Source organism: Streptomyces sp. NRRL F-5650 (genome assembly GCF_000721365.1).
Classification (GTDB): domain Bacteria; phylum Actinomycetota; class Actinomycetes; order Streptomycetales; family Streptomycetaceae; genus Streptomyces; species Streptomyces ardesiacus.
In genome coordinates this window covers 56,570-114,240 of sequence record NZ_JOGV01000014.1, presented here as the reverse complement: position 1 = coordinate 114,240, position 57,671 = coordinate 56,570, and the positions used below count along the sequence as shown (strand labels likewise).

Here is a 57,671-nt window from a genome sequence, read left to right as displayed (position 1 = left end):
CGCGGTGAGCCTGCGCGAACTGACCCGCCGCATCGCGCCGGCCCCGGAGGACACCGTCCCCGGCGAGACCCTCCTGCTCGCCGACGTCGCCCACACCCTCCAGGTGGGCCGGCAGCACATGGACGCCCGGCTCGCCTTCACGGCGGCGGACCTGGACACCCTGCACGCGCGGCTCACCGCGTTCGCGCAGGACCACCGCGACCCGACGGACCCGGGTGTGCACCACGGCTTCCTCACCGACCGCCGCGGCCCCGGCGAGGACGACCGCGCCCGGCTGGAACGGGCCTCGGCCGAACGCGACCTGGAGACACTGGCCGCCCTGTGGGTCGCCGGCGCCCGCGTGGACTGGTCACGGCTTCGCGAACCGGGCAGCGCCCGCTGCGTCTCCCTGCCCACCTACCCCTTCGCCCGCGACCGCTACTGGCTGCCCGAGCTGCCGGCCCGCCCGGCGGGCGAGCCGCACGGGAACGGGCGGGCGACACCGGCCGGCGCGACGGACGGCGACGACCGCCCGACGGCGGACGCACCGGCGGTCGACGGCGCCGGCATGGAGTACTACCGGCCGCAGTGGGTGCCCGCCCCGCGCCCCGCCCACAACGGCACCGCGGACGCGGCGCGGCACGTCCTCGTCCTGGCCGGCCGCCGCACGGAGCGGCTCGCCTCGGCCGTGGCACGGCTGCACCCCGAAGGGTCCGTGCGGACCGTACTGATCGACGAGCCCGCGGCCGGGGACTGGACCGCCGCCGTCGCGGCGGCCGACCACGTCTACCACCTGGCCGGCGCCGGGGCCGCCACCCTGGAGGACAACCACCGCCTCGGCCTGGCCCCGCTGTTCCAGCTCACCCGCCCGCACGTCGGCTCGCGCGGCCCCCGGGCCCTCACCGTGGTCACCGCAGGCGTGCACCGTGTGCCCGTCGGCAGCGGCGGCAGCCCCCACGGCGCCACCCTGCACGGGCTCACCCAGGTCCTGACGAGGGAACTGCCCGGTCTGAAGGCGGTCTGCGCCGACATCGAGGACGCGGACCCGTCCGGACCGGAGGAGCTGTCCCGCACCGCCGCCGCGGTGGTCGCCGAACGGCCCGACCCCTCCGGCACGCTCGTGGTCCTGAGGGGCACGAAGCGCCACGTGCGCCGGTTCGTCCCCGTCTCCCAGGGCGCTCCGGGCCCCGCGGCCGCGGACCGCCCCGTCTACCGGGAACGGGGCGTGTACCTGATCGTCGGCGGCACCGGGGGCGTCGGCCTCGCCCTCAGCGAGCACCTGGCCGCCGCCCACCGGGCCCGACTGGTGTGGCTGAGCCGTACCGTGCCCGGCGACGCGCAGCGTGCGGCCATGGAACGGATCAGGGCGCTCGGGGGCGAGGTCCTGCACGTGGCCGGGGACGTCGCCTCGGCCGCGGACGTGCGGCGCGCCCTGGACGAGGCCGAACGGCGGTTCGGCGCCCTGCACGGTGTCGTCCACTCCGCCATGACCTTCGACACCCGCCCGCTGGCCCGGCTGACCGAGGACGAGTTCCGCGCCGGACCGGCCGCCAAGATCGAGGGCAGCGTCGTGCTCGCCGAGACCCTGGGCGAACGGCCGCTGGACTTCCTGGTGCTGTTCTCCTCCATGGGCGCCTTCGCGGGCGCCGCCGGAAACGGCACCTACACGACGGCGACCGCCTTCCAGGACGCCTGGGCGCACTGGCTGGCCCAGCGGCGGCCGTACCCCGTTCGTGCGGTGAACTGGGGCTACTGGGGCGAGATAGGGTCCGGCGACCGGCCCGGACTGCGCCGGATGTTCGCCGAACTGGGCGTCGAGCCGTTCGGTGTCGCCGCCGGTCTCGACGCCGTGGAACGGGTGATCGCGGGCCCGCACCCGCAGGTCATGCCCATCCGCGCGAACGCCCGGGGACTGGCCGCGCTGGGCCTGGACGGCGTACCGGCCGACGGCGGCACCCCCGGCGCCGGGGGTGCCGTCCGCGGTGACGCGGACATCGACCGGGTGGTGGCCGCCCACCGGCGGCTGGACGCCCTCAGCGAGACGGCACTCCTCGGCGCCTTCCAGCGCATGGGGGTCTTCCGGCGGCAGGGAGAGGCCCACCGCACGGACGCCCTCGCCCGCCAGCTCGGCGTCCTCGGCAAGTTCGGCCGCCAGCTCGGCGCCCTGCTCAACATCCTGGTCCGGGCCGGCCACCTCGCCGACGAGGGCGGGACCGTCTGCACCACGGCGGCCGCCGAAGCCGCGCCCACCGCACCGGGGGCGCTGCGCGGGGCCTTCGACGCACTGGCCGCGGACCACCCCGACCTGGCACCCACGGTGACGCTCACCCGACTGTGCATGGAGCGCTACCCGGAGATCCTGCGGGGAGACGTGCGGGCCACCGAGATCATGTTCCCGGACGCCTCCATGTCCCTGGTCCAGGACTTCTACAAGGGCAACCCCCTGACCGACTCCTTCAACGACCGCGTCGCCGACGCGGTCCGGGACCACCTGGACGCGCTGCCCGGGACCGCCCCCGTGCGCGTCCTCGAACTGGGTGCGGGCACCGGCGCCACCTCCGAGCGGGTCCTGCCGGTCCTCGCGCCGTACGGCGACCGGGCCGAATACTGGTTCACCGACATCTCCGCGCGCTTCCTGGACCACGGCCGCAAGCAACTGGCGGCGGCCCACCCCAGTCTGCGCTTCCGCGTCCTCGACCTGGAGAAGGACATCCGGGGGCAGGGGTTCGAACCGGGCAGCTTCGACGTGGTCGTCGCCACCAACGTGGTGCACGCGACCAGTGACCTGAGGGCCACCCTCCGCAAGGCCCGGACCCTGCTCGCGCCCGGCGGCCGCCTCGTGCTCAACGAGCTGACGACGCTGCGCAGCAGCAACACCGTCGGCGGCGGCGTGCTGGACGGCTGGTGGCTGTGCACCGACCCCGGGCTGCGCATCCCCGACTCGCCGCTGGCGGAGCCCGGAACCTGGCTGCGGCTGCTGCGGGAGGAGGGCTTCGAGGACGCCACCGCGACCGGCGGCACCGCCTCGGACGGCACCGACCTCGGCCAGACCGTGGTCGTCGGGCGCAGCACCGCGGACGCCGCCGGGGAGGAAGAGACCACCCGGACCGGCCCGGCACGCACCGCCGCGCACGGCGCCGGGGCCGGGACGGCCGCGAACGGGACGGCCGCGAACGGGACGGCCGCGAACGGGACGGCCGCGACCGGGGCCGCCGGAACCGGCGCCGAAGCCGCCGACCCCGCCGAGGCGCTCCTTGCCCGGCTGCTGGACATCACCGCGCGCGCCCTGAAGCTGTCCGAGCCGGTCCACCCCGACCGCCCGCTCCAGGACTACGGGTTCGACTCGCTCACCGGCATGGACATCGTCGCCGGCATCGCCGAGGAGTTCGGCGTCAAGGTCGACCTCAACGACTTCTACGAGAACCCCACGCTGCGTGAGGCCGCCGCGCACTTCCACGGCGCGGGGATCCTCACCGTGCCCACGGCCGCCGCCGAGCGCCCCGCCGGACCACCGGCACCGCACACCACGGTGACGGCGCCGGCCGCCGCCCAGGCCCCCGCGGCGGCCGGACCCGTCCCGGTCGCCGCCCCGCCGCCCGAGCCGCCGGCCGAACCCGGCGCGCCGGTCGAACAGCCGTTGTCCCGCGGCCAGCACGCCCTGTGGGCGATCGAACAGCTCAGCGGGGACGGCTGCGCGTACAACGTGCCACTGGCGTCCTGGCTCGCCCCCGACGTCGACGTCACCGCGCTCCGCACCGCCCTGCAGACTCTCCTGGACCGGCACGACCAGCTCCGCTCCGTGTTCGACATCCGGGACGGCGAGCCGGTGCAGTCCGTCGCACCCTGGCAGGAACTCGACTTCAGCCACCGCTACCTGCGCGCGAGTGCGGACGAGACCGTGCGCGAGCGGCTGCGCGCCGAGGCCGCGCGGCCCTTCGACCTGCGCCGCGGGCCCCTGATGCGGGCCACCCTGTTCAGCCTCGACGACGGCCGCCGGGCGCTGCTCGTCGTCTTCCACCACATCGTCTTCGACGGCGTCTCCATCGGCGTGTTCCTGCGCGGACTCGAAGACGCCTACCGGCGCGCCGCCGCGGGCGAGCGGCCGCCGGCGGACCGCCCCGCCACCACCTACGCCGACTTCACCGCCGAACAGCGCGCTCTGCTCGACGGCCCCGAGGGCCGACGCCTGCGTGCCTACTGGCTGGACCGCCTGGACGGCGAACTGCCCGTACTGCAACTGCCGTTGGACCGACCCCGCCCCGCGGTGCCGAGCTACCGCGGCGCCAGCGTCGAGGGGCGCCTTTCCGAGGCGGCCGTCCAGGCGGCCCGCGCGCTCGCCCGGCAGGAGCGCACGACCCTGTTCGGTGTACTCGTCGGCGCGTACGCCACCCTGCTCCACCGCTACGGATCGCAACGGCGCATCCTCGTCGGAACGCCCACGAGCGGTCGTCCCGGCACGCGCTACGACGACGTGGTCGGCTACTTCATGAACATGGTCGTGCTGGTGCACGACATCGAACCCGAGGCCGGCTTCCGGACCCTGCTCGCCCAGGTCCACCGCACCGTGACCGAAGCGGTCGAGCACGCCGCCCTGCCCCTGATCGACGTCGCCGAGGCCCTGCGCGAGGCCGGCCGCGGCTCCCTGGGCCCCGCCTTCCAGGCCGCGTTCTACTTCCAGAACTGGCTGGAGCGGGACCGCCAGGAGACCGGTCTGGTGCGGGGCCCGGTGGACGGCGTCCACCAGGAGGGGGAGTTCGACCTCACCCTGGAGGTCGTCGAGGAGAGCCACGGGGCCCGCTACACCGTCAAGTACAACCCGGACCTGTTCGACGAGAGCACCGTGCGACGCGTGGCCGACGACTACGAGCGCCTCCTGGACCGGCTGCTCGCCGACCCGGGCCGCCCGCTCGCCGAGGCGCACCTGCTCGACGACGAGGAGCTGCGGCGGCTGCACGGCGAGTGGAACGCGACCGGCCGCGACTACCCGCGCGAGCGGACCCTGCCCGAACTCTTCGCCGAACAGGCCGTCCGGCACCCCGAGTCGGTGGCCGTCGTGCACCGCGGACAGGCCCTCACCTACGGGGCGCTGGCCGCACGCGTCGACCGGCTCGCCGGGTACCTGAGCGGGCTCGGCGTCGCCCGGGGCCGCACGGTCGGCGTGCTGCTGGAACGCTCCGCGGACCTCGTCGTCGCGCTCCTCGCCGTGCTGCGCGCCGGCGGCGCCTACGTGCCGCTCGACCCCACCTACCCGCCCGGCCGGCTCGCCCACATGGCCGAGGACGCCGGGCTGCACCTGCTCCTCGCCGACGCCACCACGGCCGGTCTCGTCCCCCCGGGTTCCGTGCGCACCGTCCTGCTGGACGAGGACGCCGCGGCGATCGCCTCCGCCGCCCCGGCCGGCGAGGGCCCCGCCGCCCAACCGGACGACACCGCCTACGTCATCTACACCTCCGGCTCGACCGGCACGCCGAAGGGGGTCGAGGTCGGCCACCGGGCGCTGGTCAACTTCCTCACGTCCATGGCGCGCGAGCCGGGCTTCGGCCCCGAGGACCGCCTGCTCGCCCTGACCACCGTGTGCTTCGACATCGCGGGCCTGGAGCTGTACCTGCCGCTCGTCACCGGCGGCAGCCTCGAACTCCTGCCCGCCGAGGACACCCGGGACGGCGTACGGCTGCGCAGGGCCGTGGAGGCCGCCCGGCCCACCGTGATGCAGGCCACCCCCGCCACCTGGCGGATGCTGCTCGCCGCGGGCTGGCCCGGCTCCACCGCACTGAAGGCGCTGTGCGGCGGGGAGGCGCTCGACGCCGAGACCGCCCGCGACCTGGCCGTGCGCACCAAGGAGCTGTGGAACCTCTTCGGACCGACCGAGACGACCATCTGGTCCTCGGCCGCCCGGCTCACCCCCGAGGACCGGGTCACCATCGGCCGTCCCATCGCCAACACCCAGTTCTACGTGCTCGACGAGCGGGGCGCCCCGCTGCCGGCGGGCGTGCCGGGCGAGCTGTACATCGGCGGTGACGGTCTGGCCCGCGGCTATCTGGGCAGGCCCGGACTGACCCGGGAGCGCTTCGTGCCCAACCCGGTGCCCGGCGCGCCCTCGCCCCGGCTCTACCGCACCGGTGACCTGGTCCGGCGGCTGCCGGACGGGCGCGTCGAGTACCTGGGCCGCATGGACTCCCAGATCAAGCTGCGCGGGTTCCGCGTCGAACTGGAGGAGATCGAGGCGGTCCTCCGGCGCGCGCCCGGCGTCCGCGAGGCGGTGGTGGTCGCCCGTGAACCGTCCCCGGGCAACACCGCCCTGCGGGGATTCTGCGTCCTCGACGACGGTCGTCCCGGTGCCGCCGTGCCGACGCGGCAGGAGCTGGGCGAGTGGCTGCCCGCCTACATGATCCCCGACGTGCTCGTCGCGCTGCGCTCCCTGCCCCGCACCCTGAACGGCAAGGTGGACCGCACCGCGCTGGCCGGGGAGGACCTCGACACACTCCGCGAGCGGCACGGCGACGCGACGGCGGGCCCGGCGTACGGGCCGAACCCGTCGGACGCCGCCGGACCCCGCCCTGACGAGCCCCGCCCCGACGGGCCCTACCCCGACGGGCCCTACCCCGACGGGCCGCACCACCGGAACGCCCGCCCGGGGCCGTCCGCCGGCGCCGACCCCGCGCCGTCCGTCGCCCGGCTCCGCCACGACCTGGCCACGGCGATCGGCGAGCTGGCCGGCCTCGCGCCGGACCAGGTCCCCGGCACCACGCCGCTCGGCGAACTCGGCCTGAACTCGGTGACGTTCACGACACTCGCCGTCCGGCTCGCCGAGCGGCTCGGCATCGAGGCCGAACCCACCCTGTTCTACCGGTTCACCACCCTGGACGCCCTTCTCGCACACCTGCGGGCCCGCCACCCCGAACGGGTCGGCACGGCGGCCGCGAGCGGGTCGCGGCAGCCGTCCGGACAGCCGGCACCACGGACCGGCGAGCCGGGGGCCGCGACCGGGGACGTGGCGGTCATCGGCATGGCCGGAAGGCTGCCGTCCTCCCCGGACCTGGAGACCTTCTGGGACCACCTGGTGGCGGGCCGCGACCTGGTGACGGAGATCCCCGCCGCGCGCTGGAACTGGCGCGACCACGGCCAGGGGTCCCGGTCCCGGTGGGGCGGCTTCGTGCCCGACGTCGACCACTTCGACGCGGCCTTCTTCGGGATCTCCCCCCGCGAGGCCGAACTGATGGACCCGCAGCAACGCCTGGTGCTCCAGACCGTCTGGCACGCCGTGGAGAACGCCGGCCACCGCCCCGGCGACCTCGCGGGCCGCCGCGTGGGCGTGTTCCTGGGCGTCACCAACTCCGACTACCCGGAGGTGCAGCGGCTCGCCGGACGCGGTGTCGAGGGCCACACGGTCACCGGCTCGGCCGTGTCCGTCGTCCCCAACCGCGTCTCCTACCTGCTGGACCTGAGGGGCCCCAGCGTGGCCGTGGACACGGCGTGCTCCAGCTCCCTGACGGCACTGGAACAGGCCGTGACCGCGCTCCGCACCGGCCAGTGCGAACTCGCCCTGGCCGGCGGGGTCAGCCTCATCCTCGCCCCCTCGCTGTACGAGGCCCTCAGCCGCGGCGAGATGCTCAGCGAGGACGGGCGCTGCAAGGCCTTCGACAGCCGCGCCAACGGCTACGTGCGCGGCGAGGGCGTGGGCGTGCTGCTGCTCAAACCGCGCGAGGCGGCGGTACGCGACGACGACCCGATCCACGGGGTGATCAAGTCCGTGGTCACCGGGCACGGCGGTCGCACCACCTCGCTCACCTCACCCAGCCCCGCCGCCCAGGCGGACCTCGTCCACCGTGCCCACCGCGAGGCGGGTACGGACCCGGCCGACGTCGGGTACGTCGAGGCGCACGGCACGGGCACCGCACTCGGTGACCCCATCGAGGTCGAGGGCCTGAAGGAGGCCTTCCAGCGGCTGTACCGCGAGGCGGGCCGCGACCTGCCCGAACGGCCCACGTGCGGGCTCGGCTCGGTCAAGACCGCCATCGGCCACCTGGAGGGCGCCGCCGGTGTCGCCGGCGTGCTCAAGACCCTGCTGGCGCTGCGCCACCGGACGCTGCCCACCCACCTCCACTACGAGGAGCCCAACCCGTACATCGACTTCTCCGGCACCCCCTTCGAGGTCACCGACCGCACCCGGCCCTGGCCCGCGCCGTGCGACGCCGACGGCACGCCCCGCCCCCGGGTGGCCGGGGTCAGCAGCTTCGGCTTCGGCGGCGCCAACGCCCACGCCGTCCTGGAGGAGGCCCCGGCCCGGCCGCACCGGGCGTCCCGCCCGGCAGGCCCGCTCGTCTTCCCCCTGTCGGCCCGCACCGACCGGGCCCTGGCCGAGGCCGCCGCCCGACTGGCCCGGTTCCTGCGGGCCGGGGACGTGGACCTCGGGGACGTCGCACACACCCTGCAGCACGGCCGCACCGCGTTCGACCGGCGTCTCGCGGTCGTGGCGGCGGACCGCGACGAACTGCTCGCCGGTCTCGACGCGGCGGCCGCCGGACACACACCGCCGGCGTCCCGGCACCACGGCGGCGCCACGGACCTCGCCCGCGCCTGGACGGACGGGACCGACGTCGACTGGCCCGCACTCGACGCCGGCGGTTGGCGCCCGCGCCGCGTCGGCCTGCCGGGATACGCCTTCGAGCCCGCCCGGCACTGGGTGGCGCCCGGCCGGCCGCCCGCCGCGGCGCCGGCCACCGGCAAGCTGCACCCGGTCCTGCTGGACACCAACGTCTCGACCTTCGCCGGGCCCGCCTTCGACAAGCGGTTCACCGGGGACGAGTCCCTCCTGCGCGACCACGTCGTCAGGGGGGTGCCGGTCCTGCCGGGGGTGTGCCAACTGGAGATGGCCCGCCTCGCCGCGGAACTGGCCGCGGGAGACGGCAGCCGGGTGACCCGCGTGGAGGACATCGTCTGGGCGACGCCCGTCGAGGTACCGCGGGGCGAGAGCCGCACCGTACGGCTGCTGCTCGGCCCGGCCGGGGAGGAGCCGGACGGGAGCGTCGGCTACCGGCTGGCAGGGGCCGGCGAGGACGGCGGGCGGACCGCGCACGGCAGCGGCCGGCTCCGGTTCGGCGGGGCCGTGGGCGAACCCGAGCGGATCGACCCCGCGGCCATCGCGGCCCGCTGCGCCCGCACCCGCGACAGCGAGGAGTGCTACGCCCGCTTCGCCGAGCACGGCTTCGCCTACGGCCCCGCCCTGCGGGTGCTGGAATCCGTCGCCCACTCGGCCGACGAGGCGCTCGCGACCGTTCGGCTGCCCGACCCCGCGGAGGAGCGGGCCGCGTACCGCTTCCACCCGGCCGCCCTCGACGCCGCGCTGCAGACCACCGGAGTCTTCGCCGCGGCCACCGGCGGGGTGCCCCACCTGCCGTTCTCCCTCGGCGCGGTGGAGCTGCTCGGCGACCTCGCCCGGGCCCGGTACGTGCACGTCACCAAGGCGGGCCCGGCGGCCGCCTTCGACATCCGCGTCACCGACGACACCGGTCGGGTCCTCGCCCGCATCGAACGGTTCACGCTGCGCCCCGTGCCCGGCGCGACGCCCCCGGACCCGGACACCGCCGACGCGGTGGAGGGCGCCGCCGGGGTGGACGCCGCCCTCGTGCCCGGCTGGGTGCCGGCCCCGAGCCCGGCGCTGCCCGCGGTGCCGTCGACCGGCCCCGTCGTCCTGCTCGACCCCGAGGGCGGCGCCGCGGGCGCGCTGCGGCAGGCGCTCCTCGCCGTCGAGCCCGACACCGAGGTCGCCGTCCTGGAGTCCGCCGACGCCGAGGCCGTCGTCGCCGCCCTCGACGGGCTCGCCGGCTCCGGAACGCCCCGCGTGGTCCAGGTGGCCGCGCGCACCACCGACCCCGAACGCGCCCTCGCGCTCGGCCCCGGCCTGACGCTCGCCCTGTGCCGCGCCTGGCAGGCGGCACACCGCGGCCGACTGCGGCTGCTGTACGCGCACGAGGAGACGTCGCCCGCCGCCGCGTTCGACACGGCGGCCGCCGCCTTCGCGCGCTCCGCCCGGCAGGAAAGCCCCGAACTGCGGCTGTCCACCCTGGCCGTCGCCCCGGGGCAGGACCTGGCCGCCGCGGTGGCCGCTGAACTGCGGACCGACGGCGGCGACGTCCAGGTCCGCCGGGGCGGCGAAGGTCGCCAGGTGCGCGGCTGGCGCCCCGTCGCCCTCCACCCGGCGGACGCCGAACCGTTCGGCACCGGAGGGGTGCACCTGGTCAGCGGCGGCACCGGGGGAGTCGGGCGTCTCGTCGCCCGGCGGATCGCCCGGCGCACCGGCGGCACCGTCGTCCTGGTCAGCCGCACCCCGCTCGCCGAGGACACGGCGGACGGCCTCGCGGACGTCGCTCCCGGCCGGATCGTGCACCTGTGTGCCGACGTGACCGACCGGCGGGCGGTGGCCGCGGTGGTGGCCGAGGCGCGACGCCGGTTCGGCCCGGTGACGGGTGTGGTGCACGCGGCCGGGATCCTGAACGACGGCTTCCTGCTCCGCAAGACGGACGAGGAGTGCGCCGCCGTGGTCCGGCCCAAGGTGCTGGGCGCCCTGTGGCTGGACGAGGCGACCCGCGAAGAGCCACTGCGCCACTTCACGGTCTTCTCCTCGCTCGCCGCCGCCCTCGGCGCCCCCGGACAGGCCGACTACGCGTACGCCAACGCGTTCCTCGGTTCCTTCGTCGCTGCCCGCGAGGCGGCCCGTGGGCGCGGTGAGCGTCCCGGGCGGAGTCTGGCCGTCGACTGGCCGCTGTGGCGGGACGGAGGCATGCGGGCCGACGAGGCGGCCGTCGCGCAACTGCGCGCCGAGCTGGGCGTCGCTCCGCTCGGCGAGGCGGAGGCACTCGGCTTCTGGGAGCGCGCCCTGGCCACCGGGGAGCCGTCGGTGCTGCCCGCTCCCGCCGACCCCGCCGCGCTGCTCGGGGCCCTGAGCGGCGCTGCCCCCGCGACGGCCGGTGACCGGCCTCGACCGGAGAAGGCCCCGCGTCGGGACAAGCCGGAGGGGGAAGGCGCCCCGGTCTCCGAGGAGCACCTGCGCGAGCAGGTGGAGGACTACCTCGTCGGGCTGCTCGCCGAGGAGTTGCGCATGCCGCGTGACGAGGTGGACCCGGTCGAGTCCTTCGAGCGGTACGGCATCGACTCGCTGCTCGTGATGAGCCTGACCGGGCGTCTGGAGGAGACGTTCGGACCACTGCCGAAGACGCTGTTCTTCGAGTACCTGACCGCCCGCGAACTGGCCGGCCACCTGCTGCGGCGCCACCCGGAGCAGGCGGCCTCCCTGGCCGCCGGCAGCGGCCCCGACCGCACTCCCGCCGACGCGCCTGCCGACGCCGGAGCCGGTGCTCCGGCCCCGTCCGCCCCGCGTGTCCACGCCTCCACCGCCGGCCCCACCGCCCCCGCCGGGGTGCGCGCCGCGGTGGCCGACCCCGCTCCGTCCGAACGCGGCGCCGAACCGGCCGGCCCGGCCGGCCCGGTCGGCGACGTCGCGATCATCGGGGTGGCCGGACGCTATCCGCAGGCCCCGACGCTCGACCGGTTCTGGCAGAACCTGCTGGAGGGCCGCGACGCCGTCGAGGAGATCCCCGCCGACCGCTGGGACCACTCCCGCTACTACGACCCCGACCGCTCGGCGCCCGGCAAGGCCTACGCCAAGTGGGGCGGGTTCCTCCACGACGCGGACCGGTTCGACCCGCTCTTCTTCCGGATGCCCAAGACCGAGGCCGACCACCTCGACCCCCAGGAGCGCGTCTTCCTGGAGACCGTCTGGCACCTGCTGGAGAACGCCGGGCACACCCGCCAGAGCCTGGCCGGGTCCCGCACGGGCCTGTTCGTCGGCATGATGTACGGCCACTACCAGCTCTACAACGTGGACCGGGCCCTGGAGGGCACCGGCGCGGCCACGTCCTCGTCGTACGCGTCGGTCGCCAACCGGGCCTCGTACTTCTTCGGCTTCACCGGCCCCAGCGTCGCCCTCGACACCATGTGCTCGTCCTCGCTCGTCACCATCCACCTGGCGAGCCAGGCGATCCTGCGCGGGGACTGCGACGTGGCCGTCGCCGGGGGAGTGAACATCACCAGCCACCCGGTGAAGTACCTGCAGTTGTGCCAGCGCGGCTTCCTGTCCTCGGACGGACGCTGCCGCAGCTTCGGCGAGGGCGGCGACGGATACGTGCCCGCCGAGGGCACCGGCGCGGTGCTGCTCAAGCGGCTGACCGACGCCGAGCGGGACGGCGACCGCGTTCTCGCGGTGCTCAAGGGCTCCGCCGTCAACCACGGCGGAACGGGCAAGGGGTACAGCGTCCCCTCGCCGCGCGCCCAGGGCGACCTCATCGCCGAGGCGACCGCCCGGGCCGCCGCCGCGGGGCTCGATCCCCTCGCCGTGAACGTCGTCGAGGCGCACGGCACCGGCACCGCGCTCGGCGATCCCGTCGAGATCAGCGGACTGGAACGCGCCTTCGCCGACCGCGACCTGACCGGCCGTACGGTCTCGATCGGTTCGGTGAAGTCCAACATCGGCCACGCCGAGTCCGCGGCGGGCATCGCCGCCGTCACCAAGGTGCTGCTCCAGCTTCGGCACCGGCGCCTCGTGCCGTCCCTGCACGCGGAGCGGCTCAACCCCAACATCGACTTCTCGTCCACCCCGTTCGTGGTGCAGCGCACGGCCGCCCCCTGGTCCGCCCCGGTCGACGCGCAGGGGCGTGAGCTGCGGCGGGCCGCCGGCGTGAGCGCCTTCGGAGCCGGCGGGACCAACGCCCATCTCATCCTGGAGGAATACGTGCCGACCCCCCGGCCGGGGACCGCGGACGTCGCGCCCCTGTTCGTGCTGTCCGCCCGGGACGAGGACCGGCTGCGCGAACACGCCGCCAACGTCTCCCGGTTCCTGCGCGAAGAGGGCGCCGACAGCGATCCGGCCGCGCTCGCCTGGACGTCCCAGACCGGCCGGGAGGCGCTGGCGCAGCGGCTCGCCGTCCGGTTCACCGGCGTTGAGGACCTGGTGGCCCGGCTCGACGCCTACCTGGCCGGGGAACGGGTGCCGGGTGTCTGGACCGGCACCGCGGCCCGCGGGGGCGGGCGGACCCTGCGCGCCCCCGGCACCGGCACCGACGAACTCGCCGGCCACTGGGCCGCCGGCGGCACGGTCGACTGGGCCCCCGCCGACGGCACCCCGCCCGTCCGGATCGAATTCCCCGGCTATCCCTTCGAGCGCCGGCGCTGCTGGCTGGACACCGGCCTCGCGGCGCCGGGCACCGGCGTCACCGAAGGCACCGGCGTCACCGAAGGCACCGGCGTCACCGGCGGCGCGGCGGTGTTCCTCACCAAGGAGTGGCAGCCCGCCCCCGCGACGGCGGGGCCCCTGCCCGGCTCGGTCGCGGTACTGGCCACCGATCGGACGGCGGCCCTTGCCCGCGCGCTGTGCGCCGAAGTACCCGGCGCCCGGGTCGTCACCGCCGCCGACCCGGCCGGTTTCGACGCGGGTTCCCACGACGCGGTGGTCGACCTCGCCGGCTGCGACCCCGGCCGGGACGACGACCTGGAGGACTGGCTGCCCCGGCTCCAGCAGGTGATCACCGCCGCCGGAGCCACCCGGCCCCTGCTGCTCGCGGTCACCCGGGGCCTGGAACCGGAGCCGGCGACGCCCGGCTCCGGCGCGGGCGTGCTGCGGGCCGGCCTGTACCGGATGCTGCAGAGCGAGTACTCCCGCGTCCGTACCCGGCACGTCGACCTCGACCCGGACGCCGACGACGCCGCCGCCGTCCGGAGCCTGCTGACGGAACTGGCGGCGGACGACGAGGAGGGCGAGACCGCCCACCGCTCCGGCGGCCGGCTGCGGCCGGTGCTCACCCCGGTCGCGCGGCCGGACCGGGGCGGCGTGGCGGCACCCCGGCCCTTCCCCGCCGACCAGGTGGTCCTGGTCACCGGCGGCACCCGCGGCATCGGCCTGCTCGCCGCCCGTCACCTGGCGCGCGCGCACGGCGTGCGCAAGCTCGTCCTCACCGGGCGGCGCCCGCTGCCCGCGCCGGACCGGTGGCCCGAGCTGCGCGACGAGCCGGGCAGCCTCGGCGAGACCGTGCGGGCCCTGCTGGACCTCACCGAGCGGGGAGTCCGGGTGGAGACCCGCGCCCTGCCGCTGTCGGACGCCCGGGCGGTGGCCGAGGCGGTGCGGGAGATCGGCACCCGGCTCGGCCCGATCGGCGGTGTGCTGCACTGCGCGGGTCTCGTCGACACCGAGCACCCGGCGTTCGTCCGCAAGCCGCTCGACGTCGTCCGCGAGGTGCTGGAACCGAAGGTCTCCGGCGCCCGTACCCTGCTGCGGGAGCTGGCCGGACAACCCCTGCGGTTCGTCGTCCTGTTCTCCTCGGTGGCCGCCGCGGTGCCCGCACTCGCCGCCGGCCAGAGCGACTACGCCATGGCCAACGCGCACCTCGACTGGCTGGCCCGGACCGCCGCCAACGGCCTCCCGGTGGTCAGCGTGCAGTGGCCGAGCTGGCGCGACACCGGGATGGGCGAGGCACGCACCGACGCCTTCGGCCGCTCCGGCATGGCCGCCCTCACCGACGAGCAGGGCCTCGCCGTGCTCGACCGGGTGCTCCTGGGCGGCCTGGGCCCCGTGGTGCTCCCGGCGGTCGTGGCCGACGCCGCGGCCTGGCGGCCCCACACGCTGACGAACCGCCGCCTGCCCGCGCAGGCCACCGGGCCGGCCCCGGCCCCCGGCGCGCCTTCGGCCACCGCCCCGTCGACGTCCCCCCGCACCGGGTCCGAGGACGGACCGGTCGCCGCGGAGGCGGAGGCCGCCGCGCTGGAGTGGATGCGGGACCTGCTGGCCGGGGAACTCGGCTTCGAGCGTGACCGGATCGCGCCCGACGTGCCCATCGAGGACTACGGCATGGACTCGATCCTGGTGACCCAGGTGCTCAGCACCCTCGGCCGGCACCTGGACGTCGATCTCGACCCGTCCTCCCTGCTGGAACACTCCACGCCGCGCGCCTTCGTGACCTGGCTGGCGCGGCGCCACCCGGATCGGGTGACAACCGTGTTCGGCACCCCGGCCGAGCCGACAGCCCAGGCCGAGCCGACAGCCGCGGCCGAGCCGACAGCCGTACCCGCCCGGGAACAACACCCCGTGAAGACCGCCCCCGCTCCCGTCCCCGCGGCCCCCGCCCCCGGAGCGGCGATGACCGCCCCCGCCCCCGCGGCCGGGGACGGGCAAGGCCCGCTCGACCTCGCGGTCGTGGCGATGGCGTGCCGGTTCCCCGGGGCGGACGGGCCCGAGGCGTACTGGGACCTGCTGCGCGAGGGCCGTTCGGCCATCGGGCCGGTGCCTGCCGGGCGCTGGGGCTACGACAGCGGCTTCCTGGCCGGGCTGATCGACGGGTACGGCGAGTTCGACCCGGACCCGTTCCTGCTGACGGAGCAGGACGCCGCCGCGATGGACCCCCAGGCGCTCCTCCTGCTGGAGGAGTCCCTCAAGCTGTGCCACCGTGCCGGCCGTACCCCGGCCGAGCTGAAGGGCCGTCCGATCGGCGTCTACATCGGCGGCCGCACCCAGCGGCTGCCGGACGAGGACCGGCTGCTCGCCGCCCGCAACCCGATCGTGGCGGCCGGGCAGAACTACCTCGCCGCCAACGTCTCGCAGTTCCTCGATCTGCGCGGCCCCAGCGTCGTCGTCGACACCGCCTGTTCCTCCGCCCTGGTGGCGATGGACATGGCGGCGCAGGCCCTGCGGTCCGGGCGGATCGAGGCAGCCGTCGTCGGTGCGGTCAGCCTGCTCGGCACCGACCGCGCGCACCGCGTGTTCGCACAGCGCGGCCTGCTGCGCGACACGCCCGACTTCCACGTCTTCGACCGGCGGGCCGGTGGCGTCGTGCTCGGCGAGGGAGCGGGTCTGGTCCTGCTCAAGCCGCTGGACCGGGCGCTGGCCGAGGGGGACCGGGTGCTCGCCGTCGTCAAGGCCGTCGCCGTCAACAACGACGGCAGGACGGCCGGTCCGGCCACCCCGAACATCGCCGCCCAGCGGGAGGTGATGCGTGAGGCCCTGGCCCGCAGCGGCAGGCGCCCCGAGGACATCGGCTACATCGAGGCCAACGGTTCCGGCTCGGTCGTGACCGACCTGCTGGAGCTGAAGGCGATCGCCTCCGTGTACCGGGAGGACTCCGACCGGCCGTGCGCCCTGGGCTCCGTCAAGCCCAACATCGGCCACCCGCTGTGCGCCGAGGGCATGGCCGCGTTCCTCAAGGCGGTACTGATCGCCCACCACCGCGAGGCCGTGCCCTTCCTCTCCGGCCACCAGCCCCCCGACCACTTCGACCTCGCCGGCTCCCCCTTCCGGCTGGACCGCGCGGCGCGGCCCTGGGGCGAGGAGGTCCCGGTGGTGGCCGTCAGCTCCTTCGCCGACGGCGGCACCAACGCCCACGTCGTCGTAGAGGGCCGCACGGAGGACGACCCGGACCGGACCGTGCGCCGCCCCCTGCCCCCGCCCGTCTTCGACCGGCGGTCCTACGCCCGCCCCGAGCCGCGTACCGGTTCGGTCCGCGGCGCCGAACCGTCCGCAGTGGAAGGAACGTCCGTGCGTGAGCACCCCCTGCACGAGCGCGTCGTGCTGTCCGCCGACCACCCCGCCCTGTCGGGGCACCGGGTCAACGGGGAGCTGCTGCTGCCCGCTCTGGCCTACGTGGACCTCTTGCTGCGCTGTCTGGAATCCCGCGGCCACCGCCTGGCGGAACTCGAGCTGCGGGACCTGACCGTGCTGCGCCCGCTGACCGTGCCGGACGGCGGCGCCACCGAAGTCCTCCTCCACGGCGAACCGGCCGGCGACGGCTGGAAGGTACGCGTCCAGGACGCCGGCGCGGCGGGGACCGGTGTCCGGCCGTACGCCACCGCCGACGTCGTCCGCACCGGCCCGGCCGCGTTCGCGGACCGGGTCGCGCCCGCGCCCCCGCCCGGCCCTGCGGTGCCGCTGGACGAGGTCTACGCCCAGCACGCGGCGCACGGTCTCAGCCACACCGGTCCCATCCGGGCGGTCGGCGAGGTCCGCGAGGACGCCGGTCAACTGGTCGCGTCCGTCGCCGTGCGGGAGTCCTCGGACCCGGGCGGGTTCCTGTGCCATCCGGCCCTGCTGGACGGCAGCGCGATCGCCGCGGGGCCGGTCTTCGCGGCGGCGGTCACCGAGAAGGGCGGCCTGTTCCTGCCGATCCACGTGCGGTCCTTCCGGGCCGTGCGCCCGCTCGGCGGAAGCTGCACGGCCCGCGTCGACAAGAGCACCGCGGGCCGTGCCGGGGAGCTGGTGTTCCTGACCGTCGACCTGTACGACGACGAGGGGCGGCAGGTCGCCCGGATCGACCGCCTGGCCAGCAAACTCGTCCGCCCGGGCGCGACGGCCCCGCCCGCCGCGGCCCGGCCCCGGGCGGCGGAGGAGTTCCTGCGCCGGCTGGTGGCCGAGCGCACCGGCCGGGCACCGCAGGACGTCGACACCGGGATCGGCTACTACGAGCTGGGGCTGGAGTCCGCCCAGGTCCTCGAACTCGTCGAGCGCATCGAGGAGACGGTCGGCGAACCCGTGCCGCCCACGCTGCCGTTCGAGCACGCCACCATCCAGGACCTGGCCGCCCACCTGACCACCGCCCACCCGCGTGCCTTCGGCGCGCCCGGGACCGGACCCGGCCCGCTGGACCCGGCGGGCTCCGCACCCCGTACGGCGACCGGACCGGCCGCCGCGCCCGCCGCCCCCGGCGACCTCGCGCCGCCTTCTGCCCGCGACCACGCCGGCCGGCCGGCCGCCACCGCGCACCGGCCCGCAGCCGTCGCCCCGACCGCTCCGCCGCCGTCCCCGGACGAGCCGGCGAACCCCCTCCACCCGTACGGCGCCCGGCCGGGCGCGGCCGGGCGCCCGGCGGACACCGGCGCGGGCGGCACCGGGGAGCCGGTCGCGATCGTCGGCATGGCCGGGCGGTATCCCGGCGCACCCGACCTCGACACCTTCTGGAGCAACCTGCGCGAGGGCCGCAGCACGGTCACCGAAGTCCCCGCCGAACGCTGGTCGCAGGACGAGGTCGGGCACGTCCGCAGCCCCGGCGGCCGCTCCGTCTCCCGCTGGGGCGGATTCCTCGACGACGTCGACCGGTTCGACGCCGGGTTCTTCCGCATCTCACCGCGTGAGGCGGAAGGCATGGACCCGCAGGAGCGGCTCTTCCTGGAGACCTGCTGGCAGGCGGTGGAGGACGCCGGGTACACCCCGCGCACCCTCTGCCCGCCCGTCGGCCCCGACGGGCTGCGGCCGGTGGGCGTCTTCGCCGGCGTCATGCAGCACGACTACCTCCTGGTCGGCGCCGATGCGCTGGCCGCGGGCGCCGGCGTGCCGCTCGTGCTCAACCAGGGGCAGATCGCCAACCGCGTCTCGTTCTTCTCCGGCTTCCACGGTCCCAGCATCACGCTCGACACGGTGTGCTCGTCCGCCCTGAGCGCGGTCCACCTGGCTGTGCAGAGCGTGCGCCTGCGCGAGAGCCGGGTGGCCATCGCCGGTGGTGTCAACCTCTCGCTCCACCCGGGCAAGTACCTCACCTACGGCATGGCCCACATGCACGCGAGCGACGGCCTGTGCCACTCCTTCGGGGAGGGCGGCGACGGCTACGTGTCCGCGGAGGCCGTCGGCGCCGTCGTCCTCAAGCCGCTCGCCGACGCGCTGCGCGACGGCGACCACGTCTACGCCGTGATACGCGGCAGCGCCGCCGGGCACGGCGGCACCACCAGCGGCGTCACCGTCCCCAGCCCCGTCGGGCAGGGCGAGATCGTGGCACGCGCCATCGCCGACGCCGGTATCGACCCGCGCACCATCGGCTACGTCGAGGCCCACGCGGCCGGCACCTCCCTGGGCGACCCCATCGAGGTCGAGGGACTCGCCCGCGCCTTCCGCAGGTGGACCCGGGAGACCGACTTCTGCGGCATCGGCTCCGTGAAGTCCAACATGGGCCACGCCGAGGGCGCCGCCGGCATCGCGGCGCTCACCAAGACCGTGCTCCAACTGCACCACCGCACGCTCGTGCCGTCCCTGCACGCCGACCCGCCCAACCCGCACCTGGGACTGGAACGCACGCCGTTCCGCGTCCAGCGCACCCTGGAGGAATGGCGGCCCCGGCACGACGCCGACGGGAGGCCGCTGCCGCTGCGCGCGGGGGTCGGCAACATCGGCGCCACCGGATCCAGCGCCCACCTCGTCCTGGAGTCGTTCACCGCGCCGCCCCGCGGACCCGAACCGGACGGCCCCACGGTCGTCCCCCTGTCGGCCCGCGACGGCGAGCGGCTCACCGCGTACGCGCGGCTGCTGCTGACCCGGCTGCGCCCCGGGCCGGCCGGCGGCGTGGCGGACCTGGTCCGAGACGCGCTCGCCGAGCGGCTCGGCGTGACGGCGGACGCCGTGGACACCGCGGCCTCCTGGGCCGACCTGGGGGTGGAACCCCGTCACCTGGCCCAGCTCGGTGACCGTCTCGCCGAGCGGGGGAGGACCGTCACCACCGCCGAGCTGATCGAGGCCGGCAGCGTCGAGGCCGTCACCGCCCTGTTCGGCGAGGACGCGGCGCGGCCGCCGTTCTCCCTGACCGAACTGGCCCACACCCTGCAGACCGGCCGCGTCGCCCTCACCGAGCGGGTCGCCTTCGTCGTGCGCGACCTGGCCGAACTGACGCAGAGGCTCCAGGACTTCGTCGACCGGGACACCTCCGCGCCCGGCGTCCACCGGGGTTCGGTGAAGACCCACCGCGACCTCGTCGGCCTTTTCACCGACGACGGCTTCCGCGAACTCCAGCGCGGCTGGGCGGCACGCCGCGAGGCGGACCGGGCCGCCCAGGCATGGGTCGCCGGCCTGGAGGTCGACTGGACGCTGTGGTACCCGGACGGCCCCCCGCGCCGGGTCTCCCTGCCCACCTATCCGTTCGCGCGGGACCGGTACTGGCTGCCCGTCCCCGACGGTGCCCGGCGCGCGGGGACCGCTCCGGCGTCCCCGGACGCGCTGCGCAACACCTCCACCGTCGACGTCGTCCGCTTCACCGCCGTACCCGAGCGCGCCCCGGACCGGGAGGCGCTGCTGGCACTGGTGCGCGAGGCCTGCGCCCGGGGCCTGGAACTGGCCGAGGAGGACGTGGAGCCGGCGGAGGTGACCTGGCAGGGCCCGCTGCCCGCGGCCGGGGCGACCGTGCACGTCCTGCTCGACGTCGAGGACGAGGACGCCGCCGTCACCTTCACCGTCACCGCCGACGACGCCGTGTGCTGCGCGGGCGGTGTCCTCGTCGCCCCGGACGAGGAGGAGGACACCGCCGTACGGGAGCGGGTGTACCTGACCAAGCGGTGGATGCCCGCCCCCGACGCCGGCGTGGAGGCCGCGCAGGGCGGCGAGGACGGACCGCGCCGCCGCGTCGTCGTCCTCGCCGGGGCCGACACCCGGGACCTGGCGTGGGCCCTGGACCGGCACCTCCCGCCCCGGCACGAGGTGGTGGTGCGGGACGTGGACGAGACCGCCGAGCTGCCCGACCCGGTGTGGGAGAAGTGCGACGGCTGGATCGACCTCACCGGCTGCTCGCGCACGGCCCCGGCCTCCGACGCGTGGCTGGGCCTGCTCCAGCGGTTCGTCGAGGCGGGGCGCCGGGACGACATGCGGATCCTGTGCGTCACCCGGAACCTGGAGGCCGTCGGCGGGGAGGCGGTCAACCTCGCGGGGGCGACCCGGGCCGGCATCTACCGCGCCCTGCAGTCCGAGTACGGCCACCTCCGCTCCCGGCACGTCGACACGGACGGCGACCCGGTGACGGGTGTCGAGGCCCTGGCCGCCCAGATCGGCACCGAGTACGCCGCGGCCGACGACCACCCTGCCGTCTGCTACCGCGCCGGGGTGCGGCACCTGCCGGAGCTGCGGGAGGTGCCGGTGGCCGGCCGGGCGCGCGAGGTGACGCCCTTCCCCGCCGGGCACGTCCTGTGGGTCACCGGAGGCACCCGCGGCCTGGGCCGGCTGTGTGCCGAGCACCTGGTGCGCCGGCACGGGGTGCGCCAGGTGGTCGTGACGGGACGCGAGACCCTGCCGCCCCGGGCGGACTGGGACCGCCTCGTCGCCGAGGACGGTCCGCTCGGCCGCAAGCTCGCGGGCATCCGCGCGCTGGAGGACCTCGGCGCCCGGGTACGGGTCCTGGACACCCCGCTCGGTGACGCCGGCGCGGTCCGCGAGGCCGTGGCCGCGGTGGTCCGGGACATGGGACCCGTCGGCGGCGTCCTGCACGCGGCCGGCGCCGGAGACCCGGAGCACCCGGCGTTCATCCGCAAGCCCCTCGCCTCGATCCGCCGGGTCTACGAACCCAAGGCGGCGGGGCTCGACGCCCTGCACGCGGCCCTGGCGGACCAGCCGGTGCGTTTCTGGGTGCTGTTCTCCTCGACCGCCTCGGCCGTCCCGGCCCTGGGCGCGGCCAACTGCGACTACGCGGGCGCCAACGCCTATCTCGACTTCTTCGCCGCGGCCCACGCGCGAGCGCTGCCGGTGGTCAGCGTGCAGTGGTCGAGCTGGCGCGAGAGCGGCTTCGGAGAGATGACCACGCCGGCCTACCGTGCCACCGGGCTGGGCAGCCACACCGACGCGGAGGGGCTGCGCATGCTGGACGAGATCCTGGCGGAGCGGCCCGCTCCGGTGGTGCTCCCGGCCATGGTGGAGCGGGACCGCTGGCAGCCCGCGACACTGCTCGGCCGACGGCTCCCCACCGCTTCGCCCGCCCGGCCGTCCACCCCGGCGTCCACCCCGTCACCCACTCCCACTCCCGCGCCCGCTCAGCCGGGCGGGGCGGCCGAACCGGTCGACACCGACGCGCTCACCCCGGTCGTCCGTGCCTGGCTCGTGGACCTGTTCGCCGAGGAACTGCGCATGTCCGCCGAGGAACTGGACCAGGGCCAGGCGTTCCACGAACTGGGCGTCGACTCGATCCTGCTGGCCCAGGTCCTTCAGCCGATCAACCAGAGTCTCTCCGAGCCCATCGATCCCTCGGCCCTGTACGAGTACGCCACGTTCGACGAGTTCGCCGCATGGCTGACCCAAACCCGGGGCACCGAACTCGGCCCGGTCGTCGCGGCCCAGGCCCAGGCCCGGCCGCCCGCCGACGGGGTGCCGTCCGGCGGCAGCGTGGTGCCCGCGGCGGACAGCCCGGCCCGCCCGGCCCGCCCGGCGCGCGCCCGGCGTTCACGCCGTCGCGCACCGTCCGGCGCCGCGTCCCGGGTCGAGACCGGCGCCGCGGGTACGGACATCGCGGTCGTCGGCATGTCGGGCCGCTTCCCCGGGGCGGCCGACCTGGACGAGTACTGGCGGATGCTGGCCGAGGGCCGCACCGCCATCGCCCCGCTCGACCCCGACCGCTGGGGAGGCCGGCCGACGGACCACGCGGCGCTGCTGCCCGAGGTCACCTCGTTCGACACCGGGTTCTTCGGAATCCCCGCGGAGGAGGCCGCCGTCATGGACCGGCAGGCGCTCGTCCTGCTGGAGGAGGGCGCCGCCCTGATCGGCCACGCCGGTTACACCCGGGAGGAACTGCGCGGACGGCCCGTCGGCGTCTACGTCGGCGCGCGCGGACGACTGCGCGCCGAGGACGACGCCCGGTACTCCATCCGTGCGGTCGGCCAGAACTACCTGGCCGCCAACCTCTCCCAGTTCCTGGACCTGCGCGGCCCGAGCATGGTGGTCGACACCGCCTGCTCCTCCGCGCTGACAGCCATGAACACGGCCGTACAGGCCCTGCTCACCGACGAGGTCGAGGCCGCCGTGGTGGGCGCCGTGTCGCTGCTGACCAGCGGCGAGGCCCACGAGGGGCTGCGCAGCCGGAACCTCCTCAGCCCCGAACCCGCCTTCCACGTCTTCGACCGGCGCTCCGCCGGCATCGTGCTCGGCGACGGCTGCGGCCTGGTCCTGCTCAAGCGGCTGGACCGGGCGCTGGCCGACGGCGACCAGGTGTACGCGGTGCTCAAGGGCATCGCCGTCAACAACAGCGGTCGTACGGCGGGACCCACCGCGCCGGGCTTCGAGGCGCAGAAGGAGGTGCTGAGCACGGCGCTGCGGCGCAGCGGGCTGCGCGGCGGCGACATCGGCCACGTGGAGACCAACGGATCCGGCTCCACCGTGACCGACCTGCTGGAGCTCAAGGCGATGCAGGCCGTGTACCGGGAGGCGGCGACCGAGCCCTGCACGCTCGGCTCGATCAAGCCCAGCATCGGTCACCCCCTGTGCGCCGAGGGCATCGCGGCGTTCCTCAAGGCCGTGCTGATGCTGTCCCGGCGGCAGACGGTGCCGTTCCTGTCCGGACAGCAGCCGCCGGAACACTTCGACCTGGCCGCCGCCGGGTTCCGGCTGCCCCGGGAGACGGCCGAGTGGACCGCGCCCCGGCCCACCGCCGCGGTCAACTGCTTCGCCGACGGCGGCGCGAACGCGGCCGTGATCCTCACGGCCTGGGACGCGGGCGACGCGCCCGTACCGAGGCGCAAGCCGCTCTCCCCGCCGCTGCTCGACCGCCGTCCGCTGCCCGGGCCCGCGGCGGACGCGCCCGCCGCCGCCCCGGCGCCCGTGCCGGCCACGACCGCGGCGGTCCGCCCGGCCCCGGCCCCCGCCCTGTCCGTCTGGGAGAAGTACTCGGCCGGCGCGCCCGCCGCGACCGAGGGGCACACCCCGCAGCTCTCCGTCTGGGAAAGGTTCTAAGTTGCTGACCGCTCGGTTCGACCTCTCGCTCCGCAACCCGTTCGTCGCGGGACATCTCGTGCGCGGGCAGGCCCTGCTTCCGGGACTCGCCTACGTCGACCTGATCCTGCAGGCCTTCGCCCGCCACGGTCACCCGCACACCGGGCTGGAGCTGCGCACCCTGTCCCTGTACCACCCGCTGACCGTCGGCCCGGGCCAGGTCGTCCCCCTCGCCCTCGAGGCCGAGGAGGACACGCACCGGGCCGGCACCTGGCGGGTCCGGCTCGTCTCCGGCGACGTCGAGCACGTGACGGCACAGGTGCACCGCACCGGCGCCGTGTCCTTCCCCCGGGTCCTCGACCTCGCTGCCGAACGGGCCGCCGCGACCGACGTGCTGGACCTGGCGGACGTCTACCGGCACTGCCGCGACCAGCACCTGGTGCACGAGGGGAGCATGCGCTGCCGGGGCACGGTCCACCGCGGCCCGGCCGGGACCCTCGTCGAGCTGGAGGTGGCCGACGAGGCCCGCGCCGATGCCCCGCACCTGCTCGCCCACCCCGCGCTGCTCGACGCCGCCGCGGTGGCCGCCGGGTACGGCGCCAGCCTCGGCACGTCCGGCCAGCCGCTGCACCTGCCGCTGTGCTACGAGTCCTTCCGCGCCACCGAGGCCCTCACCGAGCGCTGCACGGCCCGCATCCCGGCCGACTCCGTGCACCGCGCCGGTGACCTGCTCACCCTGACGATCGAGTTCTACGCACCGGACGGGCGGCAGGTGGCCGAGCTGCGCGGCTTCACCAGCAAGCCGCAGCCGCCCGCCGCCGCGCCCGTTCCCCCGCCGGCCACGCCACTCGTGGACGGCCGGGACGACGGCGGCTGGGAGCCGGTGCTGCGCGCCGAACTCGCCCGTGAACTGCGCCGGGCCCCCGAGGACGTGGACGCCGCGCTCGGCTTCTACGAGATGGGCCTCGACTCCGCCGCGCTGCTGCGGGTGGTCAACGCCCTGCAACGGCGCGCGGACGCCACACTGCCGCCGTCCCTCCTGTTCGAGTACACGACGGTCCCGGCCCTCTCCGCCTGGCTGACCGCCCACCACCCCTCGACCGCACACCGGCCCGCACCCGCGCCGGTCGCCGCGCCCGGGCCCGTACAGACGCCCCCACCGGCACCCGCGCCGGGCCCCGTGCCCGGGCCCGCACAGACACCCGCGTCCGTGTCCGTTCCGGCCGCGTCGAGCACGCCCGCCCCGACAGGCATCCCGGCCGGGGACGAGGAGTGTGTCCTCGCCGTCGTCGGTATGTCCGGCCGGTACCCCGGAGCGCCGGACCTGGACGCCTACTGGAACAACCTGCGCTCGGGCGTCGACAGCGTGACGCGTGTCCCCCGGGACCGCTGGGACCCGGCCGAGCACCGGCGGGGGAAGCCGGGCGAACCCGGCCACATCTCCTGCGAGTACGGCGGGTTCCTCGACGACGTCGACAAGTTCGACCCGCTGTTCTTCAACATCGCTCCCCGGGACGCCGTCGCCATCGACCCGTTGGAGCGCCTCTTCCTGGAGCAGTCCTGGCTCGCGCTGGAGGACGCCGGGTACACCCGCGCCGGCCTGCGCGGCCCCGTCGGCGTCTACGCGGGCGCCATGTTCCAGGAGTACCCGCTGTTCGCCGCCGAGGGGACCACCGACGACGGCCGCCGCGTCGGACTGGGGACCGGCGGAGCGTCGATCGCCAACCGCGTCTCCTACCTGTTCGGCTTCACCGGCCCCAGCATGCTCGTCGACACGGCCTGCTCCAGCTCCCTGACCGCGGTGCACATCGCGGCGCGGGCCCTGCGCGGCGGCGAGATCCGCGCGGCGCTGGTCGGCGGGGTCAACCTGTCGCTGCACCCCAACAAGTACCTCGTCCTCAGCCAGAGCGAGTTCCTCTCCGAGGGGGGCCGCTGCGCGGCGTTCGGAGCCGACGCGGACGGCATGGTGCCCGGCGAGGGCGTCGGCGTCCTGGTGCTCAAGCGCCTGGCGGACGCCGAGCGGGACGGTGACCACATTCACGGCCTCGTCCGCGGCACCGCTGTCAACCACGGCGGCCGCACGGGCGGTTACACCGTGCCCGACCCCCGGGCCCAGCACGACGTGATCACCGCCGCCCTCGCGGACGCCGGGGCCGACCCGAGCACCGTGAGCTACGTGGAAGCACACGGCACCGGCACCCCGCTGGGCGACCCGGTCGAGGTCACCGGGCTCGCCAGGGCACTGGGCCGGGCCCGGGAAGGGGTGCCCGAGTGCGCCGTCGGTTCGGTGAAGTCGGGCATCGGCCACCTGGAGGCCGCGGCCGGCGTCGCGGGTCTCACCAAGGTGCTGCTCCAACTGCGCCACGGGGAACTCGCACCCACCCTGCACGCCGACCGGATCAACCCCGGCCTGGAGCTGGAAGGCACCCGGCTGCGGGTCAACACCGCACTGCGGCCGTGGACCCGCCCCCTCGTGGACGGTGTCGAGCAGCCGCTGCGGGCCGGGGTCTCCAGCTTCGGCGCGGGCGGCGCCAACGCCCACGTGGTGGTGGAGGAGTACCGGGACCGGCGCCCGCGCACCGAGGCGGCCGTGGGTCCGGCACTCGTGGTCCTCTCCGCCCGGGACGAGGACCGGCTGCGGGCCTCGGCCGAGCGGCTGCGGGCCGTCCTGGGCCGTCCGGCCGTGGCGGAGCCCGGTGCCGACCAGGTCCGCGAAAGCATCGCGCGGCTGGCCGCCGACGTGTCCGGCGCCCCGGCCCCGGCCCCGGACGCCGACCTCGCGGCGGCAGGGTTCGACACCGTGGCCACGGCCCGGCTGCTGATGCGGATCAACCGCACGTTCGGCGTGAGCCTCGCACCGACGGCAGGACAGGAGCACCCCACCCTCGACGCGCTCGCCGCGCACCTGCGCTCCGCCCACGGCGTGGCCGCGCCCGCCACGGCACCGGCGGCTCCCGTCGCCGCGCCCGTGCCCGCCCTGCACGAGATCGCGCACACCCTGCTCGTGGGCCGGGAGGCACAGCGCGAACGGCTCGCCCTCGTCGTCCCCGACACCGCCCGGCTGGCCGAGGAGCTGGACGCGTTCCTCGCCGGACGCGCCACCCCGGCCGCCCACCGGGACAGTACGGACTCGCGGCGGGCCCGGGACCTGCGCCGCACGGTGGGCGACGCGGGCGAGGAGCTCGTGCGCGCCGCCGTCGGCCGCGGCGACCTGGCCGAGATCGCGGACCTGTGGGCGGGGGGCGTGGCGGTGGACGCGGCGCTGCTGTACCCGCACCCGCCGGTCCGGGTGCCGCTGCCCGGCTACCCCTTCGCCCGGGAACGCCACTGGATCACCGACGTACTGAAGCCGGGACGTCCGGCGCCGACCGGGGTCGTGCCGACCGGCGTCGTGCCGGCCACGCCCGCACCCGCCGTCGCGCCGGTTCCCTCGGTGCTGGCGGAGGTGGAGGAGGCCGTCGCGGTGCGCCCGCGGGTGTACGAGGTGGAATCGAGCCTGCCCGACCTGAGCGCCTACCAGGAGACGGTCGCCGCGCTCAGCGGGATCTGCCGCACGGCGCTGCTCAGCACGTTCCGCGACATGGGCGCGCTGCGCACCGCGGGGGAGCGCGTCACCCGCGCGGAGCTGCGCGCGAGGCTGAACGTCGCCGACCGGCATCACCGTCTCTTCGACGCGCTGCTCGAACTGCTCGGCGAGGCGGGCTTCGTCCGCGTCGACGGCGACACCGTGACGGTGGCGGCCGTCGACGAGCACGACCTCCAGGCCGAGATCGACGCGCTGCCCGCCCGCCGTCGTGACCTGCTGGACCGGGCACCCGACAACGAGGCACTGCTCACCGTGCTGGACGCCTGCCTGAGCGCCTACCCCGAGGTGCTCTCGGGGCGCAAGAACCCGCTGGACGTCCTGTTCCCCGGCGGTTCCTTCGCGCAGATGGACGCCATCTACAAGAACCAGCAGCAGACCAACGCCCTGATGGCACAGGCGGTGCGGGAGTACGTCACCCGCCGCCTGGCCCGTGACCCCGGGGCGCGGATCACCCTGCTGGAGATCGGGGCGGGTACCGGCGGCACCAGCCGCGGGGTGCTGGCCGCGCTGGAGCCCTACGCCGCCCACCTGAAGTACCACTACACCGATCTGGGCAGCAGCTTCGTCCAGTACGGGGCCCAGGAGTACGGCGGACGCTCCTTCGTGGAGTTCAGGCAGCTCGACATCGAACGGGACCCCCTGGAGCAGGGCTTCGAGGCGGCGAGCGTCGACGTGGTCGTCGCCGGCAACGTCCTGCACGCGACGCGGGACATCGGCCGGACGCTGCGGCACGCCAAGGCACTGATGAAACCGCACGGCATGCTGGCCCTGTTCGAGGTGACCCGGCTGCACGAGCTGCTCACCATCTCCTTCGGGCTGTTGGAGGGCTGGTGGACCTTCGAGGACACCGACCGTCTGCCGGGCTCGCCGCTGCTGAGCGTGCCCATGTGGCGACGGGCCCTGGAGCGCGCCGGTCTGCGCGGGATGCGCGTCCTGTCCGGCATGCCGCTGCGTGAGGACCGCCTCTCGGAGAGCGTGCTGCTGTCCGAGAGCGACGGCCTCCCGGTCATGGACGACCCGGCTCCCGGGCCCGCCCGGCCTGCCCCGGCCTCCGACCCTGCCCCGGCCCCGGCTTCCGGCCCTGCACCTGCCCCTGCCCCGGTCCCGGCCTCCGCCCCTGCCCCTGCCCCGGTTCCGGCCTCCGATCCGGTCCCAGCCCCGGAGTCCGAGGCGGCCCCAGAACCCGAGCATGCCGCCGAGCCCACCGCCGCACCCGATTTCGCCAACGACATCGAGCGGCTCATCGCCGAGGCGTGGCAGGAGGTGCTCGGCGTGGACCACGTCCGTGACACCGACAACTTCCAGGACCTGGGCGGCGACTCGATCATGGCCTCCCGCATCAAGGCCCGCCTCAACAGCAGCCTCCCCTTCGAGCTGGAGATGCGTGAGCTGATGACCGCCGCCACCGTGCGTGAGATGGCCGAACTCGCGGAGACCGAGATCATCGAGCGCATCGACGAGCTTCCCGAGGACACCGTACGCAGCATGTTCGCCGGTTGACGGCACACGGCCCACAGCCACCGAGCGCAGAGAGGAAGCAGATGTCACTGGACCGGGTGTTGGCCGGTCGGCGGGCCCGACTGTCGCCCGCCAAACTCGCCCTGCTGGAAAAGATCAAGGGAACGGTGGGCGGCGACAAGGCCCCCTCCGTCATCCCCCGCCGGGCCCGCACGGGACGCGTACCGCTGTCGTTCCAGCAGCAGCGGATGTGGTCCCTGGACAAGCTGGTGCCCGACAGCCCCGCCTACAACGTGGTGCTGACGTTCCGGCTCGACGGTGAGGTCCACCCCGAGCTGCTCGAGCGTGCCGTCAACGAGATCGTGCGCCGGCACGAGGCCCTGCGCACCACGTTCCCCGACGAGGACGGCCGGCCCTGGCAGGAGATCGCGGACGAGCTGACCGTCCCGCTGCCGGTGACCGATCTGTCGGACCTGCCGGGCGAGGCCGAGCAGGAGGCGGAACTCGCGCGCCTGACGGCAAGCGAGGCCCGGCACGTCTTCGACCTGGCGCGCGGCCCGCTCCTGCGGGTCCGGCTCTACCGGCTCGCCGCGGACACGTACACGTTCCTGCTGAACACGCACCACATCGTCATCGACGGCTGGTCCATCAACAACCTGGTCAGGGAACTGCTGCTGCTGCACCGGGCCTATGCCGCCGGTGAGCCCTCGCCCCTGCCCGAACCGACCCTGCAGTACGCCGACTACACGCTGTGGGAGCGGGAACGGCTCAGCGGCGCCGGGCTGGAACAGCGGCTCGCCTACTGGCGCGAGCGGCTGGGCGACCGCAAGCCGGGGTCGGAGCTGCCGATGGACCACCCCCGGCCGCCGGTCCAGACGTTCCGCGGCGGCAGCACCGCGTTCGACATCGACCCGGAGGTGGCCGAGCGGCTGCGGGAGGTGACCCGCAAGGGCAACAGCACCCTGTTCGTGACGCTGGCCGGTGCCCTGAAGATCCTGATGTGCCGGTGGACCGGGGACGAACGCGTCGTCATCGGCACGCCCATCGCCAACCGGCACCACAGGGAGACCGAGGACCTGATCGGCTTCTTCGTCAACACCCTCGTCCTCGACACCGACCTGTCGGGCAACCCCCCGGCCGAGGAGGCGCTGCAGCGGGTGGCGGCCGTCGCCAAGGGGGCCTACGCCCACCAGGACATGCCCTTCGAGCTGCTGGTGAACGAGTTCCGCCCCGAACGCGGCATGAGCATGAACCCGCTGTTCCAGGTCTGCTTCGCCCTCCAGACCGCCCCGGCCGAGGAGGCCGAGGACTCGATCCTCGGGCCGGTGCGGGAGATCCGCAACGGCACCAGCAAGTTCGACCTGTGGATCTCCGTCGCCGAGCGCGAGGGCCGGCTCACCGCGTCGGTCGAGTACAACGCCGACATCTTCGAGCACGACACCGTCCGGCGCTTCGTGGACTCCTACCAGGTCCTCCTGCGCTCCCTCGCCGAGGACCCCGGCCGCCGCATCGGCGAGCTCAGCATCCTCCCGCCCGAAGAACGGCACCGGATCCTGGTCGGGTTCAACGACACCGCTCGCCCCTACCCCGAGGCGGCCGGAGCGACCCTCCACGGCCTGGTGGAGCGCTCCTTCGCCCGTACCCAGTCGGGCAGGGCCGCCGTGCGTTTCGAGGGCGAGGACCTCACCTTCGGCGAACTCGACCGCCGTTCCGCCCAGGCCGCCCACCTGCTGCGGGAGCTGGGCGTGCGGCGCGGCACCCCCGTGGCCGTGTGCATGGAGCGCTCGCCGGAAATGGTGGTCGCGCTGCTCGGCGTCCTGCGCGCGGGCGGTGCCTACCTGCCGGTCGACCCCGGATACCCGCCGCAGCGGCAGGAGTTCATGCTGGCCGACTCGGAGCCGGGGATCCTGCTCACCCAGGGGCGGCTGCGGGACGCACTGCCGCCGCACTCGGCGCGCACGGTGTGCCTGGAACCGGGTGCCGACGGCCTGTGGTCCGCGCTGAACGGACGGCCCACCACCGCGCCCGGCACGGACGCGGACCCGGACAGCGTCGCCTACATGATCTACACCTCGGGTTCCACGGGACGCCCGAAGGGCGCCATGATCAGCCACCGGGCCATCTGCAACCGGCTGCTGTGGATGCAGGACGCCTACGGCCTGACCCCGGACGACCGGGTGCTCCAGAAGACGCCGTTCAGCTTCGACGTCTCCGTCTGGGAGTTCTTCTGGCCGCTGATGACGGGCGCGCGCATGGTCGTCGCCCGCCCGGAGGGCCACAAGGACCCCGCCTACCTGGCCGACCTGGTGCGCGACGAGGGCGTGACCACGCTGCACTTCGTCCCGTCGATGCTCAAGGCATTCCTGGAGACCGACGGACTGTCCGGGCGCATCGGCTCCGTCCGGCGGGTCTTCGCCAGCGGCGAGGCCCTGTCGTACTCCCTCCAGGAACGGTTCTACGAGCACTTCGCGCCCGTGGCGCCCGAGGCCCGGCTGCACAACCTCTACGGGCCCACGGAGGCCGCCGTCGACGTGACGCACTGGACGTGCCCGCCGACCGGCGGTCCCCGCACCGTGCCCATCGGCCGGCCCGTGGCCAACACCCGCATCCACATCCTCGACGGACACCTCAACCCGGTACCGGTCGGCAGCCCCGGCGAGCTGTGCGTCGGCGGCGTCCAGGTCGCCGAGGGCTATCACCGGCGCCCCGAGCTGACCCGGGAGCGCTTCGTGGCCGACCCGTTCGCCGGACTGTTCGGCGACGGCCCGGGCGCGCGGCTGTACCGCACCGGAGACCTGGCCCGCTACCTGCCGGACGGCACCATCGAGTACCGCGGCCGGACCGACTTCCAGGTCAAGGTGCGCGGCTTCCGGATCGAACCCGGCGAGATCGAGGCCGCCCTCGGCGAACACCCGGCGATCCGCGAGGCCGTCGTCGTCACCCACGGGACGGCCGGGGAGACGGGTGACGCCACCGGCGACGCCCACAAGCGGCTCGTCGCCTACGTGGTGCCCCGCACCGACGCCGAGCCGACGGCCGGTGGCACCGGGGCCGCGGACGAGGACCAGGTCGACGAGTGGGAGAGCGTCTTCAGCCGTACCTACGCCGACGGCGCGGACGCCAAGGAGGCCGACTTCAACATCGTCGGCTGGAACTCCAGTTACACCGGCCGGCCGCTGCCCGCCGACGAGATGCGCGGCTGGGTGGAGTCCACCGTGGACCGCATCCTCGCCCACGGACCGCGGCGGGTCCTGGAGATCGGCTGCGGCACCGGACTGCTGCTCGCCCGGATCGCCCCCTCCTGCACCGTCTACCACGGCACCGACATCTCCCGGCGGGGCCTGGACTTCGTACGCGAGCGGATCGTGCCGGACCTGCCCGGGAGCGTACGGGTGGAGCTGGAGAAGCGGGACGCCGACGACCTCGCCGGGCTGCCCGCGGAGGGTTTCGACACCGTCGTGGTGAACTCCGTCGCCCAGTACTTCCCCGACGTGCGCTACCTGGAGTCGGTCGTCGCCCAGGCCCTGGACCTGCTGCGCCCCGGCGGCCGGATCTTCCTCGGGGACCTGCGCAGCCTGCCCCTGCTGGAGGTCTTCCACAGCGACGTCGAGGTGGCGCGGGCCGACGCGGACACCGGACTGGACGTACTGCGCCGCCGCGTCGCCGAGCGGGTCGCGCAGGAGCAGGAACTGGTGGTCGACCCCGCACTGTTCACCCTGCTGTGCGCACGCCACCCCCGGCTCGCCCGCGCCGAGGTCATGCTCAAGCGCGGCCCGTACGTCAACGAACTGAGCCGCTACCGCTACGACGTGGTGCTGCACACCGAGGACCCGGACGAGCCGTCCGGAGCGGACCGGCGAGGCGGCACCGAGCCGCTCCGGCTCACCTGGGCGGACCGGGACACCCCGGACGAGGCCCGCCGCCTGCTGGCCGAGGACGCACACCGGGCCCTGCTCGTCACCGACGTGCCCAACTCCCGCGTCTCCAGGGCGCGGTGGCTGTGCCGAGAACTGGCCGAACCGTCGGCCGCGGGCACCGGTGCCACCGCCGGTGAACTGCGCGAGCGCGCCGAGGCCGCGGCCGAGGACGGTGCCGACCCGGAACAGTGGTGGGCGTTGGCGGCGGATCTCGGCCGCACGGCGTCGGTGTTCTGGTCCGAGCAGCCCGACGGCTCCTACCACGTCCTGCTGGCCCCTCCCGGCGCGCAGGTCGTCCTTCCGCCGAGCGGGACCGCCGCCCGTGCGCTGCACACGTACGCCAACAGCCCGCTGCTGTACCGCCTCGGGCGGCGGCTGACGGCCGACGCGGCGACGTTCCTGCGGGACCGGCTGCCGGAGTTCATGGTGCCCGCCGCGGTCGTCGCCGTCCCGGAGCTGCCCACCGACGCCAACGGCAAGCTGGACCGCAAGGCGCTGCCCGCCCCGGTGTTCTCCACCGCTGCCGCGCAGGACGACCGCTCACAGCCCGGCACCCCGGAGGAGGAGGAACTGCTGGCGGCGTGGAGCGAGGTGCTGGGCCTGGCCGACGCCGGGGTGCGCACCGACTTCTTCGAGGCGGGCGGCGACTCCATCCTCAGCATCCGCCTGGTCAACAAGGCGCAGCAGCGTGGCCTGGCCGTGACCGCGCAGGACGTCTTCCAGCACAAGACGATCGAGGCGCTGGCCCGGGTGGCCCGCGCCCGCGCCCAGGAGGCCACCGCACCGCGCGCCCCGGCCCGCACCGGCCCGGCGCTGGACGAGGCGACCCGACGGCGCGTGGCCGAGAAGCACCCCGACGCCGTGGACGCCTACCCGCTCAGCAGCACCCAGGAGGCGGTCCTCCACCACCTGCGGCACCACCCGGAGCCGGGCGCGGGCGTCGTCCACCAGCGGTGGCGCATCAAGGACGCCGACTTCGACCCCGACGCCTTCGAACGGGCCTGGCGCCACACCGTGCGCCGCTTCCCGGTGCTGCGCACGTCCTTCCTGTGGGAGTCGGTGACGGAGCCCGTCCAGGTGGTGCACCCCGACGCCGAACTCGCCGTCGCCCGGTACGACTGGCGGGGCATGCGCCCGACGGAGCAGGAACGGCGCATCCAGGCCCACGTCGCCGCCCACCGCAGGCAGGGCTTCGACCTCTCCCGGGCCCCGCACACCCATGTCGCCCTGTTCCGACTGGACGAGGACACCTACGACTACCTCTACATGTTCTCGCTCGCCCTCCAGGACGGCTGGAGCTACCCGATGATCATGAACCAGCTCTTCGAGGCCTACGACGCCTGCGTCGCCGGCCGGGACCCGGTCGCGCCGGAACCCGACACGGTCTTCCGTGACTTCTGCGTCTCGCAGGCGCAGCGGGACCTCACGGAGGCCGAGGAGTTCTGGCGGCGCGAGCTGGCCGGCCTGCAACTGCCCGCGCCCGCGCTGGCGGTGCCGCACGGCGAACGCCGCCCCCGTGCGGAGGACCCCGACCTGCTGCACGACGGTCTGCTCGTCCCCGACGAGATCACCGCCGAGATCCAGCGCCGGGCCAAGGCCCACGCGCTGACCCCGTTCACCTTCCTGCAGGCCGCCTGGGCCCTGCACCTGTACGACACCTCGGGGGCGCGCGACGTCGTCTTCGGGACCGTCTTCTCCGGCCGGGCCGGCGCCCTGGTGGACGTGGAGACGGGAGTCGGCCAGTTCTTCAACATCCTCCCAGTGCGGGTCCGCGTCGATGCGCAACTGACCGTCGGGCAGTGGCTGCGGGAACTGCAGCGCCGGGTGGGCGAGATCGCCCGCCACGAGCACGCGCCCGTCGCCAAGGTGCACGCGTGGGCGGGCGTGCCCCGCGACCGGTTCCTGTTCGACAGCTACCTGGTCAACGAGACCTTCCCGGAACTTCCGGCGGTGTTCGGCAGGTTCGGTGCGCGCCTGGGCGCCGAACCCCTGGAGTTCATCAACCAGACCGAACACCCCCTGCGCATCGAGGCCGTCTTCGTGGACGGGCACCTCGTGCTGAACATGAACACCTACTCGGGCGGCTTTCCGCCCGGCGCCGTCACCGGCCGGCTGCGCTCGTTCGCGGCGCTGCTCCAGGAACTGGTGACGGGCGGCCAGGACCGCACGGTCGCCGAGGTACTGGCGGACCGGGCCGGACGCACCACCCAGACCGACACGTCCTCCCGGGAGGTCACCCCATGACCGAGCGGTCATTGCCCACCGTCTTCATGTTCTCCGGTCAGGGCTCGCAGTACTACCAGATGGCCCGTGACCTGTACGAGAACGAGCCCGCCTTCACCACGGCCATGGACCGGCTGGACTCGGTGGCCCGCGACGAGCTGGGCGCGTCCGTGGTGGCCCGGATCTACGACGACGGCCGCAGCAGGGCCCAGCCGTTCCTGGAGACCGCGGTCACCCATCCCGCGATCGTCATGGTCGAACTGGCCCTCGCCGAGATGCTGATGAGCGAGGGCATCCAGCCGGACGTCCTGCTGGGGGCCAGCCTCGGCGAGTTCGTCGGCGCCGTGCTGGCGGGCGTCCTGGACGAGAGCGACTGCCTGCGCCTACTCATCCGCCAGGCCCGCGCCCTGGACGACTGCCCGCGCGGGGGAATGCTCGCGGTGCTGGGCCCGCCCTCGCTCCACGCCGAACTGGCGGAACTGCGCGACGGCACCGACCTTGCGGCCCGCAACTACGACCAGCACTTCGTGGTGTCGGGGAGTGAGGAGGCACTGGCCGCCGCCGAGGCCCGGCTGCGCCGGCTCGACGTCCCCTACCAGCGCGTCCCGGTGGAGCAGGCATTCCACTCCCGGCTCATGGACCCCGCCTACGCCGCCTGCGCGGCGGCCATGGAAGGAGTGCGGCTGGGCGCGCCCCGGCTGCCGTTGGTCTCCTGCGCCGCGGGCGCCGCGGTGACCGAGCTGACCGCCGGGCACTTCTGGACGGTGGCCCGCGAGCCGATCGAGTTCCAGCGGGCCGTCGCCCACCTGGAGGAGCAGGGCCCGCACCGCTACCTCGACCTCGGCCCCTCGGGCACCCTGCACAACTTCGTCCGCAACAACCTGGGGCAGCAGCCGAGGTCGGTCAGCTTTCCGCTGCTCAGCCCGTTCGGCCGCAACACGGCCCTGCTCAGGACGGTGCGGGAGGAGGTCACCGAGCGCCGCACCGCCCCAGCGGCCGCACGGCAGTCCGCCGCCGCACCGGACGCCACGGCACCGGACGCCCCGCCCGCCACCCACCGGAAAGGTGCTCCCATGAAGGTCTACGGCTTCCCCGGCCAGGGGTCCCAGGTCAAGGGCATGGGCAAGGGGCTCTTCGAGGAGTTCCCCGAGCTGACGGCCACGGCCGACCGCGTCCTCGGCTACTCCGTGGCACGCCTGTGCGTGGAGGACCCCGACAAGCAGCTCAGCCTGACGGAGTTCACCCAGCCCGCCCTCTACGTGGTGGGGGCGCTGTCCTACCTGAAGAAGACCCAGGACGACCCCGAGCCGCCCGACTGCCTGATCGGGCACAGCCTCGGCGAGTACGTGGCGCTGTTCGCGGCCGGTGTCTTCGACTTCGAGACCGGGCTGCGGCTGGTGCAGCGCCGGGCCCTGCTCACCGCCCGCGCCGAGGGCGGCGGCATGGCCGCGGTCGTCGGCTGCGAGCAGTCAAGGGTCGAGGAGGTGCTCAGGCAACCTGAACTCTCCGGGCTCGCGATCGCGAATTACAACTCACCCGAGCAGTTCGTGATTACGGGCCCGCGGGAGGAAATCGACAGGGCGCGTGCCTTCTTCGAATCTGAACGCGCCTTCTTCACCCGGCTCCGAGTCAGCGGGGCATTCCATTCCGAATCCATGCGACCGGCTTCCGAGGAATTCGCGGAATTCCTTTCCGGATTCCAGGTGTCGTCCCCCTCGATACCCGTCGTGTCCAATGCGGACGCCCGCCCGTACCCGGCCGAGCGCGCCGCGCTGTGCGACACCCTGACCCGTCAGATCTACAGCGGTGTGCAGTGGATCGACACGGTCCGGTACCTCATGGGCCGGGACGAGGACTTCGTGTTCGAGGAAGTCGGCCCCGGAACCGTCCTGACCAAGCTGGTCCGCAAGATCCGGGAGAAAGCGACACCGCTGCCCGCCGTGGCCCCGGACCCAGCCCCGGCCCGGTCACCCGCCCCCGAGTCCCGTCCCGAGCCCCTTCCGGAGCCCGCCCTCGCATCCGCCCCCGCACCGGCGGCCCCCGCCCCCGCGCGCCCTGCCGCGGCCCCGGCCGGCCTCACCGCGGAGAACCTGGGCGCGGCGTCCTTCCGGGAGCGCTACGGACTGCGCCTGGCCTACCTGGCGGGCTCGATGTACCGGGGCGTCTCGGGCGCCGAACTGGTCGCCCGGCTGGCCAAGGCGGGGAGCATGGGCTTCCTGGGCACCGGCGGCCTGTCCTCCGAGCGGATCGAGGAGGAACTGCGCACCGTCCACGCGGCCGTCGGGGACGACGCGCCTTTCGGTGCGGCCCTGCAGAGCGACCACGCGGACCCCGACCGGGAGCTGGCCCTGGTCGACCTGCTGCTGCGGTACGGCGTACGGACGGTGGAGGCCTCGGGACACCTGCAGATCACCTCGGCACTGGTCAAGTACCGGCTGAAGGGCGGCCGGGTGATCGCCAAGGTGACCCGCGCCGACATGGCCCGGCAGTTCCTCGCCCCGCCGCCGGCCGCCCAGGTGGACCTCCTGGTGGAACAGGGGCACCTCACCCACGCCGACGTCCAGCGGCACGGCGGCCGCCCGGTCGCCGACGACCTGTGCGTCGAGGGCACGGGCTGGCGCGCCCAGGCCGAGGGGCTGGCCACCCTGCTGCCCACCGTCCTGCGGCTGCGCGACGAGCTGGCCACGGACGGACACCGGGTCCACGTGGGCGCGGCGGGCGGGCTCGGCACGCCGGAGGCCGTCGCCGCGGCGTTCCTGCTGGGCGCGGAGTTCGTCCTGACGGGCTCCGTCAACCAGTGCACCGTCCAGGCGGCGACGAGCGAGGCCGTCAAGGACATGCTCCAGAACATCGAGCCGCACGAGGTCGAGGCGGCCCCGTGGGTCGAGGAGTTCGAGCTGGGACGCCATGTGCACTCCCTGAAGCGGGGCGTGTTCCTGCCCGCCCGGGCGGCCAAGCTGCACGACCTGTGGCGGCGGCACGGTTCGTTCGAGGAGATCGACGCGGCCACCCGGACGCAGCTCGAGGAGAAGTACCTGCGGACCACCTTCGAGGCCGCATGGGCGCGGGTGGCACCCGAGGCGGGCACCGCCGGGGCGCCGGACCGTGAGGCGGGGGGCCGCCGCCGGCTGGCCCTGGTCTTCCGCGACTACCTGGACGGCTGCCTGGCCGCCGCGGCCGAGGGCGACCCGCGGCGGCGGGTCGAGTACGCCGTCCACTGCGGTCCCGCCCTCGGCGCCTTCAACAGCTACGTCGCCGGCACCGACCTGGAGGACTGGCGCGGCCGGGACGTCGACCTGATCGCCGACCGGCTCATGGCGGCCGCGGCGCAGGAACTGCGGGAGCGCTGCGCCCGGCTGCTCGGCGTGGCGGCCTGACCGGGCACGGCGCACGACAAGCGGCCGGCCGGGCCTCCTCGGGGTGAGGACGCCCGACCGGCCGGCGGCCGTGGCACCGGCCCGGCTCAGCGCCTCACGAGCCGGGCCCACACGGGCTTGTCCGGGCGCAGGTTCCCGGTCTGCTGGAACGTGACGGTGTCGTCCTCGGACGTGATGCGGAAGCGGCGCAGGACCGCCTCCAGCAGGACCGTCGCCGCGAGCAGGGCGAAGTGCTCGCCGATGCACACGTGCGGACCGCCGCCGAACGGCAGGTAGGCGTAGCGCGGCCGGCTCTGCTCCCCGAGGAACCGTCCGGGGTCGAACCGCTCGGGCTCGGGCCAGAAGTCCGGGTGACGCTGGGTCACCCAGGGCGAGAGGAACACCGCGGTGCCCCTGGGCACCTGGTAGCCGCCCAGGACGATGTCCTCGGTGGCCAGGTGCTCGGTCATGTACACGGGCGGGTAGAGCCGCATGCTCTCCAGCAGGCACGCGCGCACCAGCGACTCGCGTCGCTGGGCGTACTCGGCCAGGTCGCCCCCGTCCCGCAGGAACGCCCCGGTCTCGTCCGCCGCCTTCTGCTGCACCCCGGGGTGGGAACCGAGCAGGTGCAGGGCGAAGGTGAGCGCGGTGGCGGTCGTCTCGTGCCCGGCCATCATCATCAGCAGCGTCTGGTCGCGGATCTCCTGGCGGGACAGTCCCTCACCGGTCTCCGGGTCCCGGGCGGTGCGCAGCCGGGTGACGATGTCGTCCCGCTCCTGGCCGGCGGCGAGGTGGTCGGTGCGGGCCAGGATGCGGTCGATGAGCGCGTACAGCTCCTGACGGGTGCGCACGAAGGCGCGGTTGCGCGGGGTGGGTACGGGCAGCGGCGGCTTCACGAGCTGGGTGGTGCGCCGGATGATGAGTTCGTTGGTCAGCGGGATCAGCCGGTGCAGGTCGGGTGCCGTGTCGTCGATGTCCCCGCTGAACAGGGCGCGGCCCACCACGCGCAGCGAGTAGCGCAGCATGAGCCGGTGCAGATCGACCCGCTCCGCGTCGGCCGGCACGTCCTCGGTGGTCACGCGCTCGGCCTCGGCGACCATCAGTGCCGTGTACTCGGCCACCCGCCGCGGCGTGAACAGAGGCTGCAGCGTCCGGCGCTGGCGCCGCCACTCCGCCCCGTCGGTGGTCATCAGGTTCCGGCCGATCATGTCTTCCAGCACCTGGGTGCTGGCCGGTCCGCGGCCGATGGTGCGCTCGGTCTGGGTGAGCACCTGCTGTGCGGCGTCGGGGTGGTAGGCGGCCACGACCCGCTTGCCCAGCTTCCCCTTCGGCCCGAAGGGGAAGGCCACCATCTCGCCGTGCTCGCGGAAGGAGCGCTCCAGCACCGAGATGGGGTCGCGCAGGAACTCCGGGGCCACTCCGGCCAGCGCGCTGCCCTGCGGGCCGGGAACCTCGTCGAAGGTGCCGGTTCGCCGTGTCGTGGTCATCGTTTCGCTCTCGCTCGTCCTGTCGGGCCGGGGGTCAACGGAGGGTGAAGGTGGTGCGCACGTCGCTGTCCGGCCGGATGCTGTTGAGGACCTTCATGGAGATCCGTTCGTCGTGCGACGTGATCCGGTAGGCGCGCAGCAGGGCCTCGAGCAGCACCATGGACGCGAGCATGGCGAAGTGCTCGCCGATGCACACCCGCGGCCCCCCGCCGAACGGGAAATAGGCGTAGCGCGGCCGGTCGTGCCTGCCGACGAAGCGACGGGGATCGAAGCGCTCCGGGTCGGGCCAGAACTCGGGGTGCCGGTGGGTGACCCAGGGCACCAGGAAGACGGAGGTCCCCTTGGGCACCAGGTAGCCGTTGAGATCGAGGTCCTCGTTGGCGACCCGCTCCGTCATGTGCACCGACGGGAACAGCCGCAGGCCCTCGCTGAGCGCGGCCCGGCCCAGCGTGTCACGGTTCTGCGCGTACGCGGCGGCGCCGGCGCCGGACGCGTGGTGGGCCCGGATCTCGTCGGCGATGTCCTGCTGCACGTCGGCGTGCAGACCGATCTGGTGCAGGCCGAAGGTCAGTCCCATGGCCGTGGTCTCGTGCCCGGCCATGAACAGCAGCAGAGCCTCGTTGCGTACCTCCTGCTCGGTCAGCGCCCGGCCCGTCTCCGGGTCCCTGGCCTCGCGCAGCCGGGAGACGATGTTGTCCGCGGAGTGGTCCGAACCGGCGCTGCCGGAGCGGTTGATGACCCGGTCGATCAGGTCGTACAGGCCCGCGCGGGTGCGCACGAACTGCCGGTTCGTCGGGGTCGGCAGGCTCAGCGGGAGCTTCGGGATCTGGGTGGTACGGGCCATGATGCCGCGGTTGGCCTCGGGGATGAGGCGGTGCAGGTCGCCCTCGGCGTCGTCCATGTCGCCACCGAACAGCGCCCGGCCGACGACGCGCAGCGAATAGCGCATCATCGCCTGGTGCAGGTCGATCTCCTGCCCCTCGTACTGCTTGTGCTCGACGAGGATCCGTTCCGCCTCCTCCGCCATCAGCTCGGTGTACCGGGCGACGCGCTTCGGGGTGAACAGGGGCTGCAGGATGTGCCGTCGGGCCCGCCAGTAGGGGCCCTCGGTCGTCATCAGTCCCTTGCCCACCAGCTCGTGAGTGGCCCGGAAGCCGTCCGTGTCGCGGCCGAAGGCGCGCTCGGACTCCATGAGGATCCTGGTGACCAGGTCGGGGTGGTAGGCGGCCAGGATCGTCTTGCCTATCGCCACCTTCGGGCCGAAGCGGTACGACACGAGGTCGCCGTGCTGCTGGAAGCCGTTCATGAGGAAGCCGAGCGGGTCGGCGTTGAATTCGGGCAGCAACCCGGCCAAGGCATGCCCCTTGGGGCCCGGAATATCCTGGAACGGTTTGAGGCGGACGGTGCTCGGCATGGTTTCCTCTCCGAAGCCGACGCCACTTCAGTGGGGTCGGAGAGCGGTCGTTAGCACGTGCTTGGCGATGGTATCCCCGCCAACTCCGCCAAGGGAAGGAGGAATTGTCTGGCGCTCGGCAACCGGAGCCACTAGTGTGGTCGCCGTGCGAGCGGTCCAGATATCCCATTCCGGCGGTCCAGAAGCCTTGGAAGTGGTCGATGCACCCGAACCGAAGGCCACCCGTGGCGAGATCGTCATCGACGTTTCCTTTGCCGGTGTGAATTATCGTGACACCCACCTGTCGGAGGCGGTCGAGCGCTCCGGCGGTATACGGCCGCTGATCCCGGGCATGGAGGTCGTCGGGCGCGCGCCCGACGGCACCCGGGTGGCAGCCGTGGTCCCCCGGGGCGGTTACGCCGAGCGCGTGGCGGCACCGGCCGCCCTCGCGGTACCGGTGCCGGACGAGGTGGACGACCTGTCCGCGCTGGCCCTCCTGGTGCAGGGCACGACGGCCTGGCTGCTGGTGCACGAGTGCGCCCGGCTGCGGGCCGGCGACACCGTTCTCGTCCAGGCCGCGGCCGGCGGGGTCGGCTCCCTCCTGGTGCAACTGGCCCGGGCGGGCGGCGCCGGGCGCGTGGTGGGCCTCGCGAGCACCCCCGCCAAACGGGAACTCGTCAAGGACCTGGGCGCGCACGACGCGGTGGACTCGGGCGCCGAGGACTGGCCCGCCCTCGCCCTGCGGGCCAACGGGGGACAGCGCTTCGACCTCGTCTGCGAGATGACCGGCGGACGGTCGGCCCGGCTCGGCCGCTCGGTGCTGGCGCCCCTGGGCCGGATGGTCTCCTTCGGACTGGCCGGCCGCCACCAGCCCGACCCGGTCGATCCGGCCGAGCTGATGAACACGTCCACGATGGTCGGCGGCCTGATGCTGGAGCACGCCATGGACCGGCCCGGACTGTTGCAGAAGGCGATCGGCGAACTCTTCGACGAGGTCGCGGCGGGCCGGCTGCACGTGGTGTCGGGCGGTGTGCACCCGCTCTCCGAGGCGCGCCGGGTGCACGAGGAACTCGCCGCCCGCCGCACCGTGGGCAAACTCGCCCTGGACCCGCGCAGGTGACCGCGCCTCCGATCGGCATCGGGGCCGGTGAGTGCCAGGTGTGGACGACGACCGCCGAAACCCATCTGTCCCTGCTCGACCTGCTGGACGACGCCGAGCGGCAGCGGTGCCGGGAACTGACCGAGGCGCGGGTGCGCGCGCAGTACATGACGGCACACGCGTTCGTCCGCCGGATCGTGTCCTCGCTGACCGGTGCCGACCCGCGCGCCCTGCGGTTCGAACGGGTCTGCCAGCGCTGCGGCGGCCCGCACGGCAAGCCCCGGCTCCTGTGGCCCGGCCTGGAGGTGTCCCTGTCGCACTCGGGCGAGCGGGTCGCCGTGGCGGTCAGCACCGCGGGCCCGGTCGGGGTGGACATCCAGTACCTGGTGACGGACGGCAGGGCGAGGGACTCCGTCCTGGCGGAGCCGGAACGCCGCACGCTGCTGGCCCTGCCCGAGGAGCGGCGCGCCGCCGCCTTCACCCGCTACTGGGCGCGCAAGGAGGCGGTGCTGAAGGCGACGGGGGACGGACTGACCGTCGACCCGGCCGACCTGACCGTCAGTGGTCCCGACGAGCCGGCCCGCCTGCTCGGGTGGCGGGGGCGGCCCGACGCCGTGCCCCGCATCGCCCTCACGGACCTCGACACGGGGCCGGGGCACCGGCTCGCCGTCGCACTGTGGGGGCCGGCCGGCGGCGCCCGCGCACCGGCCGCCGTGCACCACCACGGCATCACGGACCTGTCGGCGCTGCGGACGCAGCCGCCGCCCCACACCTGAGGAGGAGACCCTTGTACCGGGTGATCCAGTGGTACACAGGCACCATCGCCAAGAAGCAGATCGAGTTGCTCGCGCGGTCCGACGAGCACGAACTGGTCGCCGTCGTGACCCAGAACCCGGACAAGGACGGCCGGGACGCCGGAGAGATCGCGGGCATCGGCCCGATCGGAGTGCCGGCCACCACGGACGTGGCGGCGGCCCTGGCGACGGACGCCGACTGCGTTCTGCTCAACCCGCCCTTCTGGGACGCCGGGCTGACCGCCCGCATCCTGCGCTCGGGCAAGAACGTGGTGACCCCGACCGGCGGGTTCGAGCTGCGCGGCACCCCCTTCCACGAGGACCTGGAGAAGGCCTGCGCCGAGGGCGGCAGCACGCTGACCGGGGGTGGCAACATGCCCGGTCTGCTCAATGACGTGATGCCGCTCGTGCTGTCCGGGTACACACGGGGCATCCGCGGCGTGTGGACGCGCGAGCGCAACTTCCACCGGGACTACGCGGCCGCCGACGTCCTCCAACTGCTCGGCTTCGGCGCCCCGGTCGAGGAGTGCGGCCCCGACAGCCCCCGCGCCGGGATGCTCGGACAGGCCTTCCACTGGTACGAGGGGCAGGCGGCCCGCCTGGTCACCGGTGCGCTGGGACTCGAACTCGACGAGCTGCGCACCACCGCCTGGGAGATCCTCCCCGCGCCCCGCGACATCCACCTGCCGGCCAGCGGCCTGACCATCCGCGAGGGCACGGCGGCGGCCATGCGGTACGCCTTCACCGGCTACGTCGCCGGTGAGCCCTGGCACACCACGGTGATCGAGCACGTGGCGGATCTCGGCCTCGGCGACGGCTGGCAGCAGTCGGAGAGCGACCCCGAGTTCTCCATCCGGGTGGACGGCGACCCCGGGCTGTCCGTCGACTTCGCCCACCTCGGTGTGGACGGCCTGATCCAGCTCAACGCGGCCCGGCTGGTCAACCTCGTCGGCCCGGTCTGCGCCGCCGAACAGGGCTGCCGGACCATTCTCGAACTGCCCTTCGTGACCGGCACCGCGGCCTGACGCGACGCGGGACACGACGGGCCGGTCCGCACGAGCCGGGGCCCGCCGCCCGAGGGCGGCGGGCCCCGGCCCTGTCAGGCGCGGGTCACTTCAGACCGCTGTCGATGGCGCTCACCAGTTCGCCGTTGGCGGTGTCGCCGCTGAACTCCCAGAAGAAGGCGCCGCCGAGGCCCTGCTGCTCCGCCCAGTCCATCTTGGACTTGATGGTGGCCGGGGTGTCGTAGGACCACCAGTTGGTGCCGCAGTGGGCGTACGCGGTGCCGGCGACGGTGCCGGTGGACGGGCAGCTGTTCTTGAGGACCTTGTAGTCCTCGATGCCCGCCTCGTAGGTGCCGGCTGCCGGACCGGTGGCGGTGCCGCCGGGCGCGGACTGCGTGACGCCGGTCCAGCCGCGGCCGTAGAAGCCGATGCCGATCAGGAGCTTGTTGGCCGGCACGCCCTTGGACTTGAACTTCGCCATCGCGTCGGCGGTGTTGAAGCCCTGCTGCGGGATGCCGTTGTACGAGGTCAGCGGCGAGTGCGGGGCGGTCGGGCCCTGCTTGTCCCACGCGCCGAAGAAGTCGTACGTCATCACGTTGTACCAGTTGATGTACTTCGACGCCTCGCCGTAGTCGGCGGCGTCGACCTTGCCGCCCGCCGAGCCGTCGGCGGTGACGGCCGCGGTGATCAGGTAGTCCTGGCCGAACTCGGCGCGCATGGCCTTCATCATGCTGCTGAAGGCGTTCGGGGCGCTGGTCTCGTCACAGCTCAGACCGCAGGCGTTCGGGTACTCCCAGTCCAGGTCGATGCCGTCGAAGACGTCGGCCCAGCGCGGGTCCTCGACCAGGTCGTGACAGGACTTCGCGAACGCGGCGGGGTTCTTCACGGCGTCCGGGAAGCCGCCGGACCAGGTCCAGCCGCCGAAGGAGTACAGGATCTTGATGTGCGGGTACTTGGCCTTCAGCTTGCGGAGCTGGTTGAAGTTGCCGCGCAGCGGCTGGTCCCAGGTGTCGGCGACGCCGTCGACGGACTGGTCGGCGGTGTACGCCTTGTCGTAGTCGGCGTAGGAGTCGCCGATGGTGCACTTGCCACCCTGGACGTTGCCGAAGGCGTAGTTGATGTGCGTGATCTTGTCGGCGGAGCCGGAGGTGACCAGGTTCTTCACGTGGTAGTTGCGCCCGTAGACGCCCCAGTTGGTGAAGTAGCCCATCTTGACCTCGGCACCGGGGTCGGGGTTGCCGCCGTCCCCGCCGCCGGTGGTGGTGACCTTCACGGCGCCGCTGGCCGGACCGGTCTGGTCGGCGGTGTCGCGCGCCTTGACGGTGTACGAGTAGGAGGTGCCCTTGGTGAGGCCGGTGTCGGTGTACGTGGTGCCCGTCACGGTGGCGACCGTGGCGCCGTCGCGCAGGACGTCGTAGTTCTTGATGCCCTTGTCGTCGGTGGCCGCCGTCCAGGACAGCTTCACCGAGGTGTCGGTGATGCCGGAGGCGGTGGGCGTGCCGGGCGCGGAGGGCGCCTGGTCGCCGGGGACGGAACTGCCGTCGCAGCTCCCGCCGTTGAGCTTGCAGTTGGCCGGGGAGCCGGGGCCGCTGCCGTTGAAGCCGAAGGAGACCGAGGCGCCGGGGGCGAGCGTCCCGTTCCAGCCGACGTTCTTGGCGGTCCAGTGGTCGCCGGAGTTGGTGACGGTGGCGTCCCAGGCGGAGGTGACCTTGGTGCCGGCGGGGAAGTCCCACTCGACGGTCCAGGAGCTGAGGGAGGCGGTGCCGGTGTTCTTCACCGTCCACTGGCCGCCGAAGCCCGAGCCCCAGTCGGAGGTCTTCTGGAAGGTGGCCGTCGCGCTGCCGGCCGCCTGCGCCGGGCTCGCGAGTCCGACCAGCCCGGCGAGGGGGAGCGCCAGGGTCGCTGCGAGAGCCGCGGCCTTGTGTCTGAAGCGCATGTGCGCCTCCTTTTTGGGGGTGTTGTCGAGGGCATGACTGAGCCTCATGCCCGCAGTGCGGCGAGAATAGAAAGGTCTGGACCACGGGTCAATAGGTCTGGACCAATGTGACAGCGCGTGGTTGAGGGCGGAACTAGATCCCCAACTCCTGCGCCAGCACCGCGGCTTGCACCCGGCTGCGCAGCCCCAGCTTCCCCAGCAGTCGGCTGACGTGCGTCTTCACCGTCGCCTCCGCCATGTCCAGCCGTTCGGCGACCGCCGCGTTGGACAGCCCCTCGCCGAGGCAGGAGAGCACCTCGCGCTCACGCCGCGTCAGGTCCCGCAGCACCGCCGGGTCGGCGGCCGGCTCCCGCACCGGCTTCGCGGCGAACTCGGCGATCAGCCGCCTGGTGACGGCCGGCGCCACGATGCCCTCGCCGCCCGCCACCGTGCGCACGGCCGCGATCAGGTCCTGGGCGTCGGTGTTCTTCAGCAGGAACCCGGCGGCCCCCGCCCGCAGCGCCCCGAAGACGTACTCGTCCAGGTCGAAGGTGGTCAGCACGAGCACGTCGGCGAGACCTTCCCCGACCACGATCCGGGTCGCCGACACCCCGTCCAGGCGCGGCATCTGCACGTCCATCAGCACCAGGTCGGGACGCAGCTCGCGGGCCAGCGCCACCGCCTGCTCGCCGTCCGCGGCCTCCCCGGCCACCTCGATGTCGGGTGCGCTGCCCAGGATCAGCACCAGCCCCGCACGGACGGCGGACTGGTCCTCGGCGACGAGGACGCGGATCATGCGAGGTCTCCTTCGGTCAGGGGGAGGGTGGCGCGTACGGCCCAGATCCTGTCGCCGGCCGGGCCGGGGCCGGGCATCGGCCCCGCCTCGAAGGTGCCGTGCAGCAGCGCGGCCCGCTCCCGCATCCCGACCAGCCCGGCGCCCGAGCCCGGGGCCCGGGGCGCGTCCCGGTCGCCGCAGGGGCTGGTCACCCGGATCCGCAGGGAGCCCTCCTGCCGGTCGAGCCGCACCCGGACGGTGCCCTTCGACGCGTGCTTGAGCGCGTTGGTGAGCGACTCCTGCACGATCCGGTACGCGGCCAGTTCGACCGGCGCGGGCAGGTTGTCGCCCGGGGCCGCGTCCAGGACGACGTCCAGCCCGTTGGCGCGGGCCGCGTCGACCAGCGCGCCGAGCCCGTCGAGGGTGGGCGCCGCGGCGGGCTCCGCGCTCCCGCCGTCGTCGCGCAGGATGCCGATCAGGCGGCGCATCTCGGCCAGTCCCGCCACGCTGTTCTCGCGGATCACGCCGAGGGCCTGCCGGGTGGTGGCCGCGTCGTCCAGGGAGAGCGCGGCCGTGGAGTGGATGGCGATCGCGGAGAGGTGGTTGGCGACCATGTCGTGCAGCTCCCGGGCCATCCGGGCGCGCTCCGCCGTCACCGCCTGGACCCGGTCCGTCTCGGCCAGCAGCGCGGTCTGCTCGGCCCGCAGCAGGGCGGCGTCGGCGGCCTCGCGGTGGTTGCGGACGATGAGCCCCGTGGAGGCGGGCCCGAACGTCACGATGCCGACGGCGACGCCGATGAGCAGCGCCTCGGGCGCCCGCCACACCGCGAACGGCACGACCGTGCCGGCCACGGTGAGCAGCCCGGTGATCCACGGGATGCGGCGGGCGGAGGCGGGCGGGCCGTAGAGCACGGCGGCGTACATGAGGTCGGTGTACATGATCAGCGTGACCAGGCTGCCCTGGGTGAACGTGTCCGCGACCAGCGCGGCGGTGCCGGTCAGCAGCCCGGTGCGCGGCGCTGCCCGGCGCAGCAGTTCGCAGCCCGCCATGACGGCGAGGGGCACCAGCAGCGGCCAGCGGCCTTCGAACAGCACGACGGGGTCGTCCGCCCGGCGCACGCCCAGGCCGATGCCCCACAGCAGCAGTCCGCCCAGCAGCCCCGCCGACGCGGCGTACACGTCGAAGCGGCGCGGGCGGGGGAGTCGTACGGCCATGCCACCATCCAACACGGACCGCGCCCGGTGCGCCTGATCCCGCGGGAGGGTCCGGCACTGCACCTTTCGATGTACCGGAGGTTCGTCACCGGCGACGACGAACGCGGCGTTCTCCGGCGGGAGCCTGGGAGGGTGAACGAAGGGAGTGCGTCGTGGTCGTCGCGTTGATCATCGCCTGCGAGGTCGGCTTCTGGGTGCTGCTGGCCCTCGGACTGGGCGCCCGCTACCTGCTGAAGTGGCGGCGGACCAGTGTGGTCCTGCTGCTGTGCGAGCCCGTGCTGGAACTGGTGCTCTTCGCGGCGACGGCCTGGGACCTGAAGAACGGCGCCGAGCCCGGCTGGGAGCACGGCCTGGCCGCGCTGTACATCGGCTACACCGTCGGCTACGGCCACTACACGATCCGCTGGCTCGACGGCCACGCCGCCCACCGCCTGGCCGGCGGCCCGCCGCCGGTCAAGCCCCCGCGCTACGGCATGGCACGGGCCCGGCACGAGGGCCGGCTGTGGCTGCGCACGGTGCTCGGCGCCGCCGTCGCCTGCGCGCTGCTCCAGGGGGCGGTCTGGTACGTGGGCGACGCGGGCGACATCTCGTCCCTGCGGGGCTTCCAATGGGTGGCCGTCAGGGCTGCCGCCATCCACGGCCTGGTGGCGCTCGGGTATCTGATCTGGCCGAAGAAGGCCCCGGCGGGGACGCCCGAGGTCCCGGCCGAGCGGCGGAAGCAGGAGGCACAGCGGTGACCCGGGAGTCCAAGAACCTGCTGGAGGGCGCCGTCACCCTGCTCGCCGGCCTGGCCCTGTGGCTGTTCACGGGTGACGTGGAGGTCCCCGTCGTCACCCTGACGAAGGTGGGCGCCGTCCTGATGTGCGTCGGCGGCGCGCAGACCGTTTGGGGCGTGTACGGTGCCGCGCGCCGGTCGCCCTAGCGCTCCCCGCCCGGCACCCACAGTACGTCGCCGACCTCCTTGTTGGCCACGCGGGCCAGGATGAAGAGCAGGTCGGAGAGGCGGTTCAGGTAGGTGGCGGTGAGCGAGTTCATCGTCTCGCCGTGGGCCTCCAGCGCCGCCCAGGTGGAGCGCTCGGCCCGGCGGACCACCGTGCACGCCTGGTGCAGCAGGGCCGCGCCGGGGGTGCCGCCGGGGAGGATGAAGGAGCGGAGCTTCTCCACCTCGGTCAGGAAGCGGTCGCAGTCCGCCTCCAGCTTGTCGACGTAGAACTGCTCGACCCGCAGCGGCGGGTACTCCGGGTTCTCCACCACCGGCGTGGACAGGTCCGCGCCCACGTCGAAGAGGTCGTTCTGGACGCGGACGAGGACCTTGACGACCTCCTCGGACAGGCCGCCGAGAGCGATGGCGGTGCCGATCACCGCGTTCGCCTCGTTGGCGTCGGCGTACGCGGAGATCCGCAGGTCGGTCTTGGGCACCCGGCTCATGTCGCCGAGGGCGGTGGTGCCCTTGTCGCCGGTGCGGGTGTAGATGCGCGTCAGGTTGACCATGGGGCCAGCGTAGTTACGCCCCGGCGGTCCGGAACACGCGTGTGCCCACCGTCACGGCCAGCGCGGTGAAGCCCAGGGCGACGAGGACGCCGTAGAGCATGTGCGCCGTGGCGTAGGAGCCGACGTAGGCGTCCCGCACCGCGTCCACCAGATAGCGGAACGGCATCAGGTGCGAGAGGACGTCGAGCCACGCCGGGCCCAGCGTCATCGGGAGCATCAGGCCGGACAGCAGCATCGACGGCATGGTCAGGGCGTTGATCGTGGGCCCGAACTCCTGCGGGGTGCGGACCTTCATCGCCAGCGCGTACGACAGCGACGCCAGCGAGACCGTGAGCAGCGCGACGAACGCGAAGCCGATCAGCATGCCGGGCAGCGGCGCCCGCAGGCCCATGGCCACGGCGGCGAGCACCAGCAGCACCGCCTGGAAGGCGAAGACGGTGGCGTCCCGCAGGACCCGCCCCAGCAGCAGCGCCAGGCGGCTGACGGGCGTGACGCGCATCCGCTCGACCACGCCCTGACCGTTCTCGATGATGATCGAGAAGCCCGCGAAGGACGCGCCGAAGAGGCCCAGTTGCAGCAGCAGGCCGGGGACCAGCACCTGCCAGGAGCTGCCCCGCCCGCCGAGCGGCAGGTCGGTCAGCAGCGGACCGAAGAACAGCAGGTACAGCAGCGGCATCAGCACCCCGAACAGCAGGGCGAAGCGGGAGCGCAGGGACTGGCGCAGATAGCGGCCGTAGATCAGGCCGGTGTCGTGGAGCAGCATCGGGAGTCCTCGGAGGGTCAGACGGCGACGGGGGTGGCGTCGGCCGGAGCCGCGCTGCGGCCGGTGACGGCCAGGAAGGTGTCCTGGAGGGAGGCGTCGGGCGAGCCGCCGTACTCGAGCTTCAGGGCGGCCGGGGTGCCCTCGGCGACCACCACGCCGCCGTCCACGACGACCAGGCGGTCGGAGAGGGCGTCGGCCTCGTCGAGGTAGTGGGTGGTCAGGAAGACCGTGGTGCCGTGCTCGTCGCGCAGGGTGCGGACCAGGTCCCACAGGTCGGCGCGGCTGCCCGGGTCCAGGCCCGTCGTCGGCTCGTCCAGGAAGAGCACCGCCGGGCGGTGCGTGAGCGCCATCGCGATGTCCAGGCGCCGCCGCTGCCCGCCCGAGAGCGCGCCGCACTTGCGGTCGAGCAGCCCCGACAGGCCCAGGTCGCGGGCGAGTTCGCCGGCGCGCTCGGCCGCCCGCGCCCTGGACAGCCGGTACAGGCGGCCCTGGGTGACCAGTTCCTCCCGCACGGTGATCTGCGAGTCCACCCCGCCCGACTGCGCCACGTACCCGCACGCCGCGCGCACCCCGGCCGGGTCGGTGGCCAGGTCGTGCCCGGCGACGGTGGCCGCGCCGCCGGTGGGGGCGAGCAGGGTCGTGAGCATCCGCAGGGTGGTGGTCTTGCCGGCGCCGTTGGGGCCCAGGAAGCCCAGGATCTCGCCCTCCCGGACGGTGAGGTCGATGCCGCGCACCGCCTCCACCGGGCCGCGTTTGGTCGCGAAGGTGCGGGCCAGTCCGGCCGTACTGATGATGGTCATGCGCCCAGAAAAACAGAGTCACTTAAATTTTGCAATGCCTCCAAGTTTTCACCGGTACCAGTGAGGAGTGCGGGCGCGGCTAGGATGCGGGCATGGCCGAGGGACTCAGGGAACGGAAGAAGCGGCAGACCCGGCAGTACATCTCGGACGTCGCCACGGGGCTGTTCCTGGAGCGCGGCTTCGAGGCCGTGACGGTGGCGGAGGTCGCCGACGCCGCGAACGTCTCCGTCAACACCGTCTACAACTACTTCCCGGCCAAGGAGGACCTGTTCCTCGACCGTTCCAAGGGCGTGGTCGACCGGCTCTCGCGCTGGGTGCGCGGCCGGCGCGACGGGGAGTCCGCCGCCGGCGCCGTCCTGCGCGAGCTGCGCGAGGAGGTCGAGTCGGTGTCGCCGCGCCTCGGCCTGATGGACGGGTACGCCGCCTTCATGAGGGTCGTCCAGGAGTCGCCCGCCCTGCGGTCCCGGATGTGGGCCATCGGCCAGGAGGTCCTCGCCGACCTGGAGCGGACCCTGCGCGAGGAGACCGCCGCCCCGGCCGAGGACCCGCTGCCCACGCTGATGGCCGGTCAGATCAACTGGCTGCACGGCACCGTGATGACGGAGATCGGCCACCGGATGGTCGCCGGCGGAAAGCCCTCGGAGGTCTCCCGCGAGGTGCTCGTGCTGCTGGACGAGATGGCGGACCTGCTGAGCGGGAAGGTCCTCAACTACGCCGTACGGGGCGCGGGGTGACACCCGAATGACACCCCTCGGTGTGACGTCCGTCATTTGAGACGTGACGCGCGTTACTAACCGGTCACACAGCGCCCCGCGCCCGCTAATCTCCGGCCGAGAGACGAGAATCAGCGCGTACCAGGGGAGTCGCACAGTGGCACGGAAGCTCGCCGTCATCGGAGCCGGTCTCATGGGATCGGGCATCGCCCAGGTCTCCGCCCAGGCGGGCTGGGACGTCGTCCTGCGCGACGTCACCGACGAGGCGCTGCGGCGCGGCACCGACGGCATCAAGGCGTCGTACGACAAGTTCGTCGCCAAGGGCAAGCTCACCGCCGACGACGCCGACGCCGCGCTCGGGCGCATCACCACGACCACCGACCTGGACGCCGCCGCCGACGCGGACGTCGTCGTCGAGGCCGTCTTCGAGAAGCTGGACGTCAAGCACGAGATCTTCCGTACCCTGGACAAGCTGGTGAAGGACGGGGCGATCCTCGCGTCCAACACCTCCGCCATCCCGATCACCAAGATCGCGGCCGTGACGGAGCGCCCGGAGCGGGTCGTCGGCACCCACTTCTTCTCGCCGGTCCCGATGATGCAGCTGTGCGAGCTGGTACGGGGCTACAAGACCAGCGACGAAACGCTCGCCACCGCGCGGGAGTTCGCCGAGTCCACCGGCAAGACCTGCATCGTCGTCAACCGCGACGTCGCCGGTTTCGTGACCACCCGGCTCATCTCCGCCCTCGTCGTCGAGGCCGCGAAGCTGTACGAGTCGGGCGTCGCCACCGCCGAGGACATCGACCTCGCCTGCAAGCTGGGCTTCGGCCACGCCATGGGGCCGCTGGCCACCGCCGACCTCACGGGCGTCGACATCCTGCTGCACGCCACCGGCAACATCTACACCGAGTCCCAGGACGAGAAGTTCGCCCCGCCGGAGCTGATGCGCCGGATGGTGGACGCCGGTGACATCGGCCGCAAGAGCGGGCAGGGCTTCTACAAGCACTGAGGTCGCACCGGCCCCGGCGAACGTCACACGCCGGGGTGAATTCGGTATCGGTTCGCTTACAGGCGGCAACCTCCGGTCGTTTCGGCCAGTCAGAGGGTGCAACACCTGATATCGCCGAGAGACCACCACGCACGGACGACACGCACGCACGACGAAGACAAGACGCACGCCGGGGAGCGCATATGCACATCAGGGGCGACCACGTCGAGCTGGTCGTCGGGGGCCGCCTCGACGTCCGCAGCGCGGCGGACGCCCGTACGGTCCTGCACTCGGCCGTCGACGACGGAGTCGGCGACCTGGTGCTCGACCTGTCAGAACTGGACTCCTGGGACGCCACCGGTCTCGGCGTGATCATGGGGGCCCACCGGCGGGCCGGCCGCTGCGGCCGGCGCCTCGTGCTGCGCGCCGTGCCGCCGCAGATGCAGCGGCTGCTGGTGGCCACCCGGCTGCACCGGATCCTGGCCATCGAGGGCGGGATCGGTGTGGAGACCCTGCCCCGCGTGTAAGGGGAGGTTCACACCTCCGACACACGCAATCCTCACGAGACCGTGACCTCTCGGACGGCCCGGCACCCCGGACTGTCGGAGATACTGGGCGAAGGTTTAGGGTCTGGCTGCCCGCTGCCTTTGCAAACCCGCCGGCGGGCCCGGACCAGAAGCGACAGCGCGGTGTGCGGCAAGGCCGGGAGGGTGGTCCCTGCCGGGGCCCTGCACACGACGCTCTTGGGGGCTTGAACCAATGGACCCGAACACCCGGGGCCCTGAGGACCACGGCCAGGACGGCGGCCGGCACACGCCGCGCCCGCGCCCGCCCAGGGACCCCCTCACCTCCGACTTCGGACAGCACGCACCCGCGCTCGCCCGCACCGTGCGACTGGTGTCCGGCGACTTCCTGCTCACCGTCAACCCCGTCGACGGCAGCGAGATCGAGGTCTGTCCGCCCGCCGACCGGCCCGCACCGCCCGAGAAGCTCACCGCCGCCGAACGCGCCGAGGCCGAGCGCGCCGCACGGCCGCCCGTCCCGCCGGGCCCGGTCCGCACCGTCCTGGGACTGCTGGCCCGCGAGGACGAACGCGAACGCCTGGTCCGGCTGCTCGCCCGCGGCCGCTCCGTGCGCCTCACCGGCCCCGCCGGCTCCGGCCGCACCAGCCTCCTCGACGTGGTCGCCGAGGACTGCGCGGGTCTCGCGCCCGACGGCGTCGTCCGCCTGAACGGCCACCACCGCAGCGCCGACGACCTGCTCCACGACCTCTTCCACGCCGTCCACCACGCGCCCCTGCACCGCCCGGACCGCACGGAACTCCTCGCCCGCCTGCGCGAGGTGGGCGCGGTCGTCGTCCTGGACGACGCCGAGTTCGGCGGCACCGCCCTCGACGAACTCCTCGACGCCACCCCCGAGTGCGCCTTCCTCATCGGCGCCACCCCGGACGTGCCCGCGCCCTCCGCCGAATCCGGCGTCGAGGAGGTCTTCCTCCCCGGCCTGGACCGCTCGGACGGCGTGGAGCTGCTGGAGCGCGCCGCCGGCCGGGCCCTCACCGAGGAGGAGGCCAACTGGGCCGGAGACCTCTGGTTCGAGTCCGAGGGCCTGCCGCTGCGCTTCGTCCAGGCCGGTGCCCTGCTGCGCCGCCGGGACCGGGAGCGGGCCGGCGCCGACGCCGTCGACGAGTTCGGCGTCTTCGCCGACGCCCGCCAGGGCGACGACACCCCCTACGAGGCCACCGAGGCCGACGACGACGTGCCCCTGCCGTCCCTCGGCGAGGCCGCCGCGCCCGCACCGCTGCTCGCCTCCCGGCTGAGCGCCTCCGCCCGCGCCACCCTGGAGTTCGCCGTCGCGCTCGGCGGCGAGGTGCCGCACCAGGCGCACCTGCCCGCCCTGGTCGGCGACACCCACGCGGACGCCGCCCTCGGCGAACTGACCGACTGCGGACTGGTCTCCCCGGTCGGCTCCCGCTACCGGCTGGCCGCCGGGGTGCTCGCCCAGTTGGAGAGCGCCGGATACGCCGACGACGTGGCCGAGCGCGCGCGGTCCGCCGCCCAGCACTACGCCTGGTGGGCCGGTCACCCCTCGGTCACCCCCGAGCGGGTGTGCGCCGAGGCCGACGCCGTACTGGCCGCCCTCGCCGTCCTGGTGCCGGCCACCACCGCGACCGCCGAGGACGAGGACAGCCCGGCCGTCCAACTGGCCCGCACCGCGGCGCCCGCGTTCGCCGCCGGACTGCACTGGGGCGCCTGGGAACGGGCCCTGCGCTCGGGCACCGAGGCCTCCCGGCTCGCGGGCGACGTCGCCGAACAGGCCTACTTCCACCACGAACTCGGCGTCCTCGCGCTGTGCCAGGACCAGTTGGACCGGGCGCGCGCCGAGCTGGAGGCATCCATCGGGCTGCGCGGCGCCCTCTCCGACAAGCGCGGCGCCGTCGCGGGCCGCCGCGCCCTCGCGCTGGTCGCCGACCGCACCGGGGACACCCCGGGCCCGGGCATCGGCGCGGGCGCCTTCGGCGTACCGGGCGCCGCCGCCGGGCTGGGCGTCGCCGGGGCGGGTCTGGGACCGACGGTGGGGGAGGAGGTGCCCGACGCCCGCACCGAGGAGTCGGTGTCGCCCTCCGCGGGCGTCCCCGAGCCCTTCCCGCCGCTCCAGCCGCCGCCGCAGTCCCCGACCCTCGTGACCCGCCGCGAGCCCGACGAGGAGCCGTCCCGCACGGTCGCCGGCGGCATCAAGGGCTTCGCCCGGCGCAACCTCGTGGCCGCCGGAGCGGGTGCGCTGCTGGTCGCCGTGCTCGGCACGGTGGTCACCCTCGGGGCCACCTCCGAGAACGACGCGGGCGACCCCTCCAACGAGGTCGGCGGCACCCCCTCGGCGAGCCAGGGCATCGACGACGGCAGCCTGGACGCGGACCTGCCCTCCGACGACGGCAAGGACCAGCAGGTGTCGGGCAGTCCGGCCGACCCGGGCACGGGCACCCCCGGCCCGTCGGGCGACCCGGAGCCGACCGAGTCGGACCGGCCCTCCGACGGACCGAGCGACTCCGGGCAGCCCGGCGACCCGGGTTCCGGCGGCCCGAGCCGCCCGAGCGACCCGACGACGTCGTCGAAGCCCCCCACCTCGCCGAGCCCGTCGAAGTCGACGCCCACCGACCCCCCGTCGTCGCCCTCGCCCTCGCCGGACGAGTCCGAGACGGAGCCCGACCCGCCGGAGTCCTCGGACCCCGGCACGCCGCCGGAGCCGCCCTCGAACAGCGCCGGCGACCTCACCAGTCCCACGGCCGCCCACTCGCCCGCGGACACCCCGGCCGCCGCCGCGAGCGGCACCGAGGAGACCGGCACCGCAACGGAACCCCCGGCCGGCTCCGGCCCGGAGGCCGGCCAGGTCGTCTGACCCGGCCGGCCGGGCAACCGCGCACGAAGAAGGACCGGGTCCGCCCGTCGGGCCCGGCCCTCCTCACATCCGTCGGACGGTGACGCCCCTCAGAACAGCCGCAGCTTGTCGTCCTCGATGCCCCGCAGGGCGTCGTAGTCCAGCACCTGGCAGCCGATGCCGCGGTCCGTGGCGAGCACGCGGGCCTGCGGCTTGATCTCCTGGGCGGCGAACACGCCGCGCACCGGGGCGAGATGCGGATCGCGGTTCAGCAGCTCCAGGTAGCGCGTGAGCTGTTCCACGCCGTCGATCTCGCCGCGCCGCTTGATCTCGACCGCGACGGTTCCGCCCTGGGCGTCCCGGCACAGGATGTCGACCGGGCCGATGGCGGTCATGTACTCGCGCCGGATGAGGGTGTAGCCCTCGCCCAGGGTCTCGATGCGGTCGGCGAGCAGCTCCTGGAGGTGTGCTTCCACGCCGTCCTTGATCAGGCCGGGATCGACGCCCAGTTCGTGCGAGGAGTCGTGGAGGATCTCCTCCATCGTGATGATGAGCTTCTCGCCCGCCTTGTTGACGACGGTCCAGACACCCTCCTCCTCGCCCGCGCCCTCCTTCAGCGTGCAGGGCGGCGACATCCAGTTGAGGGGCTTGTAGGCCCGGTCGTCGGCGTGGATCGAGACGCTGCCGTCCGCCTTGACCAGGATCAGCCGGGGAGCCGGGGGGAGGTGGGCGGTGAGCCGTCCGGCGTAGTCGACGGAACAGCGGGCGATGACGAGACGCATGGTCGGCAACGCTACTCGACGCGCCCGGCCCGACGCGATTCGGCCGTGCCCGGACCACCCGCGGCACCCCCGTGCGCCGTCCCACTTCTCCCATTGGCCCCGTTGTGCCCACTGGCCGATTGTCGGCCTACCGGATGGTGTCCATCTGGGCATTCTCCTGGTGCCGTCACGATCGGATGCTTACGGTATTGAACGGGAGGTCGCGAACTGTGTACGCAGCGTGTTCGAAATCGCGTACTCCCTTAACTGTCCGGCAACCCCTGCTGGTCGGGGGTGCGAGAGGAGAACCCATGTCGCTCGACGTCTCACCGGCCCTACTCGAACAGGCCGAGCGAGGCGAGGTCGACGAAGGAGACTTCGTCGACTGCGTCCGGACCTCCCTGCCCTACGCATGGGAGATGATCAGCTCCCTGGTGGCACAGCTGAAGGTCGACGGCGGAGCCTTCGCCGACAACCAGACGCCTCCGCCGGACGAGCAGGCGCGCGGCCAGCTCCTGCGCGCGCTCGCGAGTGACGCCATACGCGGTGCTCTGCAGCGGCACTTCGGCGTGCGGCTCGCCTTCCAGAACTGCCACCGGGTGGCGGTGTTCCCGTTGGACTCCTCCGTCGACGAGACGCTGACCAAGTTCACCTCGGTGCGCAGCCAGTTGCTGAACCAGTCGCCGGAACTGCGCGACTGCTGAGGCACCCCGGAGCGCCCGCTTGCCGCTCCGTACGCGCACGGTGCAGTCCTTGTGCCGGAGCGGCAAGCCCGCGCCCGTCGGCTCAGCGGAGCTGGGGGAGCACCTCGGCCCCGAGCCGCCGTACGTTCTCCTCGGTCGCCGCGAGGTCTCCCGAGCCCTCGACCAGCAGCGCGAAGCGGGAGATGCC

The 57,671-nt window shown here is 74.1% G+C and carries 24 protein-coding genes (2 of these 24 running past the window's edge); 14 read left to right on the top strand and 10 right to left on the bottom strand.

All coding sequences use genetic code 11. From position 1 onward, the window contains the following. The 4 genes in view from IG88_RS43385 to fabD are tightly spaced (at most 41 nt apart) and all read left to right on the top strand, a layout consistent with a single transcriptional unit that may run on beyond the window. Positions 1–23,695 carry the 3' portion of a non-ribosomal peptide synthetase gene (locus IG88_RS43385; RefSeq protein WP_051851923.1) on the top strand. 1,709 nt of this gene lie to the left of the window's left edge, so the window shows 23,695 of its 25,404 coding nt (coding positions 1,710–25,404); its start codon lies off the left edge, out of view; its stop codon occupies positions 23,693–23,695. Between the two features lies 1 nt (position 23,696). After that, positions 23,697–28,760, top strand: a complete 5,064-nt coding sequence (locus IG88_RS0115780; protein ID WP_031040677.1) for a beta-ketoacyl synthase N-terminal-like domain-containing protein — start codon at positions 23,697–23,699, stop codon at positions 28,758–28,760. A gap of 41 nt (positions 28,761–28,801) precedes the next feature. After that, positions 28,802–34,879, top strand: a complete 6,078-nt coding sequence (locus tag IG88_RS0115775; RefSeq protein WP_031040675.1) for a non-ribosomal peptide synthetase — start codon at positions 28,802–28,804, stop codon at positions 34,877–34,879. Beyond that, positions 34,876–38,235 carry an ACP S-malonyltransferase gene (fabD, locus tag IG88_RS0115770; RefSeq protein WP_031040672.1) on the top strand — a complete coding sequence of 1,120 codons (3,360 nt, stop codon included), beginning with the start codon at positions 34,876–34,878 and terminating at the stop codon, positions 38,233–38,235. The genes IG88_RS0115775 and fabD overlap by 4 nt, the downstream gene beginning before the upstream one ends. 86 nt (positions 38,236–38,321) lie before the next feature. Here the strand turns inward: fabD and IG88_RS0115765 are convergent, their stop codons facing one another. Both IG88_RS0115765 and IG88_RS0115760 read right to left on the bottom strand, forming a co-directional pair. Beyond that, positions 38,322–39,701 carry a cytochrome P450 gene (locus IG88_RS0115765; protein WP_031040671.1) on the bottom strand — a complete coding sequence of 460 codons (1,380 nt, stop codon included), beginning with the start codon at positions 39,699–39,701 and terminating at the stop codon, positions 38,322–38,324. A gap of 34 nt (positions 39,702–39,735) precedes the next feature. Next, a complete protein-coding gene (locus tag IG88_RS0115760) occupies positions 39,736–41,115 on the bottom strand; it encodes a cytochrome P450 (protein WP_031040668.1) in 1,380 nt (459 codons plus the stop codon). Between the two features lie 193 nt (positions 41,116–41,308). Here IG88_RS0115760 and IG88_RS44955 point away from each other — a divergent pair, with 193 nt between their 5' ends. The 3 genes from IG88_RS44955 to IG88_RS0115745 are packed head-to-tail and all read left to right on the top strand — an operon-like array spanning position 41,309 to position 44,012. Continuing rightward, positions 41,309–42,214, top strand: coding sequence for a zinc-binding dehydrogenase (locus tag IG88_RS44955; RefSeq protein WP_267884657.1), 906 nt, complete (start codon positions 41,309–41,311; stop codon positions 42,212–42,214). Continuing rightward, the gene (locus IG88_RS0115750) at positions 42,211–42,969 is read left to right on the top strand and encodes a 4'-phosphopantetheinyl transferase family protein (RefSeq protein ID WP_051851922.1); all 759 of its coding nucleotides are present in this window, start codon (positions 42,211–42,213) and stop codon (positions 42,967–42,969) included. Before IG88_RS44955 ends, IG88_RS0115750 begins: the two co-directional genes overlap by 4 nt. 20 nt (positions 42,970–42,989) lie before the next feature. Then, positions 42,990–44,012 carry a dihydrodipicolinate reductase gene (locus IG88_RS0115745; RefSeq protein WP_234332156.1) on the top strand — a complete coding sequence of 341 codons (1,023 nt, stop codon included), beginning with the start codon at positions 42,990–42,992 and terminating at the stop codon, positions 44,010–44,012. An 85-nt stretch (positions 44,013–44,097) separates the two neighbouring features. Here the strand turns inward: IG88_RS0115745 and IG88_RS0115740 are convergent, their stop codons facing one another. The 3 genes from IG88_RS0115740 to IG88_RS0115730 all read right to left on the bottom strand — a co-directional run bounded on the left by IG88_RS0115740 (position 44,098) and on the right by IG88_RS0115730 (position 47,895). Further along, positions 44,098–45,927, bottom strand: a complete 1,830-nt coding sequence (locus tag IG88_RS0115740; protein WP_031040656.1) for a glycoside hydrolase family 18 chitinase — start codon at positions 45,925–45,927, stop codon at positions 44,098–44,100. Between the two features lie 133 nt (positions 45,928–46,060). Further along, a complete protein-coding gene (locus tag IG88_RS0115735) occupies positions 46,061–46,702 on the bottom strand; it encodes a response regulator (protein ID WP_031040654.1) in 642 nt (213 codons plus the stop codon). Beyond that, positions 46,699–47,895 (bottom strand): sensor histidine kinase, encoded by a 1,197-nt coding sequence (locus IG88_RS0115730; protein WP_031040652.1) that lies wholly within the window; start codon positions 47,893–47,895, stop codon positions 46,699–46,701. The genes IG88_RS0115735 and IG88_RS0115730 overlap by 4 nt, the downstream gene beginning before the upstream one ends. Before the next feature lie 152 nt (positions 47,896–48,047). Here IG88_RS0115730 and IG88_RS0115725 point away from each other — a divergent pair, with 152 nt between their 5' ends. Both IG88_RS0115725 and IG88_RS0115720 read left to right on the top strand, forming a co-directional pair. Next, positions 48,048–48,632, top strand: coding sequence for a hypothetical protein (locus tag IG88_RS0115725; protein ID WP_031040649.1), 585 nt, complete (start codon positions 48,048–48,050; stop codon positions 48,630–48,632). Continuing rightward, complete coding sequence (locus tag IG88_RS0115720) at positions 48,629–48,817, top strand: DUF5708 family protein (RefSeq protein ID WP_031040646.1); 189 nt, start codon at positions 48,629–48,631, stop codon at positions 48,815–48,817. Before IG88_RS0115725 ends, IG88_RS0115720 begins: the two co-directional genes overlap by 4 nt. Here IG88_RS0115720 and IG88_RS0115715 read toward each other — a convergent pair. From IG88_RS0115715 to IG88_RS0115705, 3 genes are read right to left on the bottom strand one after another with little or no spacing between them, the layout of a single operon-like run. After that, entirely contained in the window at positions 48,814–49,386 is a 573-nt protein-coding gene (locus IG88_RS0115715; RefSeq protein ID WP_031040644.1) for a cob(I)yrinic acid a,c-diamide adenosyltransferase, read from the bottom strand. The genes IG88_RS0115720 and IG88_RS0115715 overlap by 4 nt on opposite strands. A gap of 13 nt (positions 49,387–49,399) precedes the next feature. After that, positions 49,400–50,149: an ABC transporter permease gene (locus IG88_RS0115710; protein WP_031040642.1), complete on the bottom strand. Its 750-nt coding sequence runs from the start codon at positions 50,147–50,149 to the stop codon at positions 49,400–49,402. Positions 50,150–50,166: 17 nt separating this feature from the next. Beyond that, complete coding sequence (locus tag IG88_RS0115705) at positions 50,167–50,949, bottom strand: ABC transporter ATP-binding protein (RefSeq protein WP_031040640.1); 783 nt, start codon at positions 50,947–50,949, stop codon at positions 50,167–50,169. 92 nt (positions 50,950–51,041) lie between these two features. On the opposite strand from IG88_RS0115705, the gene IG88_RS0115700 reads away from it, so the two are divergent. The 4 genes from IG88_RS0115700 (at position 51,042) to IG88_RS0115685 (ending at position 56,040) form a co-directional block, all read left to right on the top strand. Next, positions 51,042–51,683: a TetR/AcrR family transcriptional regulator gene (locus IG88_RS0115700; protein ID WP_031040637.1), complete on the top strand. Its 642-nt coding sequence runs from the start codon at positions 51,042–51,044 to the stop codon at positions 51,681–51,683. 136 nt (positions 51,684–51,819) lie between these two features. Continuing rightward, positions 51,820–52,668, top strand: coding sequence for a 3-hydroxyacyl-CoA dehydrogenase family protein (locus IG88_RS0115695; protein ID WP_031040634.1), 849 nt, complete (start codon positions 51,820–51,822; stop codon positions 52,666–52,668). Positions 52,669–52,850: 182 nt separating this feature from the next. After that, a complete protein-coding gene (locus IG88_RS0115690; protein ID WP_030402718.1) occupies positions 52,851–53,174 on the top strand; it encodes an STAS domain-containing protein in 324 nt (107 codons plus the stop codon). 232 nt (positions 53,175–53,406) lie between these two features. Continuing rightward, on the top strand, positions 53,407–56,040 hold the full coding sequence (locus tag IG88_RS0115685) for an ATP-binding protein (protein WP_031040630.1): 2,634 nt from the start codon (positions 53,407–53,409) through the stop codon (positions 56,038–56,040). 89 nt (positions 56,041–56,129) lie between these two features. Here IG88_RS0115685 and nucS read toward each other — a convergent pair whose 3' ends face one another. Beyond that, positions 56,130–56,801 carry an endonuclease NucS gene (gene nucS / locus IG88_RS0115680; RefSeq protein WP_031040628.1) on the bottom strand — a complete coding sequence of 224 codons (672 nt, stop codon included), beginning with the start codon at positions 56,799–56,801 and terminating at the stop codon, positions 56,130–56,132. A 290-nt stretch (positions 56,802–57,091) separates the two neighbouring features. Between nucS and IG88_RS0115675 the strand changes: the two genes are divergently transcribed. Further along, positions 57,092–57,484 carry an SCO5389 family protein gene (locus tag IG88_RS0115675; protein WP_031040625.1) on the top strand — a complete coding sequence of 131 codons (393 nt, stop codon included), beginning with the start codon at positions 57,092–57,094 and terminating at the stop codon, positions 57,482–57,484. Between the two features lie 82 nt (positions 57,485–57,566). Here the strand turns inward: IG88_RS0115675 and IG88_RS0115670 are convergent, their stop codons facing one another. Continuing rightward, positions 57,567–57,671, bottom strand: the 3' portion of a protein-coding gene (locus IG88_RS0115670; RefSeq protein ID WP_031040622.1) for an LLM class flavin-dependent oxidoreductase. Its footprint extends 924 nt past the window's final position; the window shows 105 of its 1,029 coding nt (coding positions 925–1,029); its start codon lies beyond the right edge, outside the window — the gene reads right to left on this strand; it ends in the stop codon at positions 57,567–57,569.

Coding starts and splice junctions, on each gene's coding strand:
- IG88_RS0115740 (WP_031040656.1), bottom strand. CDS start 45,927: ATGCGCTTCAGACACAAGGCCGCGGCTCTCGCAGCGACCCTGGCGCTC.
- nucS (WP_031040628.1), bottom strand. CDS start 56,801: ATGCGTCTCGTCATCGCCCGCTGTTCCGTCGACTACGCCGGACGGCTC.
- IG88_RS0115690 (WP_030402718.1), top strand. CDS start 52,851: ATGCACATCAGGGGCGACCACGTCGAGCTGGTCGTCGGGGGCCGCCTC.
- IG88_RS0115735 (WP_031040654.1), bottom strand. CDS start 46,702: ATGATCCGCGTCCTCGTCGCCGAGGACCAGTCCGCCGTCCGTGCGGGG.
- IG88_RS0115685 (WP_031040630.1), top strand. CDS start 53,407: ATGGACCCGAACACCCGGGGCCCTGAGGACCACGGCCAGGACGGCGGC.
- IG88_RS0115700 (WP_031040637.1), top strand. CDS start 51,042: ATGGCCGAGGGACTCAGGGAACGGAAGAAGCGGCAGACCCGGCAGTAC.
- IG88_RS0115705 (WP_031040640.1), bottom strand. CDS start 50,949: ATGACCATCATCAGTACGGCCGGACTGGCCCGCACCTTCGCGACCAAA.
- fabD (WP_031040672.1), top strand. CDS start 34,876: ATGACCGAGCGGTCATTGCCCACCGTCTTCATGTTCTCCGGTCAGGGC.
- IG88_RS0115730 (WP_031040652.1), bottom strand. CDS start 47,895: ATGGCCGTACGACTCCCCCGCCCGCGCCGCTTCGACGTGTACGCCGCG.
- IG88_RS0115715 (WP_031040644.1), bottom strand. CDS start 49,386: ATGGTCAACCTGACGCGCATCTACACCCGCACCGGCGACAAGGGCACC.
- IG88_RS0115765 (WP_031040671.1), bottom strand. CDS start 39,701: ATGACCACGACACGGCGAACCGGCACCTTCGACGAGGTTCCCGGCCCG.
- IG88_RS0115675 (WP_031040625.1), top strand. CDS start 57,092: ATGTCGCTCGACGTCTCACCGGCCCTACTCGAACAGGCCGAGCGAGGC.
- IG88_RS0115775 (WP_031040675.1), top strand. CDS start 28,802: ATGTCACTGGACCGGGTGTTGGCCGGTCGGCGGGCCCGACTGTCGCCC.
- IG88_RS0115760 (WP_031040668.1), bottom strand. CDS start 41,115: ATGCCGAGCACCGTCCGCCTCAAACCGTTCCAGGATATTCCGGGCCCC.
- IG88_RS0115710 (WP_031040642.1), bottom strand. CDS start 50,149: ATGCTGCTCCACGACACCGGCCTGATCTACGGCCGCTATCTGCGCCAG.